Below are 57,671 nucleotides of genomic sequence, written 5' to 3' on the forward strand. Positions count from 1 at the left end.
TTTTAAGTAATAATTTTTACTCCAGTCCGATATGTTTGTGTGAAATGGGCGCTAGCTGGGTGATGTCGACCCAACATATTCCAATCTTGATTCCCCCTTTTGACTTTGGGAATATTAGGGGTGTTATCCCACTCACTCAAGGGTTCAAAATTAATGATACAAGGAAATGGAATTTACTAAAGCAGAAAGTTGAAACACAGTTTAAACTTACGCCTGGGGACACGTCTTCATGGGAACGCAAAAGAGACAAAGCTATTGTGGTTATTGATAACATTATAAATAGCTGCACATAATGCTTTCCGCACTAACGGTAGTCGGATAAAGATAGGACCTATTTAGCCAAATATTTTTAGTTGCACCGCATTGTCTATTAATATTTAACCCACAGGCGAAAGATGGCTAACTCGAAAATAGGCGCAATACAAGATTTTATATTAGCATATCTAAATCTAAAAAACTTCATATTGATGACCTTCCTAATTTATATAATAAGTTCCTAATTTTTAAAATTCAATTCTTCAGAATATCAAGCGGGAACCGTGCGATCTTCCCCGTTGTTTGGTCATAATACGCCTCGTAAAAATCAAAAATTCTTCTGTTAGCTTTTTCGCACTTTTCTTTAATGATCTTGATGATCGCCTGTTTATCACTGACTGGTGTTTTCATCCCGAAAATGATTCCTTTCAACTCCTTGAAATCATAAGCCAGTTTGCGGTTGGCCGGAACCGAATAGTCATGCAACATATCGTTAATGATCAATCGATACTCCTCCTCATATGCCCATTCATCCAGTTTGACCGTTGCTGCTTTATAAAAATTGTCCCAGTAATGGCGATGCCACTCTTCATTTTTATCGTTGAGGTGCTCAGCGCAGATACTAAGCTGCCCCTTTCTGTTCTTGTACCACATACGATTCAACTGATATGTGGGGCCCCTACCTAGCGATCTGAAAAAATCAATCTCTACATGCTTATTATGGTATTCCATTTGGTGGAAGATATGCGGGCGCATTCCGACCATCACACCTGCGTTGTTATAACCATACTCCGTATTTAGGTGTAAGCATGGTTTATCTTCAAAAAGCCCTGGGGAAAAGACCAGACAGATACCCTGGTGATTTTCAGCATAATGCCCCCAAATCGCTGAATTGGTGCAATTACCCAGAAAAGACGCCGAATACCAGTTGGGATACATTAAAGTCTCCAGCTTATCCATGAAACGTTCCGGTAATTCCAGCAGCAGGAAGTTTTTGTTTGAGTTCAACTGCTCATCGGTCATTTCAGTGTATTTTATCACTTGTGCATACTGTTTTCGGATTTGATCTGCAACAGAATATAATTTATCTGCTAAACCCTCGATATCTGCATGCTTTTTTTTCTATCCGATTGATAACACTGGGTATTGAAAATATTTTGGAAATGGCCATGTCAACTTCTTCTACTCTGTGGTAGAATAGCCGTTCCTGACATAAACCAGCCCTGAAATAAGTGTTTGATGCTGAATTGATGGCGTAATGCTGAACAAAGCCGAGGTAAGGTAGTAATTCCCTGCGTCGGAGATGAGATTTTTGCTTTGCTAGTGCGGACGGTAGTTTTTTAATATAAGCATAATTGAAAAAAGTCTTTTTCATCCTCGCAAACAACTCCTGGCTCTGGGGCGTTTCTTTTGGCAACTCATAAGGAAATAAAGGGATGTCACTATTCTCCAATTTCTTACTTTCACCCACTATCAGGTACAAAAAGAAGATTTGACTGACACAACGTAGGTAATTGACTAAAAAGTTCTCCCAGACAATCACATCCCCTTTCCAGTAAATATCTCGGTACCCCTCCATCGGGTCATTCAATTGGTTAGGGGCCGCGAAATATATTTCCTGTCTTTCTAGTTCTCGGTGCTTGCCAAGCAGATTCTCAATCCGTCTAAACCGATAAATTTCATCCATATTTATGGGTTTTATGTTTCTGTTACTACCTCAAATTTAAAAAACAAGCCGATCAGCGTCCTTCATTAAAATGACTCATCCTCCTGAATATATTTGATTGTTCCCGTCCCGTCCAGGTCTTTGATCGTAAAAGTCATTTCTTGGCCGCGATAAATTTCCCTGCCATGCAGGCTTTGTCCAACGAGGTGCATTTTGCCCATACCAAATTTCAGATCATAAAGGTGCGGCAAATAAGTGATTGCGTTAGGCTCAAACGCGATAGTAATATCTTTGCTACTCAATGGAATCGGCAACTGGAAATCAAAATTGGCATAACTGAGATTGAATAACATGTATGGAAGGTTGAGTTCACCTGAATCTTTTCTTTTGCTCAGTACCACTGAAAGTTGATCCCAGCGAATATTATTGCGAAAAGTACCGTAAATCAGCCAAAGTTTTTCAAAGGGAAATCGGGTTTCGGTATGTGACCGCTCATTGATCCATTCCAGTGTATCGACGAAGTAAACTAGCTCTTTCTCCGGCATGATAGTGAGCGCGATCTTTACTAATGTTTTATAAACCGCCACCGGTACATATCCCGGCATTCTTTGCTTTACGGTCAAGATACCGGCATTCTGATCGTAATTTATATCCTCATCTGGCACTCCTTTCCAGTCGACAAGTGAACCGTCGTTGATGATGCTAAGGCCTTCGTTCTTTTGAACGAATTTCCTGCGACCGTTCTTCCCTTTGACATCAAACACAGTATGATTCAAATGCATAAAATTGCCGAAATCGTTTTCTAAAAACCGACCAAAAAACGCGTTACATTCGTCGCATTCATAATCACTGAAAAGCCACCGATTTCCGGTAGTATGCGGAATAACGTGTGCCTCTTTTTTAAACGTAACTTCAGGTTTCTTTTTGTTGCAGAAACGACAGAAAGACTTTCTTGCACCGAGGACCTTCTTTTTATCCTCTGAGGTCAGATGGTAACTGGTGATACAATCGTACTTACTTAAAAAATAGTTCATATATGCAATTGTACCCCGATCCATGTCTGTTGTATGATCGTTATAATTATAAAACATTATATCTTCAATTTAATGGTCCATTTTATCCCTCATTATTAAAAAGCGATTGTCATCTAACAGTTGTCCAAAAGCGCTATAAATTATTGTAATGTGTGAATAGTCGCCTATACGTTGGCTCATCATATCCAGTCCTTATAAGCTCCTTTTTTAATACTTTCAAGGAGTCTTCCAACCTGTTCGAGATCCGCCAGCTTGGCCCTTCTATCAAATAGTGTTTTAATGCCAATTGAGATTGCGGAAGACCCGCTGCGATCTTCTCTTTCAATGGTAGCAACAGCCCCTGCTCGTAAATTTTCAAATCGATGTTCAAGCTGAATTCCTTGTTGTCTAAAAGAGTCCGGTAATCCATCTTCTTGTTGTTGAATTGAGTTGATTTCGTTTGTAATTTTTTGTTCTGCTGCTCTTCGAAATCCTTCAAATTCCTTTGGTAAATCGTCAACTCTTTGTTGTAGCTGATAGACAGCTGCTGCTTTTTCGTCGATTGCAAAAATAATTCGATCTGTTTCTCCTGACAGTTTACTAAGGCACACCTCAGATTCGAGTTCAAGGTCTCTTGCACACTCTGCAATTGTTCTTCCTGCTCTTTCAAAAGCTGCGTCAACTGCTGCTTTTTCGTTAGTAATTCTGAGCTCTCCTTCTCCAACTTCGATTTCTTCAAGTCTAAAAGTTGCTGCTTCGTATTCAAGCTCTGCAGCTTTTGTTCGATACCTCGTTTCCAGTTCAGTTTTGTAGTTTGAAAACTGGATTTGTTCTTTTCTAAGTTCTCCTTGTCTAATTGCGAGCTCTTCAAATTGGCTGTGATATTGTTGGTCAAGTTCTTCTCCAAGCTCAACCTCAAGTTGATTCCTTCGTTTTCTGTATGTTTCAACAAGTCTTCGAGTTTCAACGAGTTTTCCGCTAAGTCGCTGCTCAATTTCTCGGTATTGTTCTGATTGATAGCATTTATTAATAGACCGTATGAGGTTTGCAATTTGGTTAACTCTGCACGTGACAGATTCCTCGTGAAGTTTTCTTTCGACCTCATCAAATGGTTCAGCTCCTCCAGAATCTCCCGAGGCAGGCTGTACATATTTGGTAAATTGTTGCTCATTTGTATAAATCCATTTAGATCTTCCAGATTGAAATAGTGAATCGTAGATTGCTTCTCTCGACTCTTTGGGTAGGGTAATTTGAAGTGTATTAATGCCGAGATGTCTAAGGTTTGCCTTGATGTCGTCATTTATTTTAAAACTCTTAACAATCTCGATTAATAGTATAGGTTGTTTTTTGCTATTAAAAAAAACTAAGTCTGGTTTAAATAAAAGAATATTGTTGCCCTCGGGCATGGCCCCTGCCATCTTAACGACACCATTTTCATCCTCATAAAAAATGAGATTTACTTTAACTTCTGTGCCATTGATAAATCCGGCCGGTTCTATTTCCATAGGAGCGGCATCCGGGTCAGTTGGACTGTATTTTCGGATAGCGGGAACTTTGATCCGTTTTTCCAATAATAAGGAAGAGATTGCAATACCCTTACGATAAACGTGATCAGAGAACGTGCATTTGTTGCCCTGGTCTACATATTTGGCATCATGCCTGAAAAAATCGGTATAACCGCTTAACTTATGTTTTACGGCCTGCATATCGCGGGTACATCCTAAACAGGCGTAGCCTCTTCCGCTCGATGCTTCGGCTATATAAACCTCGGCACCGTCACTGATTCTTTTGGCGTAAAAGTGATTTTCAGCAACTAAATCCATAGCGATCGATTGTTCAGGGGGACGATAAAGCTAATAAAACCCAATCAATAACTTGACTATTTAAAATACTTTAGTACTGTCTTATGCATCTCGAAATCCCCTTAAAACTTCTTTTATTAAGTCGCCATTCATTTTTTTGAACCCTTCAATCAAACTTTCAATCGGTAAATTAGATGCGCTACCATGACGATAAACCTCATTGTTTTTAAAGATAGCTATTTCTAAATGAGGAGCGTTTTTGTTGTTAAGGTCAAAGTAAAATCTGTTGTTTAATTCTTTGGTTTTTAACCCATTAATTTCGATAACTGGTTTATCCTCTAAAATCTTTACAATTTCGTTTAAATCAGAACCAAATTTCTCAATCATTACATATTGCCAGTACCACAGTAAATAACGGTTAACCCTTCTGATCTGAATTTCTTCTAAATTGACTCCGTTATCATCAAATGCCCACATGGTTTCAGTAGCAACATCAATACTGTCTAAGAAAAATTGTTTAATCGAGAAAATTGACAACCCAGCTTTAACAGAAAATCCATAATCATTTAACAAGCCATAAATATCCGCTTGATAGTCTGCTGTTTCTAAGACCTTAGGGAAACTTCCGATATTATTGACGGTAGATGATGTTAATTTATGCCTGTAATAATGCAAACCTTCATGGAATAAAAATAACCGATATGCTTTTTGAAGTTTAACATCATCCACTAGCCGTTTGCCTAAAGAAATGAAGAACCCGTTATTAAGGTGCCAGATATTATTTTTCCAGGTAAATCCATCAGTAATGGCATCGGATTGAGGGTCTATGCTATCATCTTTAAGCGTTGTCTCATTAATTGGGGGCAGATTGGTCCAAAATTTGTCGGCCATTAGTTTATCGTCAAGCTCTGGAATTAAACCTAAATACCACGCCCGGCCGCGCGAATCGCTTTTATTCTTCTTCAAAAAATCTTTTATTTCGTTATCTAGCTGATCACTGGCAAGCTGCCTTAGACGCATACCTTCTGCTAATTCATCATCTGTCCATTTCACTTCGCTTCGTGCCTCGCCTTTAATTAAGACAGACTTGGTATATCTCGGTTCTTTGGTAGCATCGTATTGATAGGTTTGAACTAGCGGGTGTATGTTGGGGCTAATTTTAGTACCGGCTAAAAAAGCCAAGCCGGTCGGAACAGAGGCAAATAAGTGTATTACAGGTATGATACTTTCGTTATCCGAAACGTTGTCGAGTACATTTTTAAACGTCTCTACAATTTCGTTTAACTTATCTTTATTATCAAGGCTGTCCTCGTTAGGTTGCGACAATTCAATATCTATCTCTGCGGCATTTTCGATAACCCCATCTGTGTCCTGGCTTTTAACGCGATGTGAAACACTCAATCTCAACATCACCTCAGTAATACCTTTCTGTTTAGGGTTAAGTTCTCCGTTTACCTTTAACTCGAAAGTATCTGTCGCGATGTGGTCGCTTGTTTGGTACCACGTTTTTTGTACATGGTGTGACTGGAATACTTCAATATCCCGAAAATTATGAAACTGGTAACCTAGGTCAATCGCTAATGGTATAGGGGCAAGACCAAAATACAATATTTTATATCCGGCATTCTCCCTTAGTTTTGGCTCAACGCTTTCTATAAAAAATTTTCGCTGGTTCATCGCGATTTGTACCTGATCGGTGTCGTATAAGTTTTCCAGCCTTAACGCAGCGGGAGCAACTGATATAAATTGCCGGTCAAGGCTTTTCCAATTTTCAGGCAAGGCAGCAATGCACTCTTCGTTAGTTATTGGCTGGAAAAATTCGTGCTTTATAATTATTAAGCCTTTTGGTGTATTGTTCATAATTCTTCAATTTTAGATTCGATAATTAACGGTGTTGGTTCGGTAATGCTCAGAATTTGGTAATATAAATCCGGGGTAAATGGCTTGTCATGATCTATAGCATGATAAACTGCTTGTTTGCCTACTCTTTGTATTAAATCGGAGAAGCTGTAAGGAACTGCTTTTGCGCCGATAAAATCCAGCAGCTTTTTCAAATCCTGTTTAGTGTGCACTACCCCTTTAAAAAGCATATCTAAAACAGCTTCCAGTTTTTTGCCCGTCGGACGCTGAAAGTTAAGTTGAAGCGCCGTCCTTCTCCTGACCGCCGGATCTAAAACATTTACCCGGTTTGTTATCATGATAACGGCAAGCTTCTTTTTGCTCTTTTTAATACCGTCAATTTGTTTGATTAAAACATTCAATCCCGCGCGATCCTCATGATGCGCCTGATTTTGTGACCTGCTTGTAGCCAAATCATCAGCTTCATCAATAATGAGGATGCCTGTTTCTCCTTCTTTTAATTTGGCTTTTGCCGATTCAAAAGCTTCAGTCACCCGGTTTGAAAGCTCCCCCACCATACCACTACCGCGAATGTTTGATGGCGTTTCAAATACTTTTACCGGATGCCCCAGCGCTAAAGCCAGTGGGGTTCCGACGGTTTGCGCTAATGCGGTTTTGCCGCAACCAACCTCTCCCGATAGAATGATAAGCGGCGAACCATTTTCGATGTGAGATAATATACCCAGGCCATTTTTATAATGTTTCTTTTGCCAGGCTAAAACCCGTTCCGGATTTAGTAATAATGATAACGTTTTAAGCAATTCTCCCTTTTGCTCATCAATTCCGACTAACAACCCATACTCCCTTTCTGCTTGTTGGTCAGGGTGCTTATATTCTACTAACGTAAGTGCTGTATTTACCATTTGTATAAAGATTGTTGCAGGCCAAAGCCTTCTTTGCTGAAAGATCTATGATATTCCATTGTGCCTTGAAGCGCATTGCCAGTTCCCCATCCCCAGGCTGTTATTTGCGCGTCAACTTCAGCAATATAAGGCGAGGTTCTGTCAAGGTCAATCAATAATTTAACTACCGTGTTTGCCGGAAGATTCCAAAAATCCAAACCGCCGGATGGCTCATCGGAGTATATACTACCGTCTGCTTTTAGTTGATAATGAATCCCCCCTTTGGTTCCATCGGGTTTGTGAAATTGAAGTTCAAACCAGTTGAGCGCTTTTTTGCCTAATAAGTATAAAATGTCGCGACGGATGCCATCCGCTCTTAATTTACTGATTAAACCGGTGTTCATTAAATTTAGTGTATTCTCATACACTTTCCCTATTATGTAATTTGCGCGGGCCTCACTATAAGTATCCGTCCCGCTTCTTGTAAAACTCTGTATCATGTTATTCGTCTCCACAATGGTTTTTAAAAGGATTTCCAAATAATTCTGTTAATATTTCTAATGCTTTGCTGTCGTCCCCATCCTCATCAAAGTGGATGATGCGGTTCCAATTGTCCCTGGCATTTTCAAACCAGTCGGCAAGTTCGTTTACTTTAGTGCTGTCCCATTTTTTTACAATATTGTTTTCTGGATTAACCGGATCAAGTACCGTCCATACGGCCACTTTGATAATATCAGGTGTGGCATAATAATCAGTAAAAAATACCGGCACTCTATTTCTTACGATGTGAGCCAGGTATCCGCACCATTTAGCCATTGTTTCTGCATAAGTTTTTTGAACACCGAGTTTATCAAATGCCAAAGCGCAAAGGAGGTCAATTAAAATAGATGGCGGTACATTATCTATTTTGGTGGTATCGTTATACCCAAGGTAATAAGAATTATCAGCCTGAAATTCCTTCCACCACTTTAATAGCTGGATACATTGATTAAATTTAACCACCCCATCAATTGCCCGGCTCTTTTTTGTACGCCCCTTTACAAATTCATTGTGTTTTTGTACCGAGGTCGCGATCCGTTCTCCATCACGGCGAACAAGGATTTGTTCATCTGATTTTTCAGTTGCCAGCATGGGCACTAAATCAAAGGACCCTTTCTTAGAAAAGTGTAATTTAACGGAGCTCTTTGTTTTTTCGATAGTGGTATTTGGGTATGACTTTATCGCATATTGCTCGAATTTATCTAGCAAACTGTTTAAGAGGTCTGTTTCCTCATCCATTTTCACTACAATTGGAATATCTATATCCCAGCCATCAACCTCAGAATGCCCGCGATAATGCCGCCTTAACCCATTTCCTTTGGCTGACGACCCCGCTATCGGCATAGATTTTACAGTTAAACCATCTTCTTCCGCGGTTTGCTTGATGTATTGCCTTATTTCATCTGCCTTGGCAAAAATCTCCTTTTTTTTATCGGGATCAGGAGCAATCCATTTGGTAAAACATTCCATCCTGGACTGCAATACTGTTTTCGTGTTTAATTCGCTCATATGCTTATATTTATAAAAACTTTATCTTATCATTTAATTACCCTCACTACCGAAACCGTTAGGTGCCTTAGTTTACCGGGGATGCAATTGATACGAAAAGCGTTACTAACGGTTTTCCGTATTATAGATATAACCAATTATGGACTGGAAACAATATGAGCATACATCTACCGAAGATCTGCTAACTTATATCTCCTGGAAAGACCAGGAAGCTTATAAGGAAGATGCAAAGGCTGCGTTTACAGCGCTATTCTTTAGGTTTAAAGAAGACATTGGGAAAAAAGCTAGAGTCGTCGCCATCAACTGGGGCTATGATAAAGACGTGGGCGATGTTATCGCCGAACAGGCATTTGAGCGTTTTTGGTCCAGGCCCTATTCCTTTGCCGCCGAGAAATGCAAAACTAGTACCCTTGATAAATGCGTCCTCTTTTACATCTATAGGATCGCACAACGTTTATTGGCGGATTATAAAAAAACTACTGATAAACCAAGCCCCTACACTGGTGAGGAGGAAGTGCAAGTAGATTATCCTGATTTGGAAAATATGGACTATCCGAAAGAGAAGTTAAAGGATATACGCAAGGCATATGAAGTACTGGCCGGTGCATTGACCAGGCTGACTGAAAAACACAAGGTTGTTTACCTCACTTACCACGCTTATGAAAAAAAAGGTTTAAAACTTCCCCGACCATTGCTGCAGGCATTGCGCGATGAGTTGGAATTGACACAAAATTCGATAAGGGTTTATAAAAAAGAAGCAAAGGCAGAAATTGAGACCTACCTAAAACTGTATGGCAACAAATAAAGAAATTATCAATATGGAAAATATAACAGAATGGCTTTCATCTACTGGATTTCTTTTCCCTTCCAATGAAATGGAATTGGAAAGATTTAATAAACTTTATCCAGATCTCGAAAATGAGGTGATTGATTATAATATCAATATTGAACGAATTTTATCAGGTAACACACGTGCGTTAACCATTAAACCAATGTTTGATAATGATGATATTGCAAGTATTAGGCAATATAAAATGGTTGCGCGTTTTGGCAAATCTGAACAACTACCGCCAAATATCATGGACAAAATAAGAAAGAACGAGGCTAAAAAGAACAATGATGCTTCCGATAAGAAAGAAGAAAATTAATGAGTTTACCAGCTACCTAGCGGCGGAATATACTGATGGAAAAAAGACCTTGCTTGAGGATGTTTTAGCATCTGAGGATTTATTATGCCATGTCGATCATTATGAAGATTATTTTGATGGCATGTTGACTTATAATGAAGTTGATTTTAATATCCATATCAACATTGATCGCGGTAATAACCTGTCATTTAAGCGGGGTCGTTTTACGCTCGGGCATGAATTAGCACATTATTTTTTAGACGAGCACCGAATCGGCTTAAAATATGGATTTTTAGAATCGCATGGCTCAAAACATGAATTGAACCAAAAGGACCCAATTGAACTGGAGGCGGATTATTTTGCTGCTTGCTTATTGATGCCTTATGATAAAATGAGAACCCTCAATGTCAACATGAAATTTTCATTACAAAAAATACTGGCTATATCTGAGTATTTCCAAGCAAGCATTTTAGCATCTGTGCTAAGATATATTGAATTGTGTGTTCATGAATTAATGATCGTGGTCTCTAAGGAAAATAATGTATTGTGGTATGCTCAAAATGAGCAGTTTCCGAAATGGCCTTTTAGATTTAGAGTAGGTAATAAATTACCACCCACAACAGTTGCAGGCGAGTTTTTCACGAAACTGGATAGTAAATTTACATCAATAGAAGAAGTTAATGCCGACGATTGGTTTTACCCGTTTAATAACGACAATCGAGCTAACCGTAAAATGAATGAGCAGTGTTATTATTCTGATAGCTATGGTTATGTAATCAGTTTGCTCTGGTTCAAATAAAATAATACGGTTTAGGACTTATTCCAAATTAGAAATATATTGGGGATTGAATATTTGACGTAAATATTTTTATAAGTCCATCTTGAGAAATTTTCAGTGACAGACCATTAGCAGCTAACACAGATGCAGCTGTTTCACCAGTTCCAGCTATTCCTTTAACTTCTGCTTTACTTATATCGACAATTACTCCTATATATTCTATCTCTCCGAGACGATTAATAACCATTACTCCATCGCTTGACAAGCATCGGAAAATGTGATTGATAGATTCTTTGTCTTTAATGTTCAAATTATCATTGAGAAATTTATTTTTTGTCGCCGGATTAATGTATCTGTCAATGTCATTGGGGTCTGTTGGAAGCCAAAGAATAGTGCTAATTTGTTTTTTTGAACACGTTAAAATATAAAATAACATTGAGTTTATGACTTCACTATCATCAACTAAATGTTTGGCTAAAACTTCTTTTAAAACGCTGTAGTTTCTATACTTCCATTTATTTTCAAAAAACATAAATTCACTCCCATCTGATGTTATTATAGAAAGCAATTTTTCACTCTCTATCTTAATTAAAAAATCTCCGCCTTTTAGTGTTAATGATAGTGAATGGACATCTAAGAAATTATCCTTTGCATATCCCTCGTTTAATGTAAATAAATTCCTGAATGTTAGGTTTTTGCTACCAAGCAAAAAGGATGTTTTCCCATCTACTAAATACCAAACTCTCTTGTCAATCTTATTAGTTTGTTTTATAGAAAAATTCTTAGACAACTTTTTCGATTGACCAAATCTTTTACCATCGAACGTACCATCGAAAGTATCTCCAGACTTACTAAAAATTGCACCTGTTGAAAAATAGTGCCCCTCAAATGAGGTTGTTCGCATCTTAAAAAAATATTCAATTAAATGTCTAATTACTAAGTGGTTATAACCTCCTTTTGCCACATATCTCGACATGAGTTTTTTTAACAAATCGTCACTAAAGAGTTCGGAACAGTTGGTGAAATTATTAGGATACTCATTAGTAAAACAGCTCGTTAATATGTTTTCGAGCAGATTTAATAGTTTGCTATATTTTTGAGGATTAATACCCTCTAACTCGAGTCCGACCGCTGTAGAAAGCTCGTTATCAGTAAAAACCCTACAGAGAATCAAAACCATATTATCATTTATAGGATAAAATCCACGTTTGGTATTATTTAGAATATTGATTTCAAATTTTTCCAAAAATTCTTTTCGAGGGTTAAAGTATACTTGAACTTGGCAGTTTAAAAAAGAAGATACGGTTTCTACCAATAAATCCATTTTGGATATTAAACCTAAATAAGGCCCTCGTTTGTCTTTTATTTTCCGATAATGCAATATTTCCTTTGCCATGCTTTATTATAAATGATAATTTTATGTTCGAAATCGCCTTATAAGTTCGTAATTTTCCTTTAATAGTTAATGACTAGTATTCATTAGTATCCGATAAGATTACCATTAAATAAGTGGTATATCTCATTTATTACAAAACCTTTCTTCGATATTTCGGCCAATTATTTACCTGCCCAATCAATGTTGTAGATTTCAAATTCGGATAATGTAATTCCACATATTCCTTAAAAGATCTGATCGTTTCCATATTATCCCATTCCATCGCTGTAAGGCAAAGCATCGGCCACTTTTTGGTGTGCATCATAAAGCTATATAATTGGAGGTAGGGAGGTGCCTTTTCAAATGCTTGCTCAACAAGCTCATCATATAAAGCCTCTCTAAACACTTTTTTAAAGTCCATGATCAAATCATGGGTTACCAATTGAAGGGTACCCCATTTTATTAGTTCTGCTATGTGCGGCATTTTTTTGTCATCAAAGAATAAATACAGGTAAGTGATAAAATCGAATTCAGTCACATCACAAAGATCCATACTGAAATAAGCATAGTTTTTTTTAAATGCCTCCAATGAAAATCCGTCCTTCATTTTATCAATGACAAAGTAAATCACTTCGTTTTCCTTTTCAATGATATGCTCCATATCAGGCCCTTTAGCACTACCATCTGGCTGTTCCAGTCCATATCTGGATTTAGAGAACAGCTCGAAATAGTAACTTTTAAAAAATATCGTCTTCCGCTCAAAAGTTACCTGCACGTATAATGGATGGGTTAGATGTCCATGGAAATCAACCTGCTTCAAACGGTCATTCAGGTAGGTTTTATAACTGATTTTATTCACTTTTCTAAAAAATATTTTTTGATGCGGTTTGACTGCTTTTGATGTTGTTGCTTTTGATTAAACAGCAATAATTAACCAGGCTTAACCAAAAACGATCAATCCTAATTAAGTCGTTTGCTGATTGAATATGTCAAAATTAATAATTCGTTTTGGCATATTTTATTTTGTCAAAACAATATTTTATATTTGTTTTAAGTGAAAACTACTGCGATTAAATCAATTGCAGATTAAAACCCGCCATTCCCTCGGTCAGCGAATGGCGCGACGAACTATTTATTAACTAAATCAAATGCGACCAAATGAGTTAGTAACAACAGAGGCTCTGGATGCCTTCGAAAAAAGAATCCTGGAAAAAATTGAAGCTCTTCTTCAGCCTGAAAAAAGACAAAGCAAACAATGGATAAAGAGCAAGGACGTGAGAAAACTATTAGACATCTCACCTGGCACTTTGCAAAATTTGCGTATTAATGGCACCCTTAGCTTTACGAAGATTGGCGGCATGATGTATTACAAGCTGGAAGATATTCAAAAAGTTCTGGAAGGGGGTAAACAATGAGACCTCCTGTAAAACTCGACAAATTCAAGGTATACAATGAGCGGGCTATGAAAATGAAGAAAGACCCGCGATTATTTATAAGTCATTCAAGCCTTTATAATGCTTTATTTATCTGCTTGCAGCAGAATGGTGGAATTACTCCTTTTCCAGTCAATCGTAGGATATTAATGTCTTATAGCAATATTGCATCTACTGCTACCTATCATAAATGTATTAAGAAGTTGGTTGAGTTAGGTTATATTAGTTATAGCCCATCTTACCATCCTATAAAAGGCAGCCTGATTTCCTGGCAGGAGGAGACAGCATAAAATCTATCAATCTTACGATCACGAAATCGATAGATCTTGTAATCCGTAAATCCCACGATCACATTATCGCTAAATCTTGGGATCACGTTATCTTCCTATCTGAGCCCAAACTGGACGAGCCGTTTTCGAGAATCTCGAAAACGGCTTTTAAAATGCTCTGGGAATCATTCTTTCAGTTTTACGAAGCATCAAATACCTTAAAATCATTATCAAAAAACATGTTGCTTTTGTTACTGCAAGATGTCTTTTTGTATGACAAAAAGTCCCTTGCCCTCCCGGGAGAATTTAAAAAAATTCGCAACTCATTTTTTCTTGGAAGTCTTTTTAAATATCGAAAGAAAGCCTTGTTTCCAATTGGTAGATGGCTAACAACAAATAAATTACTGTCGTGAGATTACCTTACTCACCACTATCGCAAAGATAGTCCAAGCCGGAATAAAATGTCAAGGGTATACGAGCGAGCCGTATTGTTCGCTTTCAGCGGCTGGCTCGCCCTTGACATTTTATCCGGCTTTGCTTTTAGTTGCTTACGTGGTGATTAAGGTAGTATTGTTCATGGCTGTCAAAAAAGAAAAAATAAACTAATTGGCTGATGTTTTGTAAATAATCAAAGTCGCAGGCATAGTTATTCCATAAATCAGATATGTAACCTGACCGCCTGCAAATTTTTCGAAAGGCATATTATTTTTATTCCACCCATATTATTAATCTAAAATGTTATGAAGATAGAAATAGTGGGGTCAGAAGACCTGGAAAAATTTCGCCAGCTATTATTAGCTGACATAAAGGAAATATTAGAAATTAAACAACCCAAAAAGTGGTTGAAGACAAACGACGTAATGGAATTGCTTGGCATATCCGAAGTTACTTTGCAGAAACTTCGGGATAGGAAATGGATTCCTTTCAGAAAACTTGGCGGTATTTGTTATTATAATGCCGAAGAACTCGACGATTGTATTAATAATTTGAAAACTAAATTTTAATGGGTTTTAAGGCTGTGTGAGGGGAAGTACACAAGTCTACAGAAAATTACAATCACCGCAAAAATGCGGAGAATAATCATCGTATTTTCCGCATTTTTGCGATGATTCGGATACCTTGTCAACGCCTGGGTCCTAATGGCCTTTCGTTATCATTATTTTTATAGTGGCTGGCAATGTTGGTCAATTCGTTTTCTATCCAATCAGGTAAATCATCATTTAAGTAGACAAGTTGTTTTTCCTGCACACTTAACAAAGATCTCATCTTACCGAAATCTCCGGACGCATTAATGATCTCCAGATTATCAAAACGATCAGCATATTTTTTAAGGTACTTTAAGCCCAGCTTGTAATTTTGTTCGATAGTTTTAATATCTACAAAATGTCCACCATTTTTTACTCTTTGATTTACACGGAAAATAGATTGATCGATACTTTCCAAGGTCAGATAAATCATGTTTGTAGTATATCCATAGCGCTTGAATTCGGCAACAATATCTACTAAATCATCATCTCTGAAATTGGTCTCCAAAGTAAAGTGCCGCTTATCATTAACTGCGGCGATAGCTTGTTTTAAAAATTCCTTTGTCGCGTCTTCATATACCTGCTTTTTAGGCATATCACGTGATTGGGCCTCGATACGTGCAACAACTATGTCCACGTCAAAAATAATGGCATCGGGTTCCGACAACTCTTTGGAAAAAGTCGATTTTCCCGCTCCATTTGGCCCCGCGACAAATAGCAGTTGCGGGTTATTTGACATAGGATTAAAGAGTTTTTATGAAGTGTTCCTTATAGTTCTTGTCCATCCACATCAATTCTTTTCGATCGCTATATTCGTGTACTGCGAAGGATGTAGTTGGGCAAACCGAAGGATCATAATAGGTAAGATAACCACCTTTAGCAAAAGTTTCATTTCTGACAGCTTCGTAGGTCGGCCGCAGTCTTTCCAGCAATTCTTCGTCTGATAACTCAAAGATTGGCTTTAAACGTAGATTGATTGCGGATGTACTGCTCATGGTTTGATGGAATGTTCTCATACAAATATAATTAATTTAAGATAAATATTTAATTGCTCGTTATCTGATTTGGCGGTTCTAAGCCAGTAGGTCGGATTATTATTTTGCATACTTGATTTTTAATTGTGCCATGTCCTGACTCACTTTAATATCCAGGATTTTAGCATAGTGTTGGGTTGTCTTTATAACGGTATGTCCCAGCATTTTGCTCACACTTTCAATCGGAACACCATTAGATAGCGTTACGGTAGTTGCGAAAGTATGCCGGGCAAGATGAAAGGTAAGGTGCTTAAGAATGCCACATATAGTTGCTATTTCCTGAAGATAGGCGTTCATTTTCTGATTACTTAAAACAGGAAGCACTACATCCTTATTATTACATACAGGATGGTCTTTATATCGCTTTAGCATTTTTAATGGGATTGGAAGAAGCGGTATTCTTGAAGAGGTATCTGTTTTTTGCCGGCTTGTAAAAATCCATTGATCGCCATCCGGGCCAATCCCTATTTCACTCCTTTTAAGTTTTTGTACGTCAGCGTAAGAAAGGCCGGTATAACAACAGAATACAAAAATGTCTCGCACTTGCTGCAGTCTTTCAATAGTCAGTTTCTTCTTACTGATCTTATCAAGTTCCAGTTGGGTAAGAAAAGTACGCTCCTTTGCTTTAGCCGAAGACTTGAATCTGATGAAAGGATTGACCTTTAGCCAATTATTTGCCAGGCAATGGTTGACGATCTTTTTTAGATGTTTAATGTATTTGGCAGCAGATACACCGGAGCATTTGCATTCTGATTTGAGGTAGTATTCAAAATCTACAATGAAAGCATGGTTTAAACTTTGGATCTCAATGTCCGTTTTGCCAAAGTTTGTTTTTAAAAATGCAATCAGGTGTTTAACTGATGTTTTATACCCTTTCAAGGTGTTTTCTTCAAAACCGTTTCCGATCAGCGATTTCAGGCGCATATTATGTTCTTCGAACAATTGCATAAGATATCGGCCTTTTTCTGCCTTGCCTGATAATTGGTTTTTCAAACTTTCGGAAGTGATCGGCTCACCGCTTTCCAATAACATCTGGTGAGCTATCCTAATTTTGGTTTGAATAGTGTCGAGATAGGTGTTTAACATTCGTGATTCTTCTTTGGTGCCGATGCATCTTCCGGCATCGCCGTTCCAGCGGCTGATTTCACAGCTTCTCCCGGCAGAAAGCTCTGATCTTCTGCCATTTACAGTGATTCGGATGTAGATAGGAACAGGACCCTTGTTCCAGGTCTTTTGCTTCTTTAAATAAAAAAGCAGGGCGAAATTTGTCTTCATAAACAAGCTTTAAGGGTAAAACAAAGTTAAGCTTGCATCCTTCAGAAATCAAGATGTTTAATGACTAAACAAGTTGATTATCAATTGTTTATATCATTGTCGGTGAGTAAATATCTAGCCTGTTTTTGCTCACCTTGATTGTCTCTTTTTTAATGAGAATTGGTGTATAAAATGGCATTTTGGCGCAAACAAAAAGACCTGCAATCATTTGATTTGCAGGTCTTTTTGTTTTTTGATACTGTTTTAAGTAGCCCGTAGGGGAATCGAACCCCTGTTTCTAGAATGAAAATCTAACGTCCTAACCCCTAGACGAACGGGCCTTTTTTATTTATTTTCCCTTGTTTTGGGATTGCAAAGATATAGCTTTACCGATAAATTAAAAATAAAATTTAAAAAAAATATTTTAGCTATAAATACCACCTGTTTTAAAGGGTCTCAAACAAAATCATGCCTTTATCATTGTAAATCTTTGCCATGTTAAAGCTATCTTTATAAATAAATAAAACATACTTTATGAAAGCAATCTGGAACGATCAGATCATAGCCGAAAGCAATGATACTATCGTGGTTGAAAACAATCACTATTTCCCTATAGAAAGCGTTAAGGCCGAATATCTTGAAAATACCAATACTCATACTACTTGTCCATGGAAAGGGCTAGCGTCTTATTATACCCTGAATGTTGATGGTAAAAAAAATCAGGATGCTGCCTGGTTTTATCCACAACCAAAGGAGGCTGCCAACCATATAACCAATTATGTGGCCTTTTGGAAAGGTGTTAAAGTAACCGAGTAAACATGAAAAAATACGATGCCATTATCATCGGCGCCGGGCAAGCGGGTGCTCCCTTAGCCAAAAAACTGGCTAACGCGGGTAAAAAAACCGCTATTATTGAAAAACGGTTTTATGGAGGCACCTGTGTAAATGACGGCTGTACTCCTACAAAAACCATGGTGGCATCGGCAAAAGCGGCTTATATGGCAGGCAAAAGCGCGGAACTTGGCGTACCCGTAAAAAAGTTCTCGGTTAATATGCCTCAAATTAAAAAACGCAAAGATGAGATCGTACTCCGTTCGCGCAACGGGGGCTTGCACGCTGCGGAAAAGACCCCAAATCTTGATGTATTATTTGGCGAAGCTGCTTTTACCGGCCATAAAACCATTCTGGTAGCGTTGAACAATGGTAAAAAACAAACACTGCAGGCCGACCTTATATTTTTAAACCCAGGCGCTAAACCTTTTATCCCGGAAATAGAAGGGCTAAATGATATTGACTATCTAACCTCAACAACCATACTCGATGTTGATTATGTTCCAGAGCATTTATTGATATTGGGCGGTAATTATATTGGCCTGGAGTTTGGCCAAATGTTTCGCCGGTTCGGGAGCAAAGTTACCATTCTAGAAAAATCAGCCAGGATCGTATCGCATGAAGATGAGGACATCTCTACGGAAATGCAAAAGATCCTGGAAGCAGAGGCTATTACTATTCATAATCAAACACAGGCTACCGGATTTAAGCAGAAAAAGGGCGGCAAAATAACTGCCACCATATCTGTAAATGGCAAAGAAAAAAAGATCAAATGCTCTCATGTATTAGTAGCAGTTGGCCGCACTCCTCAAACAGAAGCGCTTAACTTACCACATACGGGAGTAGCTACTGACGAAAAAGGAAATATTAAAGTAAATAGCAAATTGGAGACCTCCGCTCCCGGCATCTATGCGCTGGGCGATGCAAAAGGAGGACCAGCGTTTACCCATATCTCGTATAACGACTATACCATTGTTTACCGCAACCTGATTGAGAAACAAGATCTGAATATAAACGACCGCCCCGTACCTTACTGTATGTTTACTGACCCTCAATTGGGCAGGGTAGGTATAGATGAAACCGAGGCTAAAAAACAAGGGCTGAATTACAAAGTGGCCAAACTACCCATGGCCCATGTAGCCCGTGCTATAGAAACCGGCGATACCCGTGGCTTTATGAAAGCTGTTGTTGATACCAAAACAAAAAAAATATTGGGGGCTACTGTTTTAGGACCCGAGGGTGGTGAGATCATGACCGTACTGCAAATGGCAATGGAGGGTGGTATTACTTATGACCGGATACGCTATTGTGTGTTTGCTCATCCGCTGTATTCGGAATCATTAAATAATCTGTTTATGACCCTGGAGGATTAGTCCCCGTTTATGATAAAGGTTAAAGACATAAGCAAGCACTTCGGCAAAGTTAAAGCCGTTGATACCATTAGCCTTGAGGTTCAGGAACAAGAGAACCTTATTTTATTAGGTACCAGTGGTTGCGGCAAAACTACCACACTTAAAATGCTCAACCGGCTGATTGAGCCAACTTCGGGCAGTATTTTTATTAACGGAAAAAACATTGCTGATGAACAACCGGAAATACTAAGACGTGGTATAGGCTATGTTTTACAAAATAATGGTCTTTTCCCACATTATACTGTAGCCGAAAATATTGCCATAGTACCACAATTATTAAAGTGGGATAAAAAGAAAATAGCTGATCGTACTGCTGAGTTGATGGAGAAGCTGCACCTGAGTTCCGATTATCTACATGTTTATCCCAATGAACTAAGCGGTGGTCAGCAACAGCGTATTGGCCTGGCCCGGGCTCTGGTTTCTGATCCGCCGGTTTTATTGATGGATGAACCTTTTGGCGCTTTGGATAACGTTACGCGGGCCGCTATACATAAAGAATTCAAAGCGCTTGATGAATTGAAAAGAAAAACCATCATCATGGTTACCCACGATGTGCAGGAAGCTTTTGAATTGGGCGACAGAATATGTCTTATGGACCAGGGAAAGATCATACAATCGGGCACACCTGCTGATTTACTGTTTAAACCGGCTAATAAATTTGTAAAGGATTTTCTGAAAGATCAGCGCCTGCAGCTGGAATTTAAGGCGATACTGCTACTGGATATATGGGGTCAGTTGCCTAATCATCGTAAAGAAACCCATGCCTCGTCATTATCTGCTGATACTAATCTGTGGACGGCGCTGGAGCATTTTAAGTTTACCGATTCAGAGACAGTCAGCATCAGCAAAGATAAAAACGAAATAAAAACCGTTGGGTTTGAGCAGCTCATGTCGGCTTTTAATCAATATAAAAACAAGCAAGGGCATGAATGAGCATCAGCAAACTTTACTGGAGTTTATGCAGCAACAGGCCGGTAAGTTGGCTGTACAAACCATGCAACATATCGGGCTTACTTTTATTTCTCTCTTTTTCGCGGTGCTTGTGGGTTTGCCTCTGGGTATCATTATCGCCCGCAAAAGAAAGCTTTCCGGTACTGTTTTGGGCTTTGCCGGGATATTGCAAACCATACCAAGCATCGCCCTGCTGGGCTTTATGATCCCCCTGTTAGGCATTGGACCAAAACCGGCCATTGTTGCTTTGTTATTATACGCTTTGCTACCTATTATCCGGAATACCTACACCGGCATTACTGGTATCGACGCCGCGGTGAAAGAAGCGGCAATGGCCATGGGCATGAGTAAATGGCAAATACTGATCAAGGTAGAGCTACCCCTGGCTATGCCTGTTATTTTGGCTGGTATCCGCACCGCTACGGTCATCAATGTGGGTGTAGCTACATTGGCATCCTTCATCGCGGCGGGCGGCTTAGGCGAGTTTATTTTCGGTGGAATATCGCTCAACAATACCAACATGATCCTTGCCGGAGCTATTCCGGCGGCATTGTTGGCCATCATTTTCGATTTCCTGCTATCATTGGTACAAAAGCTCAACTTCAGGAAGCTAAAACGCAGTAGTTATGCATTACCCATTGTATTGCTATTGTTATCATCTTTCTATTTTATCCCCACCGCATATGGCAGCAAACTCACAGCGGGCTTTACACCCGAGTTTATGGGCCGGCAGGATGGCAACCTGGGCCTGGAGAGTAAATACGGTTTAAAGATCCATACCATTGTGATCAGTGATGCTGTGATGTACAAGGCTGCCTACGAAAAAGAACTGGATGTGATTAGCGGATACTCTACCGACGGGCGGTTAAAAGCATACGGCCTGGTAGTGTTGGATGATGATAAAGGCATATTCCCTCCTTATTATGCCGCTCCAATTGTAAGGGACGATGCATTGAAGAAATTTCCGGAGCTGGAAAAAACACTGAATTTGCTATCCGGCAAAATAAATGATTCCGTGATGACCGATTTAAATTACCGTACTGACTATCTTCACCAAAGCCCTGAAAGGGTGGCCAAAGACTTTTTAGTAAAACATAAACTGTTTAAACCAGCCCGCAAGAGCAATGAAGAGAACATTGTACGCATCGGCTCTAAAATATTTGGCGAACAATATATACTGGCCAATATGTACAGCATGCTTATAAAAGGATATACCAATTATGATGTATCAACAAAAACAGGACTTGGTGGTACCAAAATTTGCTTTGATGCTTTAACTAATGACCAGATAGATTTTTATCCGGAATACACGGGCACTGGTTTACTGGCCATATTACAAGCCTCAGCAAAAACAATAAATGAGGTAACAAAAAATAAGGATAGCACTTATAATTATGTGCAGCGGGAATTTAAAAAACAGTACCAGATAAGCTGGTTAAAACCCATCGGGTTTAATAACGCTTATGCTTTAATGATGAGAGAGCAACAGGCCAAAAGTTTAAATATTAAAACAATTTCTAACCTCAAACGATATTTGAATAGTAAATAGTCCCATGAATTTAGTTGATTGTTATAAGAAAGTACGGCAGCGTACCGAATATATTTGCAGTCCTTTGCAAACGGAAGACTACGTGGTACAGCCTGTGGTAGATGTTAGTCCGCCTAAGTGGCACATCGGACACACTACCTGGTTTTTTGAAACTTTTATTCTAAAGCCTTATTTTATGGGCTACCAGGAATTCAATCCTAATTACAACTATGTCTTCAACAGTTACTATGAAACTGTTGGTAATCGCGTTATTCGTACAGACAGAGGCAATTTAAGCCGCCCAACGGTTAACGATATTTACCAATACAGGGCTTATGTGGATGAAGCCATGGAAAAATTCCTGAGCGTGGAGCCCGCGACTGATGTTAAAGAGCTCCTGATACTGGGCTTCAACCACGAAGAACAACACCAGGAACTGTTACTAACTGATATTAAATTTATTTTAGGTCATAATCCCTTGTTTCCGCCATATTCAAGCAGCTACCATTCGCCAAAGGTAGAAACCGCGGAAACTGATTTTATTAAAATAAGCGAAGGCATTTATGAGATAGGGTTTACCGGTGAGGGATTTTGTTTTGACAATGAACTAAACCGGCATAAGGTTTATTTGAACGCTTATGAAATAAGCCCCAACCTGGTAACCAATGCCGAGTATCTGGAATTTATCAATAGCGGAGGCTATCATGATTTCCGTCATTGGCATGCCGAAGGCTGGGATTGGGTTAAAACCAACAAGATCGAATCACCGCTTTACTGGCATTTAATTGATGAGGAATGGCATAACTATACCTTCCATGGTCTGGAATTGCTTAATCCGAACAATCCAGTGTGTCACATCAGTTATTTTGAGGCGTATGCATACGCCTCATGGAAAGACCTTCGTTTACCTACGGAGTTTGAGTGGGAAGCCGCGGCAACACAATTTAGCTGGGGCAAAAGCTGGGAGTGGACAGAAAGCTCATACCTGCCTTACCCGGGCTTTGCAAAAGCTCCGGGCGCCATTGGCGAGTATAACGGCAAATTTATGGTGAACCAAAAAGTATTGCGTGGTGCTTCGGAAGCTACATCTCCGGGCCATAGCCGCATTACTTATCGCAATTTTTTTCAAACAAATTTACGCTGGCAATTTACAGGCATCAGGCTTGCAAAGTAATTGCATAAATACGGAGATATGGACTCAACCTTAGCGCATACGCAATTGAACGACCCATCAAAAACAAAAACCGATTTGTTTTTCAACGATGTAATAACCGGTTTAAAATCAACACCAAAGCGGTTAAATTCAAAATATTTTTATGACGCCAATGGCGATAAGCTTTTTCAGGAACTCATGAACAGCCCGGAATATTATCCAACCGATTGTGAGCTGGAGATATTTTCTGAAAAAACCGCCGAAATTGCAGATGCCCTTATTGCCGATGGCGACGCCTTTGATCTGATTGAATTAGGCGCAGGGGATGCTACTAAATCAACTTACCTGCTTAAATATTTACTGGAGAAAAAGGCTGATTTTACCTATTTGCCTATCGATATTTCAGAAAATGTAATAGCCTATCTGAACATGACCCTGCCCGTTACCTTACCGGGCCTGCAAATTACGGGACTAAACGGCGAATATTTTCATATGCTCACCAAAGCTGCATCTATTTCTTCGCGGCGTAAGGTGGTTTTGTTCCTGGGGTCAAATATTGGTAATATGCCAATAAATGATGCTATTGAATTTTGCAGGGAATTGCGTAAACACTTATCACCCGGCGATATGGCCCTGATCGGGATGGATCTTAAAAAAGACCCTAAAGTTGTGCTGGCCGCTTATAACGACAAAGAAGGTATTACCAAACGGTTTAACCTTAACCTGTTGGAGCGTATTAACCGGGAGCTAAACTCCAATTTTGATATCTCAAAATTTGAACATTACCCTACCTATGATCCGGAAACAGGAGCCTGCAAAAGCTACCTGATCAGCACAGTCGACCAGCAGGTAACTATCAATGGTAAAGAAACTATCGCCTTTTTAAAGGATGAGTATATCTATATGGAGATATCTCAGAAATTCACCATTATGCAAGCCGATCAAATAGCTATCAATACAGGATTTGTACCGGTAGGGCAATTCTTTGATACCAAAAAATGGTTTATTGATGCCATTTGGGTGGCTGCATAAGTTTTTGAACAGCCGGGCCATTTTGTTATAAATTGGGTTTACATGGTTTACACTTTTTATGGTTAACATAAATATAACCAATTAATAATCAATAAATTAGTTATATTTTCCATCGAATAGTGGGTTTACAGTGTAAACCATCCTATAACCAGAAAATCATGGTTCAAACGAAAATATCATAATAATTTCGGGTTCAGCTCCGAGTCGATCAATCCGCCTATGGGTTTGCCCATGAGCCATTTGTGATGGTCATTTTTTTGCCATTCGTTTTTGTAAGGGGTTACCCGGGCACCGTCGGCTACATAAATAATGGTCATTACCTCACGCATCTGATCAGAATTATTACCCGGCGCATTGTGTATGGTAAAACCCCGATGCCAGGTAGCATCGCCGGCCTTCATGGTGTTGGCCCTGCTAATTTCAAATTGCTTTTCCTTCACATAATCATCAAACAAGGTTTCCGACTCATCAGAAATTTCATGATTAAAAACGGCGCCGTTAATATATGATCCCGAAGCAAAAGTTAACATCCCCATATCCACATCAATGTCAACCAAAGGCATCCACATGGTTACCGTATTATGGGTATCAATAGGCCAATAGTACTGATCCTGGTGCCATGGGGTAGGCCCTCCACCCGGCTCTTTGAACAAAGCCTGATCATGATATATCCTTACATTATCAACCCCCATCAAATCGGCAGCTATTTTTGCCATCCGTTTGGCAGTAACAAACTTTTTACTGTCCTCATCAACCCGCCACAAGTTCATGATCTGTAAAAATGCCTTCCCGTAAGTATCCCTTTCTTCCAGTTTACGTTTTTCCGTATTATATCTTTCTGCAGCACCCACAATCACAGGCCTGTAGGCCTTTACCTCCTCTTCTGAAAGTACGTTTTTTATTAAGGTATGCCCTTTTTCACTAAATTCTTGAATGTTTTCGGATGTCAATTTCTTAAGATCATCCAGCTCAGGTAGATAGGTAAATGCACTAATCATAATTTTATTAGCTTTTTTTTCAAAGGAAGCTTATCTTTATATAAAAAAAAATGAAATGAATGGCAGGAAAGTGGCGTATATTATCCACCACCAAATAAAATTCATTACTTTACGTTAAAATATGCAATGATCAAAGCCTCTTACGAAGTCCTTCAGCCCGCAAACAGTCAATCATTCCTTGTCAGGAAATTTGATAAACTGGCATTTGATGCCCCTTACCATTTTCATGATGAATACGAACTGACATGTGTTATAAGAGGCACAGGTAAACGCTATGTGGGTAGCCATATGGAAGATTTTGTCTCTGGCGATCTGGTATTGCTTGGCCCAAATCTTCCGCACTGCTGGAAACTGGAATCCGGAGAAATACCTATTGAGGACGCCAGCGCCATCGTAATACAGTTTAACGACGCTTTTTTGGGTGATGATTTTTTTAACAAATTTGAGCTACAGCATATTAAAAAGCTTTTTCAAAAAAGCGGCAGCGGTATTTTATTTCACTCCGATACCCAGAAGGAAGTAAAAGAACTTTTGTTGAGCCTGGCTAATGAGAAGAGCAATTTCAGAATATTAATATCCCTGCTGGAAATATTACAACGGATGGCTTCGTCTGACGAGTACATACTCCTTGATCAACACCGCGTGATAGCAGAACGCTCCCTGGCTGAGCGTGAGCGGATAAACCCGGTATTAGCTTACCTGGTTGAAAATTTCAGAAAGCAGGTTTCATTAGATGCGGCGGCAAGCATAGCTAACATGACCACCAACGCGTTTTGTAAGTACTTTAAAAAGGTAACCCGTAAAACATTTATGGAAACCATTATTGAGTACAGGCTGAACTATGCCATACAGCAGCTGGTACAAACAGATAAGCCCATATCAGAAATATCGTTTGAAAGTGGCTTTGGCGATGTATCGCACTTTTACAAGATGTTTAAGGCTAAAATGCACCTGAGCCCGCTTAATTACCGCAAAAGGTTTATGCGTAACCTGCTCAACGGCGATAAAAAACTATCTGCTTAACACCAGAAGGGGCTATACACTGATTATACCACGCTTAATGGCGTATATAACCAGGCCTACCAGGTTTTTTGAACATGTTTTTTCAAACAAACGTGCCCGGTATCCTTCTACAGTTCGCACGCTTAGGAATATTTTATCGGCTATTTCCTGGTTGGAGTATTCCTGGCAAACCAGTTTCAACACCTCAATTTCGCGCTCGTTAAGGTCGGCTTTATTATTAGGGATATTGTCGCTATGCTCATTGGTGACCAATTGCTTGATCAGTGTTATAGACAGGTGTTCATTAAAGTAAAAACCCTTGTGATACACCGTTGATATGGCTTCAATGATCTCTTCGGGTTCGGCATTTTTCAGCAGGTAGCCAGATGCTCCGGCTTTCATCATATCCACAATGTACTTGTCTTCATTAAACATGGATAGCGCCAGGATCTTGATGTGCTTATAATGCTGGTGCACATAATCAGCGGTTTGGATGCCATCCATTTCGGGCATTTTGATATCCATCAATAATACATCCGGCGATTTATCGACTAATAAACCCACCAGTTCTTTGCCATTAGATGCCTCCAATATCAGGTCAAAATCCTCACAATCTTCTAACGTCGCTTTTAATCCGTTCCTGAAAATTTTATGATCATCAATAATGCCTAATTTTATCGTACTCATTGTGTAACAAATAGTTGGCTAATATAGCAAATAGTTAGTATCAAGTCGCTAGTATCAAGTATCAAGATTATCCGCGGCTTTAAAACAAATATACCTTATAATCAACATATTAGTATCAAGCATTACGATTATTAGCGACTTTATATACAGCACCATACAAGAATGTCTTGATACTTGATACTAGCGACTTGATACCAAATTATGCTATTTTTAATTTTATAGTTGTAAACGTGCCGGCCGTGGGCTTGCTTATAATGTTAATTTCGCCGTTGATGAGTTGTACACGGCTCTCCAGGTTTTTGATACCAAACCCTTGTTTTACTTCATTTAATTTAAACCCCACGCCATTATCTTTAAATTCCATTATCATAAAATCACCTTCCTGTTTAACCGAAAGGTGGATAATGGTAGCATCGGCATGTTTAATGGCGTTACCAAAAAGTTCCTGTGCTATACGGTATAGCGCCAGCTCAACTTCATTTGGAAAGCGCTGATCATTTATTTTTTTTTCAAACCTTACTTTTATACGTGTGGCTTGCTCAACTTTATTGCCCAGGGCCTCCAGGGCTATCAGAAAGCCATAGTCGGTAAGCACCGGGGGTAAAACGTTGTGGATAATATTGCGTATTTCCTGGATACTTTCGTCAATAAGCCTGCGGGTATCGGCCAGCAGGGGCTGGGAGTTTTCATTGATGCAATTTTTATCAAGCCGGTGCATATTGAGCTTAATGGCCGATAGTACCTGCCCCACACTATCATGCAAATCTTCGGCAAGGCGTTTGCGTTCGCTTTCCTGTGTTTCAAAAACAGCGTTCATCAAATCGCCTTGCCGCTGATCATGCAGCGTACGTAATTCTACCTGATTCTTTATCATTTTGCGCTGATAAATGATCACGAAGAAAAACAAACAAGTAATTAATATAACAACCACTAATGTCCCGATAATCAATACCGGGATCAGGTCGTTTTCTGTGGTTTGCAAAGTAATCCGGTTGAGTATAACAAATTAGCAATTATATTAGTTGAACTATGTATCATAAAGAGTTTTGGCCTGAGTTCAGAAGGTATCTGGTTAAATAGCATAAATATAAAAATATTTACCGCGGAATAAAACAATACCCCCGCGTTTATCCAAAACCAACCCTGCTTTTCAATATATACATACTCCTGTCGGTTCAATAATTGGTAAAAATATATCAGCGATAAAACAATAAGAAAAATACTCAAAGCGGTATTTGATATAGATGGATAAGTCCAAATTTTAATGGAATTATACAAAAAAGCAATTAAAGTTATTACAGATAAAGCGACTGTTATTTTCTTTAAAATAGCGTTGAAAAATAAAGAATAGTAGATAAAAGCAAAAAACATAAGACTGATGGCCAAATATAAATGGACACATGGCATATCGTTCCGAATGCCGAAGTGTGAAGCAAGCCAAAATCCAACATCAAAAAGAAATGAAACCAATAAATAAGCCGTAAATATTTTTAGCTTTTTATCAATTTGCCTGTAATTAAACATTGCCGCAATTACGGGAATCACACCCGATATCACCGAAAGTATTGCTAATGTATAATCATCCATCGAATTGTATCCGTTTAACTTGTTGCACCAGTCAAGACATTTGAAGGACATCCCGAAGTTCCAGGACAAGGCATTGACTGATCGCCTATAGTGGTATCATCCAGTTTTGCAGCCATTAAACTAAATGTTTTTGCGCCGGTTGAAACAGCAGCTTCATTTTTCATATCTCTTGGTAAAAGATCTTCGCCTGTTTCAATCACTCCTGTTATTACAAAACGTTGTTCACCCTCGGCATTGGCAATTGTTTTTATAAAAAAATTACCAATGGCTACAAAAAACTTTTGAAAACTGGTTAAATGTTGGCTGTTGGCATAATAGATACGGATACCCAGACAACCTTCCTGCTGTAGTATGCGATTAAGTATTACCTGTCCAAAAAATTGGGAAAGGGTGGCTTTGGGATGGCGATGCCTATAGTTCGCTGTCCAGTTGGCTGCCTTATCCAATTCAATTGGGCCGCCTTCGTTACCGGTGATAACACCTCTTGCTTGTTGTGCTTCTGTTGTTGTTTCCATGATTTTAATTAATAGGGTTTGGGATTAGTTGATAAAACTAACATTAATTAGTAATTAATTCAACAAACCCAAGCCGGCACCTAAAACTTACCCCAGCATTAACAATCACGTAACACACTCATAAACAATAAATAATGAATTTTAATCCATCATAAGGCACTACAATATCACGTAATTTTACGTATCAAAAACTGTAATATTACGCGGGGTATTATATACCCTTATCAGGCAATATAAAACAATAATTCTAAAAGCCTATACAATCGACACAAACACTTATTAACAATATTTAGTAAGCAAATATTGCCAGTATTAATTTTATTATTTAGGTTTATGATAACTATTAACTGATCCTATAAAATAAGGGCGCCGTATTGCTATGGCCCCTTTTACATTTTAAAATAATCGTAATATATAGGAAAACTCATACACAATAAATACAACTACCAATACAGCATGAAACACCCGGTTGTTTACTTTCATAGCCACCATGCACAACACAAAATGGGTAACGTTACGGATGGGGTATTCAATGCCGTAGTGATGTAAGTAAGCGTTGCCTTTGATCAGGGTATCGATAATATCAAGCAGGTAGCTAAAGCCCAATATGCCGAAGATCCATTTGCGGCGGGAGTAAAAATAATCTTCGTAATCTTTATAATCGTTCAGGTCATCGGGATATAATAAGGCGCAAACACTATAATATACCACTATGTAAATAATTACAAAAAGGTATTCGGCAAAAAGCCAGTGTTTAATATCGTGCAGGTTATACTCCCACCACCAAAAATGGAGCAGTAGGATAAACAGGTAAAACGACCATAGGGAATGTACCCAATAAGGTTTACTGCGCCCCGGGTGCTGAATTTGCTTAGCTGCCCCTCTGAGCAGGTGTGTAATACTCAAACCCAGTATAATACCAATTGCAGACTTAATGTGGCTGAAAATATCCATAGGCAAATGTTATGGAGGATAATAAAACTAAAAATATAAATTTTTAGTCAGCATTTTAACTCTAAAACATTTAGGATACAGCCAATTACTAAAATATAGCCTCGGCTATGCGCTTGGTTGGCCCGGCGTTGCTCATGGTATAAAAATGCAATACGGGCACGCCAAACTTCACCAGTTCTTTACATTGGTTGATCATCCACTCAATACCCATGTCTTTGACGTCTTTTTCTGATTTACAACCGTGAATAGCATCGCACAGATCTTCGGGCATATCAATATGGAAGGTTTTTGACAGGTTAACCAACTGCTTTGATGTGGTGATAGGTTTTAAGCCCGGTATAATGGGCACGTTGATTCCGTTGGCCCGGCAGTTGTTTACAAAATCAAAATATTTCTGATTATCAAAAAACATCTGAGTAACAATAAAGCTGGCGCCCATATCCACCTTTTGTTTCAGGTATTTAAAGTCGGTTTTGAGATTTGGGGCCTCAAAGTGTTTTTCGGGATAACCGGCCACACCAATACAGAAATTGGTTTTGGCGATGTTATCATAATCTTCATGCAAATAAACACCGTTGTTCATGTTCACTACCTGCTGTAGCAGATCGGTAGCATAAGCATGTCCGTTGGGAGTAGGCACAAACGACGAATCACTGTTACGAGCATCACCGCGTAATACCAGCACATTTTCGATACCCAAAAACTCCAGTTCGATCAGGGCGTTCTCCGTTTCGTCCCGCGTAAAACCACCGCAAAGCAAATGCGGAACAGTATCTACCTTATACCGGTTCATGATAGCCGCGCAAATAGCAATAGTTCCGGGACGTTTACGATAGCTCAGTTTTTCCAACAAACCATTGGGATGCTGTTTATAAATATAATCCTCGCGCAACGAGGTCACATCAATAAAAGGCGGCTTAAACTCCATTAACGGATCAATAGCGTTGTATATGCCCTGTATGCTTTGTCCCTTTAAAGGTGGAATGAGCTCAAAAGAGAAAAGTGTTTTGCCTGCTGCATTAGCTATATGTTCCGTAATCTTCATTGGTGGATTTGGGTTGTGAATCTTGTTTTCTATATATCGTCATTGCGAGGTTTTTATTCGCCGTCATTGCGAGCGTAGCGTGGCAATCCCCAATAAGCAGAGCCACTCTGTATAGTTAGGGATTGCCACGCTACGCTCGCAATGACGTTTATTTATGTTTATTTCCTCGCAATGACGTGTGTTGGGTTTTTATTTAATTCAATAATTAATATTAGGGCCAAGCCAGCGTTCAACCGTTTCGAGATCCATGTTCTTACGAGTAGCATAATCCACTACTTGATCTTTGCTGATCTTACCCAGGCCAAAATACCTGGCTTGCGGATGCGCGAAATAAAAACCGCTTACGGAGGCAGCCGGCAGCATAGCCAGGCTCTCCGTCAGGTGCATGTGGGCGTTATCTTCGGCTTTTAGCAGATCAAACAATGTGGTTTTCTCGGTATGATCCGGACAAGCGGGATATCCCGGTGCCGGACGAATACCCTGGTATTCTTCTTTAATCAGGTCCTCGTTACTTAAGCGTTCCCCTTTTGAATATCCCCAGTGATCCTTACGTACCAGCTCGTGCATTTTTTCGGCAAAGGCTTCGGCCAGGCGATCGGCCAGCGCTTTAGCCATAATGCTGTTATAATCGTCATGATCGCGCTCAAATTCGGCTACCAACTCATCACAGCCCAAACCTGTTGTTACGGCAAAACCGCCCATATAATCGGGCACGCCGCTTTCTTTTGGAGCGATAAAATCTGATAGCGCATAGTATGGCTCACCTTTCATTTTTTCGGTTTGCTGGCGCAGGGTATGTATGCGGGTTAATAGCTGCGTACGACTTTCGTCGGTATACAGTTCAATATCATCGCCCACACTATTGGCTGGCCAAAAACCGATCACCCCGCTTGCTTTTAACAGTTTCTGATCAACGATCTTTTTCAGCAGTTCCTGCGCATCGTCAAACAGTTTTTTAGCTTCATCGCCCACAAATTTATCGGCAAATATTTTCGGATAGCTACCACGTAGTTCCCAGGTATGGAAAAACGGTGTCCAGTCGATATAAGGCACCAGCTCATCCAACGGGTACGATTCAAATACTTTTGTACCGGTAAATGCGGGTTTTATAGTTACATCGCCATCCAGGCTGATCTGGAATTTTGATTTGCGGGCGTCATCAATCGTCACAAAACGCTTGTCCGATTTTTTGTTCAAATGTGCTTCACGGGCTTTGGCATACTCCTCTTTAATACCTTGAATATAGGCATCCCGGTTATCCTTACTCATTAAGTTACTGCACATGGTAACACTTCGCGAAGCGTCTATGCCGTGTATCACCGGTCCGGAGTAATTCGGATCAATCTTCACCGCAGCGTGGATACGTGATGTGGTAGCACCACCCACAATCAGCGGAATGGTAAAGCCCTGCCGTTCCATTTCTTTGGCAAAGTGTACCATTTCATCCAGCGAAGGGGTGATCAATCCGCTCAATCCTATAATATCTACATTCTGGGCCTTGGCTTCTTCAATAATTCGCTGTGCAGGCACCATTACTCCCAGGTCAATGATCTCGAAGTTATTGCAGGCCAGCACTACACCTACTATATTTTTACCGATATCATGCACATCGCCTTTAACGGTAGCCATTAATATTTTACCCGCATTAGCCCGGTTTCCGCTTGAATCTTCACCGGCATCAATAACCCTTTGTTTTTCGAGTTCGATAAAGGGCAGCAGATAGGCCACCGCTTTTTTCATTACCCGGGCTGATTTTACTACCTGGGGCAAAAACATTTTACCGGCGCCAAACAGGTCGCCCACGATGTTCATGCCATCCATTAGCGGCCCCTCTATCACTTCCAATGGCTTGCTGTAAGCCAAACGGGCTTCTTCCACATCATCATCCAGGTATTCGATGATACCTTTTACCAGCGCATGCGAAAGCCGTTCCTGAACGGGGCCTTTGCGCCATTCTTCATCGCGCACTATTTCTTTGCCTTTACTTTTAATGGTATCGGCATATTCTACCAGGCGTTCGGTGGCATCATCCCGACGATTCAGCAATACATCCTCTACCAGCTCCAGCAGTGTTTTATCAATTTCCTGGTAAACCTCCAGCATACCGGCATTCACAATACCCATATCCATACCAGCCCTGATAGCGTGATACAAAAACGCGGAGTGCATAGCCTCGCGCACTACATTGTTCCCCCTGAAGGAGAACGAAATATTACTTACCCCACCGCTCACTTTGGCATGAGGCAGGTTTTGTTTTATCCAGCGGGTAGCTTCAATAAAGTCGACCGCATAGTTATTATGTTCTTCGAGGCCGGTAGCCACGGTTAATATATTAGGATCGAAAATAATATCCTGCGGCGGAAAACCAACCTCATTTACCAGGATATCATAGGAGCGTTTACAGATCTCGATACGGCGCTGCAGAGAATCGGCCTGACCGGTTTCGTCAAAGGCCATTACTACCGTAGCCGCGCCATAGCTTAATATTTTACGTGCCTGCTCCCTGAACTTATCTTCACCCTCTTTCAGCGAGATGGAGTTCACGATACCTTTACCCTGGATACATTTTAAGCCAGCCTCGATAACCGTCCATTTAGAGGAGTCGATCATGATGGGGAGTTTGGCAATATCGGGTTCAGAAGCTACCAGGTTCAGGAATTTCACCATCACCGCTTCCGAATCGATCATACCCTCATCCATGTTGATATCGATCACCTGCGCGCCGCCCTCTACCTGTTGCAGGGCAACGGCCAGGGCCGCTTCATAATCTTCGGCCAGGATCAGTTTCGAGAACTTGGGCGATCCGGTAATATTGGTACGCTCACCCACGTTCACAAAAATACTTTCGGGAGTGATGGTAACGGCTTCCAATCCGCTCAATCGCAGATTCGGATCCACCGTTGGAACTATTCTTGGCGAATATTTGGCGGCCCTTTCGGCAATGCACTTGATGTGCTCAGGCGTAGTACCACAACAGCCCCCTACGATATTCACCAGGCCTGCTTTTATAAAATCATCCAGCTGATGAGCAGTTTCATGCGCGGTTTCGTCATACTGACCAAACTCATTGGGTAAACCAGCGTTGGGGTAGGCAGATATAAACACATCGGCCTTTTCGGAAAGCTCGGCCAGGTGAGGGCGCATTTCTTTGGCACCCAAAGCACAATTTAGCCCTACAGAAAGCAGGTTAGCATGCCGTACCGAGTTCCAGAAAGCCTCAACCGTTTGACCAGATAGGGTACGCCCCGAAGCATCGGTAATGGTACCAGAGATCATGATAGGCAAATGCTTACCCGACTCATTTGCATATCGATTGATGGCAAATAAAGCCGCTTTAGCGTTCAGCGTATCAAATATGGTTTCAACCAGTAACAGATCGCTCCCGCCATCAACCAGGCCACGAACCTGGTCATAATAAGCCTCGGCCAGGTCATCAAATGTTACTGCACGATATCCGGGATCATTTACATCAGGTGATAGCGATGCGGTACGGTTAGTTGGCCCAACAGCGCCTGCCACAAACCGGGGTTTAGCCGGATTTTTGGTGGTATATTCTTCGGCCACTTCGCGGGCCAGGCGTGCTCCTTCATAGCTTAGCTCATAGGCCAGCTCTTCCAGCTTATAATCGGCCAGGGAAATTACTTGTGTGCTAAAAGTGTTGGTCTCAATAATATCGGCACCAGCGTCCAGATATTCGGCATGTATAGCCTTGATAATATCCGGGCGGGTAATGTTCAGCAGGTCGTTATTTCCCTGCAGGTCAGAGTTATGATCTTTAAAACGCTCCCCACGAAAATCCTGCTCGGTTAACTGGTACCGTTGTATCATGGTACCCATTGCCCCGTCAATTACCAGTATGCGTTTCTCTAATTCTTTTCTAATATCCATTTTCTCAGTGGGCAGTTGCCAGTTATCAGTGGGCAGTAAACTCAAATATCCAGATACAGCAAAAACTGCAAACTGCTTACTCAAAACTGTCAACTGTATAATAGCTTATCTCGAAAAGTCGGGTATATGACTGACTTTCGCTTATCTTTCCCAACGCTTTTTGTGTTGTTGAGTAGAATGTAGCACCTTGTATGGTACAGGTTGCTAAGACATCGCAGGGTCTAATCCCTCCGCCTTTCTCTATAAGCAATGCAAAGGTGCACAATAAAGCTTTAATATGCAATAGTTTTACCCCCTTCTGTTGTATACACCAAACGTGTTTACAATTGCATGAATATTCGGCCAGAGATATTGATGAGTTATGTCATGAAATCTCGGCGACCATGCCTCAAAAAACTTTTTAAACCTAAAATTTTAACAATTTTTTAGTCAAAAAAGGGGGTAAAAGACTTGCCTTTTGGCCATTTTAACAGAATTGTAATGCCGTTTTAACACTTTTTAACAAATTTTTGATGGGGTTTTGAAGATTTAAAAAGTATTAATTTATTGGCTATCAAATAACTACATGTCAAACGGTCGGCTTTTGGCCTTGTTTGAGCCTTAACTAAACAGCCCGGCTCTCTTTGCAAAGAACCGGGCTGTTGTATACAAATACCTTTTGTTGGCTATTATCTTCTTCTGCCGAATAAACGCAGAATCATCAGGAAAAGGTTGATGAAATCAAGATATAGGGTTAAGCCGCCCATCAATGCCATTTTTGAGGCCGATGCATCACCGTATTCTAAACCCGCGCCAATGCGTTTTAGTTTTTGCACATCATAAGCGGTTAAGCCTACAAATACAGCTACACCTACATAGCTAATGATATAATCTAAGCCACTGCTGTGCATAAACATATTCAATAAAGATGCTACGATAATACCAATCAATCCCATCATCAGGATTGGGCCAAATTTGGTCAAATCGGTATTAGTAGTATAACCGGCGATGGCCATTACACCAAATACTACTGATGTGGTAATAAATACGCCTAAAACCGAGCCTGCAGTAAAAATCAACAATATATAGCTTAAGCTAATACCCATTATTGCCGAAAACGCAATAAACAGGAACGCTAACACCCCGTAAGATAGCCGATTAAAACCAAAAGAGATGATCAATACGAATGCAAGCGGTGCGAACATCGTAATAGTACCCAAACCGGTATTACGGCCTGTGGCCGGATCGATAAGTGTATGAAGCAGGGCCTGATTCTGAGAAAATAAGAATGCGCAAACAGCAGAAAGCCCCAGGGCAACAAACATCCATAAAAACACATTGGCTATGAATTTACGGGATGCGTCTGTTTCGTTTAATTGTATTACGTTTTTATAAACGTATTCAGGATCTTTAGTTTCCATTTTATATTAAATAAATTAATATACGAATTTACGAATAAAATGTGAATATCGTGTGAAGCGGGAGGGGGGAATAGAGTCAGGATGTAAGAGTCAAGAATCAGGAAAAATCACTTGTCGTATACCCGCTCTTGGCCGCGGGAGGGCCAGTTACTTTTCCTTGATGAAAAGTAACCAAAAATCAAGTCACCAGAAATGCTTCTTTGCGCACATAGCCATCGCCTGCAAAGCGGGCAGAACCACGGGCTGCTTAATTTTGCCGCTACTTTGTTCGCTCAAACCCCCGCTTCAGGCAAAATTGCTAATGCCCATGCAACCACACAAACCACCATGTTCTGCCCGCTTTCGCCCGAAGCTTATCTGCTGACAAAAAAGAACTCAATAATTCACTAAATCACTAATTCAATAATTAAGAAGCCCCCTGTCGGTTTTGTTCTATTTTAACGATCCCTGGTTATATAATTTTGATAAAAAATTAAGGACTAAGTACTCAACAAACCTTAACAATCAACAAAATGACAACACAAGATTTTAATACCAGCTTTTCGGTAGATCAAAGCCCTGCCGAAGTATTTAATGCCGTTACCAATGTGCGCGGATGGTGGTCTGAAAGAATTGACGGCGGTACAGCAAAACTGAACGATGAATTTACCTATCAACGCTGGGAAGTGCACAAGTGTACCATGAAATTAATTGAAGTTGTACCCAACAAAAAAGTTGTTTGGGAAGTTCTGGACAATTACTTCAGTTTCACGGAAGACAAAACAGAGTGGGTTGGCACCAAGATCGAGTTTGATATTTCTGAGAAGGATGGAAAAACACAGCTCCTCTTTACTCACCGGGGCCTGGTTCCGGCGTATGAATGTTATGATGTTTGCTTTGATGCCTGGAGCGGTTATATCAAAGGCAGCCTGAAAAGCCTCATCACTACAGGTAAGGGTCAGCCTAACCCTAAAGTGGAGTAAAAATAGAATCAAGAGATAAGAGTCAAGATATAAGAAGGGAGGTGTCATGGTGAGCCCGTCGAACCATGGCGGGCAGGCCTCGGCGCGAGTCTTCGACAAGCTCAGACTGACAGGCCTTTTTTATATTCTTTCGTCGCTCGGGGGGCTCCAGGAAGTGGCCCTGCCTACCCCTTACCCTCAGCTTTTGAATGGACTACCAGTTCGGGGTTTTGGGCAGGCAGTTCTTTTACATGCCGCTCTACTTCGGTTTGCTGTACATGTACAGCATATTCTGCGGGTTCAATGTGGCTGCCGCTGGCTTCGGCATAAACCTGGGTAAACTCGGCGCCGATGTATAGTATAGCCGATGTATAATAGATCCACACCAAAATAACAATAAGCGAGCCCGCGGCACCATATACCGATCCCTGTGCCGTATATTGTATGTACAGACCGATCAGATACTGCCCCAGCATAAACAGCAAGGCGGTAAAGAAAGCTCCGCTGCGCACATCCTTCCATTTGATCTTTACATCGGGTAAAAATTTAAATATGATGCCGAATAAAACGGAGATCACAATAAGTGTTACACCCAGGTTTATACCCTGTACCAGTAGTTTCGTGAACTTTAGGGCTGGCAATAATTCCTCTATTTTACCACCAATAGCATCTATAATAAAATTAACCAACAATGAGGCCAGCAGCAAAAACCCCAGGCTAATAATGAGTGAAAATGATACAAAACGGTTTCTGAGCAGTTTGATCCAGCCGCTTTTGGGTTTGGCTTTCACCCGCCATATGATATTTAGCGAGTCCTGTATTTCCACAAATATACTGCTGGCGCCAACCATCAGTATAATAATACCTATAGCAAAACCAAAACCGCTCTTCCCCTTTAATCCCAAGCTGGCTACAGTGCTGTGTATCTGGTTAGCGGCATTAGCCCCAATATAAGTACCTATTTGCTGGTAAAGCGTATCTGTTTTGGCAATGGGTACAAGGCCCACCACTGCGATCAGCAAAAACAAAAGCGGGGCTATCGAAAAAATGGTATAATATGCCAATGACGCGCTTAGTTTTAAGCCATTATCGCTTATAAAGCCGCTAAAAGTAGCTACCAGTATTTTCCACAATCGTTTTAAACGTTCTTTACCGAAAAAATTCATTTGCGCCTATTTTAATTGATGCATCGAACCAAAGCTTAGCAATTTTGATGCCTTTCTTTATGGAGCAAAGATTTATGGAGCAAGGAGTAAGGACTGGAAAAAAATCTTTATTCCCAAAATCCTTGTTCCTTATTCCCCAAATCCTAAAGTCCCGAAAAAGGAATATCGAGCAGTTCGTAATTCGCCCAGCCATTAAAATCATAATGCCACCACTCGGTATTCAGTACTTTAAAGCCATGGGCCTGCATTATTGTTTTCAATAATTCGCGATTATCCAGCTGTTGTTTACTGAGGGTTGGGTAGTTGGCCGCGGCCTTTCTGCTAAAACTATCAAACCCGGTGGGCATATCCAGTTCTTTTCCTGTTTTAAGGTCAATCAAACTCAGATCTATTGCACAACCCCGGTTATGTTTGGAGCCTTTGCGTGGGTCGGCCACAAAATTAGTATCACTGGCCATTTCATAAAATTTAACGGTAACTGAGTAAGGGCGATAGGCATCATAAATTTTAAGCCCCAGGCCACGGGTTTGCAGATCGGTCTCTACCTGCTGCAATGCTTTTACAACGGGCAAGCGGGCATAGGCCTTAGCCTGTTGATACATGCGCCTGTGCATAAAATTATTGGTGGTTGCGTACCTGATATCCAACGCGATCTGCGGTATGTAGCGCTTTATCTCGACCAGCTGTTTATCCGGATTAGCTTTGATTTGTTTTTTATACCGGACCGGACCGCTTATTTTGGTGCTATCAATGTACTTGTAATGCTGCGCGCTGGCGTTTATACCGGCTAAAACAAAAAACAGTACGATGATATAACGATGCATAGGATAGGATTTACCGGTGCGACACGATGAGGAGGTCCAGATCTTTACAGGGAATGGAAAAACGCTCGCCGATATGTTTATTGGTTAAATGCCCATGATAAATGTATACCGCATTACGCACACCCGACTTTTGCCATATCACGTTTTTAATACCGCCCTGATCACCGATATCCAGCAGTATGGGGGCAAATATATTGGTAAGTGCATAAGTAGCTGTGCGGGCCACACGCGAAGCTATATTGGGTACACAGTAGTGAATAACATCATGCTTGCGGAACACCGGATGGGTATGATTGGTTACCTCGGATGTTTCAAAACAACCGCCCTGATCGATACTGACATCGATGATCACTGAGTCGCGTTTCATGCGGCTTACTGTAGCTTCAGAAATAATACATGGACTGCGCCCATCCTCGGCCCTCATGGCGCCAATGGCCACATCACAGGTGGTAATGGCCTTTTCGAGCACAATAGGCTGTACTACCGAGGTAAAAACCCGGCTGCCAATGTTATTTTGCAGGCGACGAAGTTTGTATATGGATGGATCAAATACTTTTACTTCGGCACCCAGAGATATCGCAGTACGGGCCGCGTATTCACCAACGGTACCGGCACCCAGGATCACAATTTCGGTAGGAGGTACGCCGGTAATGCCGCCCAGCATCAGGCCCTTGCCTTCAAATACATTGCTTAAGTATTCGGCTGCTATTAATATCGATGTGGCGCCTACTATTTCGCTCATGGCACGTACTACGCTCAGGGTATTTCCCTCGTCACGCAGGTGTTCAAAGCTCAGCGCTGTTATCTTTTTAGCCATCAGCGCGTGCAGGCATTCGGCCTTGAGTGTAGCTAATTGCAAAGCCGATATTAGTATTTGCCCGGGTTTCATCAATTCGATCTCCTGCATGGTAGGAGGAGCTATTTTAATGATGATATCAGCCCCTTCGTATACTGATTTATGATCGTAAACGATACGTGCACCCTGCTCGCTGTAATCCTTATCAGAAAAATTGGCGGCCTGACCTGCGTTGCTTTCTAAAATGACGTCGTGCCCGTTATTAACCAATAAAGCCACTGACAGCGGGGTTAAGGGAATACGGTTCTCCTGGAAAGACACCTCTTTTGGAATGCCGATGTATAATTTATTTTTCTTGTTCTTAACCTCCAGCATCGACTCCTGAGGCTGCATCATTGCCTGTTTGGCAATGTCAGAAAACCCACTGTATATCCCTGAACTCATGATGTTTTAATTGTGGCTGATGAAGATAAAAATAATTACTGATTTATTGAATTACTGATTTAGTGATTTTTCATATCACTGAAGTCTTCTAAAAAACAAAAAAGGCCGTCATTGCGAGGAGGAACGACGTGGCAATCCCAAACTTTACAGAGTCGCTCTGTAAAGTTTGGGATTACCACGCTATCGCTCGTAATGACGATCGTTTCGACTATCTGCAAATACATTTCCACCTTTTACTAAAAATTTTCAATATTAATCTGTCGCGAACCGTCATTTAAAGCTTTGATGCTGATGTTGGTATAATGCGGCGGCAGCAGGTCGGGTATCTTTTCGGGCCACTCAATAAAACAGTAAGCGCCCGCGTAAAAGTATTCTTCATAACCCATATCCAGTGCCTCTGTTTGGTCTTTAAGCCGGTAAAAATCAAAGTGATAGATTTTATCCTTCGGGCCTTGATACTCGTTCACAATGGCAAACGTAGGACTGGTAACCGAGTCAGTAGTGCCTAAAAAGCTACATAGGCTTTTGATCAAGGTCGTTTTGCCGGCCCCCATGTCGCCATAAAAAAGAAATATCCTGTTATTGGCCGCTTGGGTTATGATGGCTTCGGCGGCGGCAGGCAGATCTGCCAGTGATTGAACAGTTATTAACACGTTGTATAATCAATTATTAATTTCCCATGTCATTGCAAGCGATAGCGTGGCAATTGCATGCTTTACAGAGCGGATCTGTATAGTTCGCGATTGCTTCGTCGTTCCTCCTCGCAATGACATATTAGCTATCCCTCAAAAATAATTAAATATTATCATCCAGCGCCTTTAAAAACTTTTCGGGCACTTCAATATGTGGTATATGGCCGCAGTTATCAAACTCTATGAGCTTACAGCCGGGTATTTTTTTAGCCGTTTCGGGACCTAATATTTTGTATTGCCCGTGTTTTGCTTTTTCGACATCGCTAAGTAAACCCTTGCCTACAATGGTTTTGTCTTCTTTACCTATGAACAATACAGTAGGCACTTTGATCAAACCAAACTCATAGCAAACCGGTTGCTCGTATATCATTTCGAAGGTAAGCGCGGCCACCTTCGCATATCGCGGAAAGTCGGCGCTTTTACTTACGCCAGAACCTATTTTCACCAGGTAATCATACTCCGGTTTCCAGCTGGTAAAGTACGATGTCTGGTAATATTTTTTCACCGATTCAAATGTTGTTTTCAGCTCTGTTTTGTAATCATCTTCGGCACTTTGGTAGGGCACAAAAGTACGGTAATCCTCCAGGCCGATGGGATCTTCCAGCAACAGTTTTTCCACACGGTCGGGATACATCAGCGTAAAGCGGTTAGCCAGCATACCACCCATAGAATGGCCCAGAATGGTTATTTTCTGCACACCCAAAGTATCAAGCAGATTTTTATTAAAACGCGCCAGCTGATGGAAACTATAATGAATAATAGCTTTTGACGATTTGCCGAAGCCGATCTGATCGGGCACAATAACGCGGTAACCTTTGGCGCTGAGGGTTTGGATCACGTTTGTCCAGTAATAACCGCCAAAGTTTTTACCGTGAAATAATATCACTGTTTTGCCATTGGCATTGGTTGGTTTTACATCCATATAGGCCATGCGGAGATCCTGCCCCTCTACCTTGATGGGCATAAAGCTTACCGGGTATGGATATTTCACATTTTCGAGCGTGATGGAGAGCGTATCTGACTGTGCATGTACAGCAGCCGATATAGCGAGTATGGCGAATAGTAGTATAGTTTTTAAACGCATGAGATTAATACGATTGGGGTTTGTAATTGTTTAAGGGATTGGGTCAGGAAAAAGTAATTATGATTATCATGGGAAGGCGGGAGAATAAACTTATCGCAGAGCGCTCAATTGCCGCTGAGGCTGTTACTTTGTCTTGATACAAAGTAACCAAAGATCAAGTCCGCAGAAATGCTTCTTTGCACACAAGGCCTTTGCCCTGCAAACCGGGCAGAACCACGGGCTGCTAAACCTTACCTCCAATCGTTCGCTCATTATCCCCGCTTCAGGTAAGGTTCGCTATGCCCCTGCAACCGCACAGCCCACCATTGTTCTACCCGATTTCGCCCGAAGCTGTTCTGCTGACGGAGGAAAAAGAATAAAACAAATTTGCTTTTTATCCCCTCTTTCCGGCGAAGCCGGAGAGGGGGTGCCGCGCGAAGCGTCGACGGAGTGAGTCGATTCTCCACAAAAAAAGCTCCACCCGTAATGGGCAGAGCTTTCCTGTTTTTCATAGATAAAAATAGCTTATGATGATTTTTTACCGGTGTTGAAACCAAACGGTACAACCACCTTAAAGCTGATATTGCGGCCCATATTAAAGATACCGTGATTAATACCATCGGGGGCAGTAGGATTACCGAAATATTTAAGCCGGCTCATGTTTGACTGGTAATTTATATTAGCCAGGTTGGTTCCTTCAATAAACAGTTTCAAAACCGGCTGACCCAATTTATTAACGATGTTACCACCAAAACCTGCACTTAACAAGTTGTAACCCGCGGTAGCAGTCTCTGTACCGTAAGCGGAAAAGAAGCGGTTTTGGGCGCTGTAATGATCAAAGCCAACAAAAACGTACAGGTTTTTAAAGTCGCCAAAGCCACCATTAAACGCTCCGCGCAATTCTGAGTGGGTATGTAATGGCGGAATAAATGGCAAGTATTTTAAGCTATCTGGTACTGAACCACCATTGCCTTTGTTTTCGCCATAAGTTAAGCTCAATGAGTTTTCAAAGTGTAACCATGGCAATGGGTGCAAATCGACATTTACCTCACCGCCATAGATCCTGGCTTTACTTTGTACATAGGTAAAAGTATTATAACCTTGGGTGATCACCGGGCTGCCATCGGGGTTTAACTCCTGCTGTTGAAATATGTAGTTAGAGATCTCATTATTAAACAACTCCACGCTGGCCGAGATATTTGGCAGTGTTAAAAACGCGCCGATATCCTGTTGAAAACTGAACTCCGGTTTAAAGTTTTTGTCGCCTACGTGATAGATCTGTGAACCTGGGTCTGGACCATTAGCCGATAATTCGGCAATACTTGGCGCCCTGAAACCACGGGCAAGGTTAGCCTTGAATAAAAACTGATCGGATACATTGTAGGTTGCACCAAAACTGCCAGAAAAACCGGTAAAGGTTTTGCTAAGCGCATCAAACTGTGAGGTAACATTAGGCGCGGTAGTAGGGTTTGGACCTTTGTATAATTGCGGGAAGCCATGCGGCCCGCCGATAGTATCTACGTAAGCGGCATCACCCTTGAAAGAGCGTGAATCAAAACGGGCACCGGCCGAAAGATCAAGTTTGCCAAAGCTTTTCTTGATCACAAAGAACGGACCGATATCAAACTGGTGATAGGCTGGGATAGGGAAATCAGTGGCGCCATCTATCGTATTTTTACCATACTGACCGTTTACACCAAAGGTGGTTTCATAATCGTCACCGATGTTAAAGTTGTATTTAACATCATAGGTGTAAGTGTGCAAATGCAGGTTTAAGCCAGGGATATCTCCATACTCGGGGTGGGTATACTCCCGTCTGTGACTGAGTTGATAGCCCAGGTTAACCAGCAGGTTACCTCCGCCTAAAATAAAGTTACTGTTGTTATAGATGCGGTAAAGCTGAACGCGTTGATGTAGGGTCGGGATGCGGTAGGAGTTTAGTTCAGATTCCGGAACGATAGCAGTGGCGCCGTCTTCGGTTATTTGCTTGGTAAATTTACGGGTAATTGAGTCGCGGCTGCCATCTGGGATATCCTGTTTATCATCAAAAACAGAAGCATGTAAATAAGAGTAGCCCCATGATTTGTTCAGGCCCACCATTACACGGGCATCTTTTTCTTGATAACCTGTAGCATATACCCGGCCGTCTTGCTGGTTCTGATAATTCTTAGCTTCTTTAGCTGATATTACAGTTCCCCAAATCAGGCCGTTCTGGTTGCCCTGTAATCGGAACGATCCGTTGAGCAAACCCTGGTTGGTACCATAAATACCTTGTACAGAGCCTAATATTTTACCTTCAGGAACAGGGGCAGGCGTAATGAGGTTAACCACACCACCGATAGCATCAGACCCATAAGTTAAACTGGCTGGCCCTTTGATGATCTCTACCCGGTCAATCGAGTTTTGATCAACTTCAATGCCATGCTCGTCACCCCATTGCTGGCCTTCCTGGCGTATACCGTCCTGTAAGGTAACAACCCGGTTATAGCCCAGTCCATGTATAAATGGTTTGGATACATTTGGACCGGTAGTAACCGCGCTTACACCTGGCAGGGTAGCAATCTGGTCAATAATATTCCCTGAAGCCGCGCGCTGTTCCAGGTAGGCTTTGCCTACGGCTATCATAGGTACGGGACTGCGTTTTATTTCGGTAGCTTTACTTACACCGGTTACCACTACTTCACCTGCCTCTAATGACGAAGCTTGCAGCTTTACATCAAACACAGATGTTTTTGAAAGATCAACCTTTTGGTTGAAAGTGGCATATCCAAGATAACTTACCTGTACCAGGTAAACACCTCTGGGCACATGATTTAATACGTATTTACCATTTACATCGGTAATTGCCCCAGTATGCAGATCGGGGATACTTACGGTAGCGCCAATAACAGGTTTACCGTCGGCTTTGTCGGTAACCGTACCGGTTAAAGTGCCCACGGCCTCTTCAACAGCCGCGTTTTTTATTGTAACTGTATGAGCATTGGCAAAAGCAGAAAAACCTATAAAAAGCAATAATAAGCTACTAATTAGCTTTGATTTCATAATAAAAGAATTTGGGGATCAATAAATACCACACCAATGGTGGCGCTATTTTGCAGGAAAAAAAATGATATTATGAAAGTACGGGAGGGGCACGACCGGCAGCCAGCACGAGCGCTATGCTTACGAAGCTATAGTCGCTGGCTTTAAAAAAATGCAGGGTGGCTACTTGTGGCACTAAATAAAATGCCTGATCAATAACAGCTGCCTGGTGATGCATGGCATCGCACAAGTAACATTTTTCTTTAACGGATTGTTGCTGATGATGATGGTGGTCATTCGCTGCGTAAACAGTTCCGGTTGTTTTGGCAAGCAGGTGCTGGTGAGTATACACAACATACTGCCCGGCTATAAAGCAAATAAGCAATAGCCAGGAGTATAGGATATGTAATTTGTTTTTCTTCACCTTAAATGCCTTTTTACAAAGATCATGCAAAAGTAGTTAATAAAATGTTAAAAATAATGCAACATTGTAACATTAATGATAATCGCATATCGGTTGATGGTTCATAGATCATAGTTCATGGTAAAAAGAACAAATAGCTATAAGTCAGGAAATACAATCAAAACTAATTCTTTCCATGAACCATCAACTATGAACCATAAGCGTTCAGACAACTATTCTTATCTTTGCCGCCATGACACCTGCCGAAATTAATGTGAAATGGGATGCGCTGCAGCAACGTATCGCCCAGGATTTTGATAACGAAAAACCCGACCTGAAAGTAATGCTGTTTCTAATTGGCGTGCAGGAACTTGGCCAGGGACCACGCAAATTCAGCAAACGCCAGAAGGAAGAGCTGATGCATATTGCCAATTGCCGCCTTTTTAGTATGCTGGGTTTTTATGAGCTGGAGGGTCTTGATCAGGACGGCTGGCCGCATTGGAAAAGAACAAAGGTTATCCCCAATTATACCCTGCTGGAGCAGGAGATGATCCTCAAATCACTGATGATCAGTTATTTTGAAGAACTGGAGGGAAATTAACCGGCTCGTCATCCCGAATTTATTTCGGGATCCCACATGCACAAATAGAATAACGGGCAATTTGTTATCTTGCATATGAGATGCTGAAACAAGTTCAACATGACGTGTTCCCTCATGTCATTGCGAGGAGGAACAACGAAGCAATCTCTTCGCGTGTCTCTACTTGAGATGAGATTATTAATGTTGTTAATTGTTTTTCCGGTATTAATGAGCTCCCTGCGGTCGGTTGTCCACGCTGCGCTCGCAATGACATATCTTATAAATGATTAAACATATGAAAAAACTCTTTACTATAACTCTACTCCTGCTGAGTATTGCCGCCTTTGCCGGGCCGCCTAAAAACCAATATGTGCGCATCAAAACCAGTTATGGCGACTGTATAATCCGCCTGTACAATGAAACGCCCCTGCACCGCGATAATTTCATCAAATTGGCTAAAAAAGGTTTTTACAATGGCACTTTATTTCATAGGGTGATACAGAACTTTATGATCCAGGGTGGCGACCCCGACTCTAAAAAGGCGATACCCGAATTAGAGCTGGGCGATGGTGATGTGGGCTATACGGTACCTGCCGAGTTCAGGGACAGTCTGTTCCACAAGCGGGGTGTGCTGGCCGCGGCGCGCGACGAGAATCCGAAAAAAGCATCAAGCGGATGCCAGTTCTATATCACCGAAGGCAAACGTTTTACCGATGGCAAGCTGGATACACTGGAGAAAACCCGTTTGAAAGGCCGCAAGATACCGGCATGGCAAAGGGAATGGTATAAATCTGTTGGCGGGGTGCCTCATCTCGACCAAAATTATACCGTTTATGGCGAAGTGATTTCGGGGCTTGATATGGTGGACCGTATTGCTGCCGTAAAAAAAGATGCATGTGATCGCCCACTAACGGATGTTCCTATGACGGTAGAGGTTCTCAGTAAGAAAGAGTGCCGGCAATTGGATAAAATACTACGCTGATATCGGATTTCGAATGTTCGATTTGGGATTTTTAATTTACTGACGGATTGATAAATCTAAATTAAAGTACTTTAATCGGTTGAAATCCGAAATCGAACATCCGAAATCAAAAATTTGTACTTTAGCCATTCAAAAAATCCCAAATCGAACATTCGAAATCCGACATAAGAATAAATCCAAAATGAAAATAATTACCTATAACGTTAATGGTATCCGCTCGGCCATCAGCAAAAACTGGCTGGCCTGGTTACAGGCTACTGATGCCGATGTGGTTTGCCTCCAGGAAATTAAAGCGACCCCCGATGTATTAACCGACCTTGGACTGGTAGATCAGCTGGGGTACAAACACTACTGGTTCCCGGCCGAAAAAAAGGGATACAGTGGCACCGCTATCTTTAGTAAACAAACACCTAAACATATTGAATATGGCTGCGGCATCCCTGATTTTGACCGCGAGGGCCGCTGTATACGCATTGATTTTGATGAGGTATCTGTCATGAGCGTTTACTTTCCGTCGGGTTCCAGCGGCGATGAGCGCCAAGTGTTTAAATACCGCTTTTTAGATGAGTTTGGCAGATACCTTACGCTGCTTAAAAGCCAATACCCCAAACTGGTGGTATGTGGTGATTATAATATTTGCCATCGCCCTATTGACATCCACAACCCTAAATCAAACGCCAACTCCTCCGGCTTTTTGCCCGAAGAACGCGAATGGATGGAGAAATTTATTGAAGGAGGTTTTATTGACACCTTCCGTCACCTGAACAAAGAACCGCATAACTATACCTGGTGGAGTTTCAGAGCGGGTTCAAGAGGCAAAAACTTAGGCTGGCGTATTGATTATGCCATGGCCAGTACTGAGCTGGAAGCCTACATTAAACGTGCAGCCATTTTGCCCGAAGCCAAACACTCCGACCATTGCCCTGTGCTGCTGGAACTGGAGTTTTAGCCCCCGGCTCCCTGAAGCGTGAGTGATTAACCACCGCGTCATTGCGAGGAGGAACGACGTGGCAATCCCTAACCATGCCGAGCGGCTCTACTGATCGGGGATTGCCACGCTGCGCTCGCAATGACGCGTGGAGATGGAAAAGTATAAAAAGAAAGAGGCGCCGATGGCGCCTCTTTCTTTTTATACTGAAAATGTAATACGTATTTTCCACTTCCGCTCGTTCGCAACGAGCGCTTAACATGCATTAGCATTTAAAACACTAAGAGCGATGTAATCGCCACGCCACAATAAGCACTCGTTGCAAACGAGCGCAAGAAGGGGTTGGAATTTTAGGAACAGCGTTTAAGAATTGCCCAATGAATTAGTTCAAATTCAGGGGGCAATTCTTAAATAAGTATAACTTTTCTTTTCTGTAACGGACATCTGGGGCAAAAAAGATACTTCAAGAAAAGATAGACTCTTAAAGTTATTAGTCGAATATTTATTCAGGTTTAATTTAAATGTTGATGGAGGATTTCCTTTATATAGGATGCTATCATTAAAACTAATACTCACAATTTGAGGTAGAAAAATATATCCCTTTCTATCTACAGATATAATAGCAACATCTTTAGAGTTAAAAAAATCTCCATTTGATTTTACTTCAACATTTGCCGTTAAGTATGAAATAACGAAAAAGTATACAAAATACCCTAAAACTATTAGCACTATTGGTATCGGCCTTAATGAATCTAATAAAAATCTGACCCCTTTACCAAATAATAAACATAAAGCAACTACCAATATTATAAATATCGCTATGGTAGGAACAACAATAAAGTGCTTACTGGCTGTTAAGGCTGATGCAAATGAAAGAGCACTTATAAATAGAACAGGTAACCAAAATTTCAATAAAAACTGATGATTGGCCTGAAGTATCTTATTAAATCTAACATTTTGGCTAACATCATAGTTTGAATATTTTAAACCGTATCCATACAATAGCACAAATGCGCTTATTGTAAAAAGAAATATTATATAATGCAGAATTGATAGCGGAAACAAATAATTATTAATCGGATCTTTTGTCCCAACTTCAACTATAGTATTAAGTATATACACCCATGCAACAAGTAAAGTTGTAAATAATCCGAATATGAAGCTTATATCTAATTGCTTTTTCCCAGCCATACTAATCAATTTTCTTCAACACCCTATTTAACCTCAAAAAGCCCCGTTCGGAGCTTTTTGGATTCTAATTTTGATAATATCTTAGATCCGGGTTACCCTTTCACACGCTCCACGTAAGCGCCTGTAGCAGTATCTACCTTTACTTTATCACCAATGTTGATGAATAAGGGTACACGGATCTCGGCACCGGTTTCAACGGTAGCATTTTTTAGCGCGCCGCTTGAAGTATCGCCTTTAACAGCTGGCTCAGTGTAAGTAATTTCCAGTTCGGCCGAACCTGGGATAGAACCCATGATCGGTTCTTCGCTTTCAAAGGCTACAATTACGTTCATGCCTTCTTTTAAAAACTTAACTGCTGGGCCAAATAATTTTTTAGGGATGCTATGCTGATCATAAGTGGTATTATCCATTACTACCAATGTTTCACCCTCGTCATATAAATATTGATAATCGCTTGTTTCAACACGGGCAATATCTACCTCTTCGTCGGTACGGAAACGGTATTCAACCAATTTTCCTGATTTTACGTTACGCATACGGGCCTGGTAAAATGCACGTAAGTTACCTGGTGTACGGTGTAAAAACTCTTCAACCTGCACTAATTCGCCGTTAAAGCGAAGCACATTTCCATTTTTAACATCTGATGCTTTAGCCATAAAAAAATATTGAGGCCGCAAACTTAGCTACTTATCGGCAAAGAAACAAGTGGTTGATTAAGTTGCATTTAGTGAGAAATGCTTTAAGATAAGCTAGCTTTTATAATCAGAAATACTCAGGCGTTCATTACAAAAGCCATACTCGTGCTCCTGGTTTGAGCAGATGATGGTAAGGCGATTGTGCGCAAACTGTTCCACAAGACCTAAGTACCAGTCAACACCCTGCGTATCCAGATTGGATGTGGGTTCATCCAGCATCAGGATGGGGGTATCGGCACAAAAGGCCAGTATCAATTTCAATCGCTGTTTCATACCCGACGAAAAATACCTGATCAGTTTGTTCTCGCTTTTGGCCAAACTCAACAGGTCTATCAGTTCCTTTTTATCGATACCGGGTTTGTATTGTTTAAATTTAAAATGAAAATCCACCATCTCGGTGAGGGTAAATTCCTCTATCAGTTCCAGGTATGGCGCAGCAAGGCTCAGGTGGGTAAATACCTCCGTTGCTTCAACCGGTTTATCCTGAAAAGTATAGCTGATAGTACCTGCAGATGGCGTCAGGCTCGCGTTTAAAACCTGCAGCAGTGTTGATTTGCCAGAGCCATTAGGGCCTAATATGGCGTAAGCCTGACCGCTGTTAAAAGTATAATCAACCCCTCTGAATATCCAGTCGCGGTTAAATCTACGGCCGATGTTTTGAAGGGTGATGTTCATGGGAGGGTTTTAGTCGATGGACCATAGTCGATAGTCCATGGTAAAAATTTAGTAGTACAGAATAAAATCTTTATAAATCAAAGTTCCATGGACCATCGACTATGGCCCATGGACTAAAAATTAAGTATTCCCAAAGCCCTTCATGATACCTCTTTGCGAATTTTGCAAGAAGTTAATGATCTCGTCGCGTTCGATGCTTGGGGTAAACTCGGCCTCGATAATATCAAGGGCCTTGCTCACATTATATTTTTTCAGGAATATGATCCTGTAGATCTCCTGGATCTCGTTAATGGTTGCTGCCGAAAAGCCTCTGCGGCGTAAACCAACAGAGTTGATACCCACGTATGATAAAGGCTCGCGACCGGCTTTGGTAAACGGTGGAACGTCTTTACGTACCAGCGATCCGCCGGATATCATACTGTGCGCGCCGATCTCTACAAACTGGTGTACGGCCGATGAACCACCCACAAAAGCATAATCGTAAATATTGATATGCCCGGCCAGCTGTACCGAGTTGGCAATGATCACATTATCGCCTATAACGCAATCATGCGCTACGTGCACATAAGCCATCAGCAGGCAATTGCTGCCGATAGTGGTGGTATTTTTATCCAATGCGGTACCACGGTTAAGGGTTACACACTCGCGTATGGTGGTATTATCACCTATAGATACGGTGCTTTGCTCGCCTTTGTATTTCAAGTCCTGCGGTGGGGCAGATACTACCGCGCCGGGGAATATGCGGCAGTTTTTACCGATGCGGGCGCCATCCATAATTACGGAGTTGGAGCCGATCCAGGTACCTTCGCCAATCTCCACATCCTTGTGGATAGTCACAAAAGGTTCAATCACCACGTTGTCGGCTATTTTAGCCTGCGGGTGTATGTATGCTAAGGGTTGGATCATGCTTCGTTGGTTTTATTAACTTTTACAATTTGCGCCATCAATTCGGCTTCTACCACAATACGTGAGCCAACCATACCAATACCTTTCATTTGGGCAATACCACGTCTGATAGGGGCAAGCAGGTTGCAATGGAATATGATGGTATCGCCAGGCACAACCTTGTCCTTAAAACGGGCGTTCTCTATCTTCAGGAAAAGGGTAATATAATTTTCTGGATCAGGTACAGTGTTGAGTACCAGGATACCGCCGGTTTGCGCCATGGCCTCTATCTGCAAAACACCAGGAAAAAGCGGCGAACCAGGGAAATGCCCCATAAACAGGTCCTCATTCATGGTCACATTCTTTAATCCTACCACATGGCTTTTTGACAGCTCCAGGATCTTATCGATCATGAGCATAGGCTGCCTGTGCGGCAATATCTTCATGATTTGAACAGTATCATATACCGGTGTCATGTTGGGATCATACACTTTTACGTGTTTGCGGCTCTTCTCTTTTTTGATAAGCGCCTTTATCTTTTTGGCAAAAGCTACGTTAGCCGCATGACCGGGCCTTGCAGCCATGATATGTCCTTTCAGCGGAACACCAACCAGGGCAAGGTCCCCTATCATATCCAGCAACTTATGCCTTGCGGGCTCATTCTGGTGACGGAGCTCAATATTATTTAATATACCCTGTGGTGCTACTTTAATATCCTTACGGTTAAATAGCTTGGCCAGATGAGATAATTCTTCCTCATCAACCTCTTTATCCACCACTACGATGGCATTGTTCAGGTCACCGCCTTTGATCAGGTCGTGCTTTAACAGCATTTCCAGTTCATGCAAAAAGCAAAAGGTGCGGCATGAGGCTATTTCCTTTTTAAATTCGGCAATGGTTGAGATACTGGCATGCTGACTGCCTAATACCTGTGAATTATAATCAACCATGCAGGTAAAGCGGTAATCATCAAGCGGCATAGCCACCATCTCCACTTTACGATCAGGTTCAGAGTAATGTATATTGTATGGTATATGATAGTATTCGCGGTCGGCATCCTGTTCAATCAGGCCGGTTTCCATGATCACATCAACAAACTGTATAGAGCTGCCGTCCATAATGGGTGTTTCTGGGCCATCCATATCTATCAGCACATTATCTATCTCCATACCTACCAGCGCAGCCAACACATGTTCAACCGTGTTTACGGTGGCCCCATTTTGTGAAATGGTGGTACCACGTGAAGTATCGGTCACATTATCAACATCGGCATCAATAATCGGCGCACCAGGCATATCAATCCTTCTGAATTTATAGCCATGATTTTCTGCCGCCGGGTTAAAGGTCATGGTTACACGCTGACCAGTGTGTAAGCCTGTACCCGAAACCGATACCGGCGCTTTAATAGTTCTTTGTTTTACATTCATATTTACAACGTTCAGTCGTTCATTAGTTCAGTTGTTCATTGCTAAAATAGTTCATCAGTAATTGCGGAAAAACTTCCGTAAAACTAATGAACTTGCGAACTAATGATTACCTTTTCTGAGTTCTTCAATTAATTTTTCGAGTTCATAAACCTTGCGGTCAATCTCAGGCAACCTCCTTAATTTAGAGTGCGCCTTCAGATAATCCTTAAACGGCATATAAGGCGTACCGCCCCAAACCATACCCTCTTCGGTAATGGAGCTGTTGATACCTGTTTGTGCTGATACCTGTGTGCGGCCGGCAATATTTAAATGACCGGAAATACCCACCTGGCCGCCAATAACGGCGTTTTTGCCAATTTTTGTACTGCCGGAGATACCCGCCTGACCTGCAATAACCGTATGCTCGCCAACTTCAACATTGTGCGCTATTTGTACCAGGTTATCAATCTTTACACCTTTACCTATAAGGGTTGAGCCCATGGTGGCCCTGTCAATAGCGGTATTGGCTCCCACCTCAACATCATCCCCGATAACCACATTGCCAATCTGTGCAATTTTGGTGTAAGTACCGTCGGGATTGGGTGCAAAGCCAAAACCATCGCTGCCAATCACCGCGCCCGAATGTATGGTAACATTATTACCTATCACACAATCGAAATAAATGGTAGCTCCCGAAAACAAGGTAACATTATTGCCGATAGTAACATTATCGCCAATGTTAACATTTGGATATATTTTACAATTATCCCCAATTTTTGTATTGGTGCCGATGTAAGCGAACGCGCCTATATAAGGGTCGGCGCCAATTTGGGCCGTTGGGTGTATAAAGCAAGGCTCTTCAATGCCCTTTTTGTTTAGTTTTAGGGTATTGTATTGTTCAAGCAGAACCGTAAACGCGCTGTACGCATTTTCAACGCGTATCAGGGTAGCCTTTACCGGCCCGCTAAGCTGCTGATCCTGATTGATGATAACCACCGAAGCGTTGGTGGTATATAAAAACTGTTCGTACTTGGGATTGGCCAAAAACGTAAGACTTCCGGCATCGCCATCTTCTATCTTAGCCAGCTTATCAACCTTCACAAAATCATCACCCTCAACAGTTCCGTTGAGCAATAAACTTATTTCCTGAGCACTAAATTGCATCGACAAATTTAAATGTTAAAATTAAAGCAGCAAATTATTAATTAGTTGTTAGTTATGCGTACCGGCTTTTGTATTAAATATTAATCATATCTTCATTTATCGGGCCAAAAGTCAGCGCTCAGCGTTTATGACACCTTGCCGGTCATTTACCCCTACAACAAATCTTTACTATAACAGGTAATATGCTTTTTAACCGTTTTAATCAGCGCTTCCAGGTTTGAGTTATCGCTGGCCTTGGTTATATCACAAACCTCTCCATTTTTCATCAGGATGCCTATATTACCATCACCGGCTGTATAAGCATTGTTACGTATGGATGTGGTAAAAACAAAATAGGAAGCGTCCTGCTCGCTGATACCATATTTTTCCATCGCCTTTTTGGTCAGCTGCGCAACAAATGCGGCATCAGGTTCCTCATTAGTGATGTCAACATGGTAAAGATTCCGCTGAACCAGGTTTTTAGCCAGGGTTGACAACAAAAAATCCGGGTGGCTGGCCCAAACCTTCACCGCCGACATAATATCGGCATCATCCAAACTCGCGAAAATATCCAGGTGATGATCCTCTTTCTTAAAAGCTTCCCGGCTGATATTGCTTTGGATAAAATGCTTCAGGGCCGGAGTTGCAAATAAATCTTCACCTTGTAATATCAATTCCCTGCCTCGTTTAAATACTTTCACCAATAACTCCTCGCCGGCAATTACCGTTTTATGCAGGTAAACCTGCCAGTACATGAGCCGGCGGGCTATCAAAAACTTTTCGATAGAGTAAATCCCCTTGGCTTCTACTACCACATGATCGTCCTTCACGTTCAGCATCTTGATGATCCGGTCTGAGCTGATCACCCCTTCGGATACACCGGTAAAAAAACTATCGCGATTCAGGTAATCCAGCCTGTCCATATCTAACTGGCTCGATACCAGCTGATGCAAAAACCGGCGTGGATAAGTATCGTTAAATATATCAATCGCCATGGTTAAACTACCGCCAAACTGCTCGTTTAGTTTGTTCATCAACATGGCCGATATGTCTTCATGTGCCACGCCTGCTATAATGGTACGCTCCAGCGCATGCGAGAACGGGCCATGACCAATATCGTGCAGTAATATGGCTATGGTTAAAGCTTCTTCCTCGTCGTGACTGATCTGGTGCCCCTTGTTACGCAGTGTTTCAATGGCCATGGCCATCAGGTGCATAGCGCCTAGGGCATGATGGAAACGGGTATGCAGCGCCCCCGGGTATACCAGGTGGGTCATACCTAACTGCTTGATATATCTTAACCGCTGAAAATAGGGGTGTTCTATCAGGTCAAATACCAGCTCGGTAGGGATGCTGATAAAGCCATAAACAGGGTCGTTTATAATTTTCTTTTTGTTCAAGTTGGATGTTTACGATGCAAAAATGTAAAACAAAGGTAAAATAAGCGCATGATGTTTGTTAATTTTTGTTAATACCTTTACTTATCAACAACAAATCGCTCCCTTTGAGGTTTATTGTTGTGAAACCGGAACTTTAGCCTATTGAATTTCCCGAATTTATACCCAGGTATAAATTAATGTTCTTTCAAGGATAACGACAGTTTTCAAAAATTGTCTATCTCCGTAAACTCCGGCTTCAGACATAATTTAAATACAGATACTACTATGCAAGACACCACCATTTTATGGGCCGATGACGAAATTGACCTTTTAAAGCCACATATACTTTTCCTGAACGAAAAAGGGTACAAAGTAACTACCGTAACCAATGGCAACGACGCTGTTGACGCTTTTAAGCAAAATTATTTCGACCTGGTTTTCCTGGATGAGAATATGCCGGGCTTAACCGGACTGGAAACCCTGCAGCAGATCAAAAATCTAAATAATGATGTGCCCATTGTGTTGATCACCAAGAACGAGGAAGAATACCTGATGGAAGATGCCATCGGTTCCAAGATCGATGATTACCTGATTAAACCGGTACATCCCAAACAGATTCTGCTCACCATAAAAAAGCTGACCGAAAACAAACGCCTGGTTACTGAAAAAACAACCATGGCTTACCAGATGGATTTCCGCACACTGGGCATGACGCTTAACGACAATCTGAGCCACCAGGAATGGGTTGATGTATACAAAAAACTGATATACTGGGAGCTGGAGCTGGAAAAACTGGAAGATGCCGGCATGCACGAGATCCTCACCCTGCAAAAAGCCGAAGCCAACGTGCAATTCTGCAAATTTGTAGAGCGTAATTATTTAAACTGGATCAAAAACCCGGAATTTGCGCCTACCAGTTCGCCGCAGTTATTTAAAAAGAAAGTATTTCCTAAGCTGGATGGCAACGGGCCGCTGTTTTTTATCCTGATAGATAATTTGAGGTATGATCAGTTTAAGGTGATCAACCCTATTATATCTGAATATTTCCGCTTGGAAGAAGAAGATACTTACTACAGTATTTTGCCTACTGCTACGCAATATGCCCGTAACTCCATATTCTCGGGCCTGATGCCTTTGGAAATGGAAAAACGTTATCCTACCATGTGGCAGAACGATGAGGATGAAGGTGGTAAGAATTTGTACGAGTCGGAATTTATTGCCGACCATCTGAAACGTGTACTGCGTAAAGAGTGCAAATACTCATATCATAAAATATTGAACATTGATGAAGGCCGTGCGCTGAACGAATCGGTGAGCAACCTGATGAACAATGAACTGAACGTGGTAGTATACAACTTTGTGGATATGCTATCGCACGCCCGTACCGACATGCAGATGATCCGTGAGCTGGCGAGTGATGATGCCGCATACCGCTCTCTAACGTTGTCATGGTTTGAACACTCGCCTTTATTTGACCTGCTGAAGTTTTTGGCCTCAAAACAGGTACGTGTGGTGATCACTACTGACCACGGTACCATCCGCGTTAAAAACCCAAGCAAAATTGTGGGCGACCGTAACACCAATACCAACCTGCGTTACAAACAAGGCAAAAACCTGAATTATAACGCCAAGGAGGTATTCCACATCCGCAACCCGCACGATGCCATGCTGCCTAAGCTGCACTTGAGCTCGAGCTTTGTGTTTGCCAAGGAAGACAGCTATTTTGTATATCCGAACAACTACAATCACTTTGTGAATTTTTATAATGAAACCTTCCAGCACGGGGGTATTTCGTTAGAGGAAATGATCATTCCGATAGTTACTTACGGACCAAAATAAAGCTAAACCCCTGAAAGGGGAGCTTTATACAAACTAAAAGGTCCTCACTTCAAAAAGTGAGGACCTTTTAGTTTGTATAATCTGTCATGCCGAATTTATTTCGGCATCCCACACGCAAGGTTTACAACATGCTGGTTAATTGTCCTGTGAGATCCTGAAACAAGTTCAGGATGACCCGCGTTTTTTAATATTTATTCAACCAATCTCTTCACAATATCCTCAGCACTCAGCTTCTCCTGTTCACCCGTTTCCATATTCTTAAAGGCAAGCAGGCCGCTTTGTATCTCCTCGCTGCCGATCACCACGGTGTAGGGG

58 protein-coding genes, 1 tRNA gene and 1 riboswitch (2 of these 60 only partly in view) are annotated in these 57,671 nt (G+C 41.2%); of the genes, 21 read left to right on the forward strand and 38 right to left on the reverse strand.

Annotation, left to right across the window (positions count from 1 at the left end; translation table 11 throughout):
* Positions 1-293, forward strand: the 3' end of a protein-coding gene (locus tag AC57BQ_RS21985) for a toll/interleukin-1 receptor domain-containing protein (protein WP_496408300.1). 550 nt of this gene lie to the left of the window's left edge; the window shows 293 of its 843 coding nt (coding positions 551-843); the start codon falls outside the window, past its left edge; its stop codon occupies positions 291-293.
* 217 nt (positions 294-510) lie between these two features.
* Here AC57BQ_RS21985 and AC57BQ_RS21990 read toward each other — a convergent pair whose 3' ends face one another.
* The 8 genes from AC57BQ_RS21990 to AC57BQ_RS22025 all read right to left on the reverse strand — a co-directional run bounded on the left by AC57BQ_RS21990 (position 511) and on the right by AC57BQ_RS22025 (position 9,025).
* On the reverse strand, positions 511-1,278 hold the full coding sequence (locus tag AC57BQ_RS21990; protein ID WP_496408301.1) for a hypothetical protein: 768 nt from the start codon (positions 1,276-1,278) through the stop codon (positions 511-513).
* 61 nt (positions 1,279-1,339) lie between these two features.
* Positions 1,340-1,942, reverse strand: a complete 603-nt coding sequence (locus tag AC57BQ_RS21995) for a hypothetical protein (RefSeq protein WP_496408302.1) — start codon at positions 1,940-1,942, stop codon at positions 1,340-1,342.
* A 65-nt stretch (positions 1,943-2,007) separates the two neighbouring features.
* The gene (locus AC57BQ_RS22000; protein ID WP_496408303.1) at positions 2,008-3,012 is read right to left on the reverse strand and encodes an HNH endonuclease; all 1,005 of its coding nucleotides are present in this window, start codon (positions 3,010-3,012) and stop codon (positions 2,008-2,010) included.
* Positions 3,013-3,134: 122 nt separating this feature from the next.
* The gene (locus tag AC57BQ_RS22005; protein ID WP_496408304.1) at positions 3,135-4,757 is read right to left on the reverse strand and encodes a hypothetical protein; all 1,623 of its coding nucleotides are present in this window, start codon (positions 4,755-4,757) and stop codon (positions 3,135-3,137) included.
* Positions 4,758-4,838: 81 nt separating this feature from the next.
* Positions 4,839-6,596, reverse strand: a complete 1,758-nt coding sequence (locus AC57BQ_RS22010) for an SAVED domain-containing protein (protein WP_496408305.1) — start codon at positions 6,594-6,596, stop codon at positions 4,839-4,841.
* Positions 6,593-7,498 carry an AAA family ATPase gene (locus AC57BQ_RS22015; RefSeq protein WP_496408306.1) on the reverse strand — a complete coding sequence of 302 codons (906 nt, stop codon included), beginning with the start codon at positions 7,496-7,498 and terminating at the stop codon, positions 6,593-6,595. The genes AC57BQ_RS22010 and AC57BQ_RS22015 overlap by 4 nt, the downstream gene beginning before the upstream one ends.
* On the reverse strand, positions 7,492-7,977 hold the full coding sequence (locus AC57BQ_RS22020) for an HORMA-1 domain-containing protein (protein ID WP_496409488.1): 486 nt from the start codon (positions 7,975-7,977) through the stop codon (positions 7,492-7,494). Before AC57BQ_RS22020 ends, AC57BQ_RS22015 begins: the two co-directional genes overlap by 7 nt.
* Before the next feature lies 1 nt (position 7,978).
* Positions 7,979-9,025 carry a CBASS oligonucleotide cyclase gene (locus AC57BQ_RS22025; protein ID WP_496408307.1) on the reverse strand — a complete coding sequence of 349 codons (1,047 nt, stop codon included), beginning with the start codon at positions 9,023-9,025 and terminating at the stop codon, positions 7,979-7,981.
* 139 nt (positions 9,026-9,164) lie between these two features.
* Between AC57BQ_RS22025 and AC57BQ_RS22030 the strand changes: the two genes are divergently transcribed.
* The 3 genes from AC57BQ_RS22030 to AC57BQ_RS22040 are packed head-to-tail and all read left to right on the forward strand — an operon-like array spanning position 9,165 to position 10,951.
* Positions 9,165-9,830 carry an RNA polymerase sigma factor gene (locus AC57BQ_RS22030; protein ID WP_496408308.1) on the forward strand — a complete coding sequence of 222 codons (666 nt, stop codon included), beginning with the start codon at positions 9,165-9,167 and terminating at the stop codon, positions 9,828-9,830.
* Entirely contained in the window at positions 9,817-10,173 is a 357-nt protein-coding gene (locus AC57BQ_RS22035) for a hypothetical protein (protein WP_496408309.1), read from the forward strand. The genes AC57BQ_RS22030 and AC57BQ_RS22035 overlap by 14 nt, the downstream gene beginning before the upstream one ends.
* The gene (locus tag AC57BQ_RS22040) at positions 10,142-10,951 is read left to right on the forward strand and encodes an ImmA/IrrE family metallo-endopeptidase (protein WP_496408310.1); all 810 of its coding nucleotides are present in this window, start codon (positions 10,142-10,144) and stop codon (positions 10,949-10,951) included. The genes AC57BQ_RS22035 and AC57BQ_RS22040 overlap by 32 nt, the downstream gene beginning before the upstream one ends.
* A 28-nt stretch (positions 10,952-10,979) precedes the next feature.
* On the opposite strand, the gene AC57BQ_RS22045 is transcribed toward AC57BQ_RS22040, so the two are convergent.
* Together AC57BQ_RS22045 and AC57BQ_RS22050 are read right to left on the reverse strand one after the other, a co-directional pair.
* Positions 10,980-12,326 carry a hypothetical protein gene (locus AC57BQ_RS22045; RefSeq protein WP_496408311.1) on the reverse strand — a complete coding sequence of 449 codons (1,347 nt, stop codon included), beginning with the start codon at positions 12,324-12,326 and terminating at the stop codon, positions 10,980-10,982.
* A gap of 130 nt (positions 12,327-12,456) precedes the next feature.
* Positions 12,457-13,164 carry a hypothetical protein gene (locus AC57BQ_RS22050; RefSeq protein ID WP_496408312.1) on the reverse strand — a complete coding sequence of 236 codons (708 nt, stop codon included), beginning with the start codon at positions 13,162-13,164 and terminating at the stop codon, positions 12,457-12,459.
* A 289-nt stretch (positions 13,165-13,453) separates the two neighbouring features.
* On the opposite strand from AC57BQ_RS22050, the gene AC57BQ_RS22055 reads away from it, so the two are divergent.
* The 3 genes from AC57BQ_RS22055 (at position 13,454) to AC57BQ_RS22065 (ending at position 15,011) form a co-directional block, all read left to right on the forward strand.
* A complete protein-coding gene (locus AC57BQ_RS22055; RefSeq protein ID WP_496408313.1) occupies positions 13,454-13,720 on the forward strand; it encodes a helix-turn-helix domain-containing protein in 267 nt (88 codons plus the stop codon).
* A 47-nt stretch (positions 13,721-13,767) separates the two neighbouring features.
* Complete coding sequence (locus tag AC57BQ_RS22060; RefSeq protein WP_496408314.1) at positions 13,768-14,028, forward strand: hypothetical protein; 261 nt, start codon at positions 13,768-13,770, stop codon at positions 14,026-14,028.
* A 719-nt stretch (positions 14,029-14,747) separates the two neighbouring features.
* Positions 14,748-15,011: a helix-turn-helix domain-containing protein gene (locus AC57BQ_RS22065; protein ID WP_496408315.1), complete on the forward strand. Its 264-nt coding sequence runs from the start codon at positions 14,748-14,750 to the stop codon at positions 15,009-15,011.
* A 118-nt stretch (positions 15,012-15,129) separates the two neighbouring features.
* On the opposite strand, the gene AC57BQ_RS22070 is transcribed toward AC57BQ_RS22065, so the two are convergent.
* The 4 genes from AC57BQ_RS22070 to AC57BQ_RS22085 form a co-directional block, all read right to left on the reverse strand.
* Positions 15,130-15,771 (reverse strand): zeta toxin family protein, encoded by a 642-nt coding sequence (locus tag AC57BQ_RS22070; protein WP_496408316.1) that lies wholly within the window; start codon positions 15,769-15,771, stop codon positions 15,130-15,132.
* A gap of 4 nt (positions 15,772-15,775) precedes the next feature.
* Positions 15,776-16,048 carry a hypothetical protein gene (locus AC57BQ_RS22075; RefSeq protein ID WP_496408317.1) on the reverse strand — a complete coding sequence of 91 codons (273 nt, stop codon included), beginning with the start codon at positions 16,046-16,048 and terminating at the stop codon, positions 15,776-15,778.
* 78 nt (positions 16,049-16,126) lie between these two features.
* Entirely contained in the window at positions 16,127-17,341 is a 1,215-nt protein-coding gene (locus AC57BQ_RS22080; protein WP_496408318.1) for a site-specific integrase, read from the reverse strand.
* Positions 17,342-17,589: 248 nt separating this feature from the next.
* Positions 17,590-17,661 (reverse strand) — tRNA-Glu (locus AC57BQ_RS22085).
* 193 nt (positions 17,662-17,854) lie between these two features.
* Here AC57BQ_RS22085 and AC57BQ_RS22090 point away from each other — a divergent pair.
* From AC57BQ_RS22090 to AC57BQ_RS22115, 6 genes are read left to right on the forward strand one after another with little or no spacing between them, the layout of a single operon-like run.
* The gene (locus AC57BQ_RS22090) at positions 17,855-18,136 is read left to right on the forward strand and encodes a DUF427 domain-containing protein (protein ID WP_496408319.1); all 282 of its coding nucleotides are present in this window, start codon (positions 17,855-17,857) and stop codon (positions 18,134-18,136) included.
* A 2-nt stretch (positions 18,137-18,138) separates the two neighbouring features.
* Entirely contained in the window at positions 18,139-19,524 is a 1,386-nt protein-coding gene (locus AC57BQ_RS22095) for a mercuric reductase (protein ID WP_496408320.1), read from the forward strand.
* Positions 19,525-19,533: 9 nt separating this feature from the next.
* On the forward strand, positions 19,534-20,496 hold the full coding sequence (locus AC57BQ_RS22100; RefSeq protein ID WP_496408321.1) for an ABC transporter ATP-binding protein: 963 nt from the start codon (positions 19,534-19,536) through the stop codon (positions 20,494-20,496).
* Positions 20,489-22,063: an ABC transporter permease/substrate-binding protein gene (locus tag AC57BQ_RS22105; protein ID WP_496408322.1), complete on the forward strand. Its 1,575-nt coding sequence runs from the start codon at positions 20,489-20,491 to the stop codon at positions 22,061-22,063. Before AC57BQ_RS22100 ends, AC57BQ_RS22105 begins: the two co-directional genes overlap by 8 nt.
* 4 nt (positions 22,064-22,067) lie before the next feature.
* The gene (gene egtB / locus AC57BQ_RS22110) at positions 22,068-23,216 is read left to right on the forward strand and encodes an ergothioneine biosynthesis protein EgtB (protein ID WP_496408323.1); all 1,149 of its coding nucleotides are present in this window, start codon (positions 22,068-22,070) and stop codon (positions 23,214-23,216) included.
* A gap of 18 nt (positions 23,217-23,234) precedes the next feature.
* Entirely contained in the window at positions 23,235-24,227 is a 993-nt protein-coding gene (locus tag AC57BQ_RS22115) for an L-histidine N(alpha)-methyltransferase (protein WP_496408324.1), read from the forward strand.
* Between the two features lie 176 nt (positions 24,228-24,403).
* Here the strand turns inward: AC57BQ_RS22115 and AC57BQ_RS22120 are convergent, their stop codons facing one another.
* Positions 24,404-25,225: a phytanoyl-CoA dioxygenase family protein gene (locus tag AC57BQ_RS22120; protein ID WP_496408325.1), complete on the reverse strand. Its 822-nt coding sequence runs from the start codon at positions 25,223-25,225 to the stop codon at positions 24,404-24,406.
* Positions 25,226-25,351: 126 nt separating this feature from the next.
* On the opposite strand from AC57BQ_RS22120, the gene AC57BQ_RS22125 reads away from it, so the two are divergent.
* A complete protein-coding gene (locus tag AC57BQ_RS22125; RefSeq protein WP_496408326.1) occupies positions 25,352-26,248 on the forward strand; it encodes an AraC family transcriptional regulator in 897 nt (298 codons plus the stop codon).
* A 12-nt stretch (positions 26,249-26,260) separates the two neighbouring features.
* Here AC57BQ_RS22125 and AC57BQ_RS22130 read toward each other — a convergent pair whose 3' ends face one another.
* From AC57BQ_RS22130 to AC57BQ_RS22165, 8 genes are all read right to left on the reverse strand, one after another.
* On the reverse strand, positions 26,261-26,914 hold the full coding sequence (locus tag AC57BQ_RS22130; protein ID WP_496408327.1) for a response regulator transcription factor: 654 nt from the start codon (positions 26,912-26,914) through the stop codon (positions 26,261-26,263).
* A 199-nt stretch (positions 26,915-27,113) separates the two neighbouring features.
* On the reverse strand, positions 27,114-27,788 hold the full coding sequence (locus tag AC57BQ_RS22135; protein WP_496408328.1) for a sensor histidine kinase: 675 nt from the start codon (positions 27,786-27,788) through the stop codon (positions 27,114-27,116).
* A gap of 83 nt (positions 27,789-27,871) precedes the next feature.
* Positions 27,872-28,501, reverse strand: coding sequence for a hypothetical protein (locus AC57BQ_RS22140; protein ID WP_496408329.1), 630 nt, complete (start codon positions 28,499-28,501; stop codon positions 27,872-27,874).
* Between the two features lie 14 nt (positions 28,502-28,515).
* The gene (locus AC57BQ_RS22145) at positions 28,516-29,016 is read right to left on the reverse strand and encodes a hypothetical protein (RefSeq protein WP_496408330.1); all 501 of its coding nucleotides are present in this window, start codon (positions 29,014-29,016) and stop codon (positions 28,516-28,518) included.
* Positions 29,017-29,412: 396 nt separating this feature from the next.
* The gene (locus tag AC57BQ_RS22150; protein ID WP_496408331.1) at positions 29,413-29,970 is read right to left on the reverse strand and encodes a hypothetical protein; all 558 of its coding nucleotides are present in this window, start codon (positions 29,968-29,970) and stop codon (positions 29,413-29,415) included.
* 88 nt (positions 29,971-30,058) lie between these two features.
* Positions 30,059-31,015: a methylenetetrahydrofolate reductase [NAD(P)H] gene (gene metF / locus AC57BQ_RS22155; RefSeq protein WP_496408332.1), complete on the reverse strand. Its 957-nt coding sequence runs from the start codon at positions 31,013-31,015 to the stop codon at positions 30,059-30,061.
* Positions 31,016-31,213: 198 nt separating this feature from the next.
* Positions 31,214-34,903 carry a methionine synthase gene (gene metH / locus AC57BQ_RS22160; protein WP_496409489.1) on the reverse strand — a complete coding sequence of 1,230 codons (3,690 nt, stop codon included), beginning with the start codon at positions 34,901-34,903 and terminating at the stop codon, positions 31,214-31,216.
* Between the two features lie 138 nt (positions 34,904-35,041).
* Positions 35,042-35,152, reverse strand: a riboswitch (SAM riboswitch).
* 419 nt (positions 35,153-35,571) lie between these two features.
* Positions 35,572-36,303 carry a Bax inhibitor-1/YccA family protein gene (locus AC57BQ_RS22165; RefSeq protein WP_496408333.1) on the reverse strand — a complete coding sequence of 244 codons (732 nt, stop codon included), beginning with the start codon at positions 36,301-36,303 and terminating at the stop codon, positions 35,572-35,574.
* A gap of 192 nt (positions 36,304-36,495) precedes the next feature.
* Between AC57BQ_RS22165 and AC57BQ_RS22170 the strand changes: the two genes are divergently transcribed.
* Entirely contained in the window at positions 36,496-36,693 is a 198-nt protein-coding gene (locus tag AC57BQ_RS22170) for a hypothetical protein (protein ID WP_496408334.1), read from the forward strand.
* Positions 36,694-36,815: 122 nt separating this feature from the next.
* Positions 36,816-37,265, forward strand: a complete 450-nt coding sequence (locus AC57BQ_RS22175) for an SRPBCC family protein (protein ID WP_496408335.1) — start codon at positions 36,816-36,818, stop codon at positions 37,263-37,265.
* Positions 37,266-37,429: 164 nt separating this feature from the next.
* Here the strand turns inward: AC57BQ_RS22175 and AC57BQ_RS22180 are convergent, their stop codons facing one another.
* From AC57BQ_RS22180 to AC57BQ_RS22200, 5 genes are all read right to left on the reverse strand, one after another.
* Positions 37,430-38,410, reverse strand: a complete 981-nt coding sequence (locus AC57BQ_RS22180; RefSeq protein ID WP_496408336.1) for a YihY/virulence factor BrkB family protein — start codon at positions 38,408-38,410, stop codon at positions 37,430-37,432.
* Positions 38,411-38,553: 143 nt separating this feature from the next.
* Positions 38,554-39,234, reverse strand: a complete 681-nt coding sequence (locus AC57BQ_RS22185; protein ID WP_496408337.1) for a M15 family metallopeptidase — start codon at positions 39,232-39,234, stop codon at positions 38,554-38,556.
* Positions 39,235-39,244: 10 nt separating this feature from the next.
* Positions 39,245-40,474, reverse strand: coding sequence for an alanine dehydrogenase (locus AC57BQ_RS22190; protein WP_496408338.1), 1,230 nt, complete (start codon positions 40,472-40,474; stop codon positions 39,245-39,247).
* A gap of 236 nt (positions 40,475-40,710) precedes the next feature.
* A complete protein-coding gene (tsaE, locus tag AC57BQ_RS22195; RefSeq protein ID WP_496408339.1) occupies positions 40,711-41,127 on the reverse strand; it encodes a tRNA (adenosine(37)-N6)-threonylcarbamoyltransferase complex ATPase subunit type 1 TsaE in 417 nt (138 codons plus the stop codon).
* 142 nt (positions 41,128-41,269) lie between these two features.
* Positions 41,270-42,250 (reverse strand): alpha/beta fold hydrolase, encoded by a 981-nt coding sequence (locus AC57BQ_RS22200; protein WP_496408340.1) that lies wholly within the window; start codon positions 42,248-42,250, stop codon positions 41,270-41,272.
* A 133-nt stretch (positions 42,251-42,383) separates the two neighbouring features.
* Here AC57BQ_RS22200 and AC57BQ_RS22205 point away from each other — a divergent pair, with 133 nt between their 5' ends.
* The gene (locus AC57BQ_RS22205; RefSeq protein ID WP_496408341.1) at positions 42,384-42,683 is read left to right on the forward strand and encodes a hypothetical protein; all 300 of its coding nucleotides are present in this window, start codon (positions 42,384-42,386) and stop codon (positions 42,681-42,683) included.
* A gap of 71 nt (positions 42,684-42,754) precedes the next feature.
* Here AC57BQ_RS22205 and AC57BQ_RS22210 read toward each other — a convergent pair whose 3' ends face one another.
* The gene (locus AC57BQ_RS22210) at positions 42,755-45,271 is read right to left on the reverse strand and encodes a TonB-dependent receptor (protein WP_496408342.1); all 2,517 of its coding nucleotides are present in this window, start codon (positions 45,269-45,271) and stop codon (positions 42,755-42,757) included.
* Between the two features lie 70 nt (positions 45,272-45,341).
* Positions 45,342-45,674 carry a hypothetical protein gene (locus tag AC57BQ_RS22215; protein WP_496408343.1) on the reverse strand — a complete coding sequence of 111 codons (333 nt, stop codon included), beginning with the start codon at positions 45,672-45,674 and terminating at the stop codon, positions 45,342-45,344.
* A gap of 232 nt (positions 45,675-45,906) precedes the next feature.
* Between AC57BQ_RS22215 and AC57BQ_RS22220 the strand changes: the two genes are divergently transcribed.
* The 3 genes from AC57BQ_RS22220 to AC57BQ_RS22230 all read left to right on the forward strand — a co-directional run bounded on the left by AC57BQ_RS22220 (position 45,907) and on the right by AC57BQ_RS22230 (position 48,164).
* Complete coding sequence (locus AC57BQ_RS22220) at positions 45,907-46,254, forward strand: hypothetical protein (protein WP_090472964.1); 348 nt, start codon at positions 45,907-45,909, stop codon at positions 46,252-46,254.
* A gap of 274 nt (positions 46,255-46,528) precedes the next feature.
* The gene (locus AC57BQ_RS22225; RefSeq protein WP_496408344.1) at positions 46,529-47,215 is read left to right on the forward strand and encodes a peptidylprolyl isomerase; all 687 of its coding nucleotides are present in this window, start codon (positions 46,529-46,531) and stop codon (positions 47,213-47,215) included.
* A gap of 181 nt (positions 47,216-47,396) precedes the next feature.
* Positions 47,397-48,164 (forward strand): exodeoxyribonuclease III, encoded by a 768-nt coding sequence (locus AC57BQ_RS22230; protein WP_496408345.1) that lies wholly within the window; start codon positions 47,397-47,399, stop codon positions 48,162-48,164.
* A gap of 372 nt (positions 48,165-48,536) precedes the next feature.
* On the opposite strand, the gene AC57BQ_RS22235 is transcribed toward AC57BQ_RS22230, so the two are convergent.
* The 7 genes from AC57BQ_RS22235 to AC57BQ_RS22265 all read right to left on the reverse strand — a co-directional run bounded on the left by AC57BQ_RS22235 (position 48,537) and on the right by AC57BQ_RS22265 (position 55,538).
* Positions 48,537-49,334 carry a hypothetical protein gene (locus AC57BQ_RS22235; protein ID WP_496408346.1) on the reverse strand — a complete coding sequence of 266 codons (798 nt, stop codon included), beginning with the start codon at positions 49,332-49,334 and terminating at the stop codon, positions 48,537-48,539.
* A gap of 92 nt (positions 49,335-49,426) precedes the next feature.
* Positions 49,427-49,990, reverse strand: coding sequence for an elongation factor P (gene efp, locus AC57BQ_RS22240; protein ID WP_496408347.1), 564 nt, complete (start codon positions 49,988-49,990; stop codon positions 49,427-49,429).
* A 93-nt stretch (positions 49,991-50,083) separates the two neighbouring features.
* A complete protein-coding gene (locus tag AC57BQ_RS22245) occupies positions 50,084-50,704 on the reverse strand; it encodes an ABC transporter ATP-binding protein (RefSeq protein WP_496408348.1) in 621 nt (206 codons plus the stop codon).
* A gap of 120 nt (positions 50,705-50,824) precedes the next feature.
* The gene (lpxA, locus tag AC57BQ_RS22250; RefSeq protein WP_076371333.1) at positions 50,825-51,610 is read right to left on the reverse strand and encodes an acyl-ACP--UDP-N-acetylglucosamine O-acyltransferase; all 786 of its coding nucleotides are present in this window, start codon (positions 51,608-51,610) and stop codon (positions 50,825-50,827) included.
* Complete coding sequence (locus AC57BQ_RS22255) at positions 51,607-53,016, reverse strand: bifunctional UDP-3-O-[3-hydroxymyristoyl] N-acetylglucosamine deacetylase/3-hydroxyacyl-ACP dehydratase (protein WP_090472958.1); 1,410 nt, start codon at positions 53,014-53,016, stop codon at positions 51,607-51,609. Before AC57BQ_RS22255 ends, lpxA begins: the two co-directional genes overlap by 4 nt.
* Before the next feature lie 99 nt (positions 53,017-53,115).
* Positions 53,116-54,159, reverse strand: coding sequence for a UDP-3-O-(3-hydroxymyristoyl)glucosamine N-acyltransferase (gene lpxD, locus AC57BQ_RS22260; RefSeq protein ID WP_496408349.1), 1,044 nt, complete (start codon positions 54,157-54,159; stop codon positions 53,116-53,118).
* 152 nt (positions 54,160-54,311) lie between these two features.
* Positions 54,312-55,538 (reverse strand): HD domain-containing protein, encoded by a 1,227-nt coding sequence (locus AC57BQ_RS22265; protein WP_496408350.1) that lies wholly within the window; start codon positions 55,536-55,538, stop codon positions 54,312-54,314.
* A 264-nt stretch (positions 55,539-55,802) separates the two neighbouring features.
* Here AC57BQ_RS22265 and porX point away from each other — a divergent pair, with 264 nt between their 5' ends.
* A complete protein-coding gene (porX, locus tag AC57BQ_RS22270; protein WP_496408351.1) occupies positions 55,803-57,356 on the forward strand; it encodes a T9SS response regulator signal transducer PorX in 1,554 nt (517 codons plus the stop codon).
* A gap of 191 nt (positions 57,357-57,547) precedes the next feature.
* Here porX and hisS read toward each other — a convergent pair whose 3' ends face one another.
* A protein-coding gene (gene hisS, locus AC57BQ_RS22275; protein ID WP_496408352.1) for a histidine--tRNA ligase crosses the window boundary here: on the reverse strand, positions 57,548-57,671 show its end. It continues 1,250 nt past the right edge of the window; only the last 124 of its 1,374 coding nucleotides appear in the window; its start codon lies beyond the right edge, outside the window; it ends in the stop codon at positions 57,548-57,550.

The organism is Mucilaginibacter sp. BGA-UO-ETr-C110 (genome assembly GCF_059567985.1).

Bases quoted from the DNA above. Each gene is read 5' to 3' on its own strand.
- AC57BQ_RS21990 (WP_496408301.1), bottom strand. From the start codon at position 1,278: ATGACCGATGAGCAGTTGAACTCAAACAAAAACTTCCTGCTGCTGGAA.
- AC57BQ_RS21995 (WP_496408302.1), bottom strand. From the start codon at position 1,942: ATGGATGAAATTTATCGGTTTAGACGGATTGAGAATCTGCTTGGCAAG.
- AC57BQ_RS22000 (WP_496408303.1), bottom strand. From the start codon at position 3,012: ATGTTTTATAATTATAACGATCATACAACAGACATGGATCGGGGTACA.
- AC57BQ_RS22005 (WP_496408304.1), bottom strand. From the start codon at position 4,757: ATGGATTTAGTTGCTGAAAATCACTTTTACGCCAAAAGAATCAGTGAC.
- AC57BQ_RS22010 (WP_496408305.1), bottom strand. From the start codon at position 6,596: ATGAACAATACACCAAAAGGCTTAATAATTATAAAGCACGAATTTTTC.
- AC57BQ_RS22015 (WP_496408306.1), bottom strand. From the start codon at position 7,498: ATGGTAAATACAGCACTTACGTTAGTAGAATATAAGCACCCTGACCAA.
- AC57BQ_RS22020 (WP_496409488.1), bottom strand. From the start codon at position 7,977: ATGATACAGAGTTTTACAAGAAGCGGGACGGATACTTATAGTGAGGCC.
- AC57BQ_RS22025 (WP_496408307.1), bottom strand. From the start codon at position 9,025: ATGAGCGAATTAAACACGAAAACAGTATTGCAGTCCAGGATGGAATGT.
- AC57BQ_RS22030 (WP_496408308.1), top strand. From the start codon at position 9,165: ATGGACTGGAAACAATATGAGCATACATCTACCGAAGATCTGCTAACT.
- AC57BQ_RS22035 (WP_496408309.1), top strand. From the start codon at position 9,817: ATGGCAACAAATAAAGAAATTATCAATATGGAAAATATAACAGAATGG.
- AC57BQ_RS22040 (WP_496408310.1), top strand. From the start codon at position 10,142: ATGATGCTTCCGATAAGAAAGAAGAAAATTAATGAGTTTACCAGCTAC.
- AC57BQ_RS22045 (WP_496408311.1), bottom strand. From the start codon at position 12,326: ATGGCAAAGGAAATATTGCATTATCGGAAAATAAAAGACAAACGAGGG.
- AC57BQ_RS22055 (WP_496408313.1), top strand. From the start codon at position 13,454: ATGCGACCAAATGAGTTAGTAACAACAGAGGCTCTGGATGCCTTCGAA.
- AC57BQ_RS22060 (WP_496408314.1), top strand. From the start codon at position 13,768: ATGAAAATGAAGAAAGACCCGCGATTATTTATAAGTCATTCAAGCCTT.
- AC57BQ_RS22065 (WP_496408315.1), top strand. From the start codon at position 14,748: ATGAAGATAGAAATAGTGGGGTCAGAAGACCTGGAAAAATTTCGCCAG.
- AC57BQ_RS22070 (WP_496408316.1), bottom strand. From the start codon at position 15,771: ATGTCAAATAACCCGCAACTGCTATTTGTCGCGGGGCCAAATGGAGCG.
- AC57BQ_RS22075 (WP_496408317.1), bottom strand. From the start codon at position 16,048: ATGAGAACATTCCATCAAACCATGAGCAGTACATCCGCAATCAATCTA.
- AC57BQ_RS22080 (WP_496408318.1), bottom strand. From the start codon at position 17,341: ATGAAGACAAATTTCGCCCTGCTTTTTTATTTAAAGAAGCAAAAGACC.
- AC57BQ_RS22090 (WP_496408319.1), top strand. From the start codon at position 17,855: ATGAAAGCAATCTGGAACGATCAGATCATAGCCGAAAGCAATGATACT.
- AC57BQ_RS22095 (WP_496408320.1), top strand. From the start codon at position 18,139: ATGAAAAAATACGATGCCATTATCATCGGCGCCGGGCAAGCGGGTGCT.
- AC57BQ_RS22100 (WP_496408321.1), top strand. From the start codon at position 19,534: ATGATAAAGGTTAAAGACATAAGCAAGCACTTCGGCAAAGTTAAAGCC.
- AC57BQ_RS22105 (WP_496408322.1), top strand. From the start codon at position 20,489: ATGAATGAGCATCAGCAAACTTTACTGGAGTTTATGCAGCAACAGGCC.
- egtB (WP_496408323.1), top strand. From the start codon at position 22,068: ATGAATTTAGTTGATTGTTATAAGAAAGTACGGCAGCGTACCGAATAT.
- AC57BQ_RS22115 (WP_496408324.1), top strand. From the start codon at position 23,235: ATGGACTCAACCTTAGCGCATACGCAATTGAACGACCCATCAAAAACA.
- AC57BQ_RS22120 (WP_496408325.1), bottom strand. From the start codon at position 25,225: ATGATTAGTGCATTTACCTATCTACCTGAGCTGGATGATCTTAAGAAA.
- AC57BQ_RS22125 (WP_496408326.1), top strand. From the start codon at position 25,352: ATGATCAAAGCCTCTTACGAAGTCCTTCAGCCCGCAAACAGTCAATCA.
- AC57BQ_RS22130 (WP_496408327.1), bottom strand. From the start codon at position 26,914: ATGAGTACGATAAAATTAGGCATTATTGATGATCATAAAATTTTCAGG.
- AC57BQ_RS22135 (WP_496408328.1), bottom strand. From the start codon at position 27,788: ATGATAAAGAATCAGGTAGAATTACGTACGCTGCATGATCAGCGGCAA.
- AC57BQ_RS22140 (WP_496408329.1), bottom strand. From the start codon at position 28,501: ATGGATGATTATACATTAGCAATACTTTCGGTGATATCGGGTGTGATT.
- AC57BQ_RS22145 (WP_496408330.1), bottom strand. From the start codon at position 29,016: ATGGAAACAACAACAGAAGCACAACAAGCAAGAGGTGTTATCACCGGT.
- AC57BQ_RS22150 (WP_496408331.1), bottom strand. From the start codon at position 29,970: ATGGATATTTTCAGCCACATTAAGTCTGCAATTGGTATTATACTGGGT.
- metF (WP_496408332.1), bottom strand. From the start codon at position 31,015: ATGAAGATTACGGAACATATAGCTAATGCAGCAGGCAAAACACTTTTC.
- metH (WP_496409489.1), bottom strand. From the start codon at position 34,903: ATGGATATTAGAAAAGAATTAGAGAAACGCATACTGGTAATTGACGGG.
- AC57BQ_RS22165 (WP_496408333.1), bottom strand. From the start codon at position 36,303: ATGGAAACTAAAGATCCTGAATACGTTTATAAAAACGTAATACAATTA.
- AC57BQ_RS22170 (WP_496408334.1), top strand. From the start codon at position 36,496: ATGCTTCTTTGCGCACATAGCCATCGCCTGCAAAGCGGGCAGAACCAC.
- AC57BQ_RS22175 (WP_496408335.1), top strand. From the start codon at position 36,816: ATGACAACACAAGATTTTAATACCAGCTTTTCGGTAGATCAAAGCCCT.
- AC57BQ_RS22180 (WP_496408336.1), bottom strand. From the start codon at position 38,410: ATGAATTTTTTCGGTAAAGAACGTTTAAAACGATTGTGGAAAATACTG.
- AC57BQ_RS22185 (WP_496408337.1), bottom strand. From the start codon at position 39,234: ATGCATCGTTATATCATCGTACTGTTTTTTGTTTTAGCCGGTATAAAC.
- AC57BQ_RS22190 (WP_496408338.1), bottom strand. From the start codon at position 40,474: ATGAGTTCAGGGATATACAGTGGGTTTTCTGACATTGCCAAACAGGCA.
- AC57BQ_RS22200 (WP_496408340.1), bottom strand. From the start codon at position 42,250: ATGCGTTTAAAAACTATACTACTATTCGCCATACTCGCTATATCGGCT.
- AC57BQ_RS22210 (WP_496408342.1), bottom strand. From the start codon at position 45,271: ATGAAATCAAAGCTAATTAGTAGCTTATTATTGCTTTTTATAGGTTTT.
- AC57BQ_RS22220 (WP_090472964.1), top strand. From the start codon at position 45,907: ATGACACCTGCCGAAATTAATGTGAAATGGGATGCGCTGCAGCAACGT.
- AC57BQ_RS22225 (WP_496408344.1), top strand. From the start codon at position 46,529: ATGAAAAAACTCTTTACTATAACTCTACTCCTGCTGAGTATTGCCGCC.
- AC57BQ_RS22230 (WP_496408345.1), top strand. From the start codon at position 47,397: ATGAAAATAATTACCTATAACGTTAATGGTATCCGCTCGGCCATCAGC.
- AC57BQ_RS22235 (WP_496408346.1), bottom strand. From the start codon at position 49,334: ATGGCTGGGAAAAAGCAATTAGATATAAGCTTCATATTCGGATTATTT.
- efp (WP_496408347.1), bottom strand. From the start codon at position 49,990: ATGGCTAAAGCATCAGATGTTAAAAATGGAAATGTGCTTCGCTTTAAC.
- AC57BQ_RS22245 (WP_496408348.1), bottom strand. From the start codon at position 50,704: ATGAACATCACCCTTCAAAACATCGGCCGTAGATTTAACCGCGACTGG.
- lpxA (WP_076371333.1), bottom strand. From the start codon at position 51,610: ATGATCCAACCCTTAGCATACATACACCCGCAGGCTAAAATAGCCGAC.
- AC57BQ_RS22255 (WP_090472958.1), bottom strand. From the start codon at position 53,016: ATGAATGTAAAACAAAGAACTATTAAAGCGCCGGTATCGGTTTCGGGT.
- lpxD (WP_496408349.1), bottom strand. From the start codon at position 54,159: ATGCAATTTAGTGCTCAGGAAATAAGTTTATTGCTCAACGGAACTGTT.
- porX (WP_496408351.1), top strand. From the start codon at position 55,803: ATGCAAGACACCACCATTTTATGGGCCGATGACGAAATTGACCTTTTA.